General features: G+C 39.9%; 40 protein-coding genes, 1 pseudogene and 1 riboswitch (1 of these 42 only partly in view). Of the genes and pseudogenes, 22 read left to right on the plus strand and 19 right to left on the minus strand.

The genetic code is table 11. The features are described from left to right. The 4 genes from rsmA to MTCD1_RS00290 form a co-directional block, all read right to left on the minus strand. Window positions 1-228, minus strand: the 5' portion of a protein-coding gene (gene rsmA, locus MTCD1_RS00275) for a 16S rRNA (adenine(1518)-N(6)/adenine(1519)-N(6))-dimethyltransferase RsmA (RefSeq protein ID WP_057182573.1). The gene continues 678 nt to the left of window position 1, outside the view; 228 of the gene's 906 nt are visible here — the first part of the coding sequence; the start codon lies at window positions 226-228; its stop codon lies off the left edge, out of view. An 18-nt stretch (window positions 229-246) separates the two neighbouring features. Beyond that, complete coding sequence (pdxA, locus tag MTCD1_RS00280) at window positions 247-1,227, minus strand: 4-hydroxythreonine-4-phosphate dehydrogenase PdxA (RefSeq protein WP_057182571.1); 981 nt, start codon at window positions 1,225-1,227, stop codon at window positions 247-249. Beyond that, window positions 1,227-2,528: a peptidylprolyl isomerase SurA gene (gene surA, locus MTCD1_RS00285; RefSeq protein WP_057182569.1), complete on the minus strand. Its 1,302-nt coding sequence runs from the start codon at window positions 2,526-2,528 to the stop codon at window positions 1,227-1,229. Before surA ends, pdxA begins: the two co-directional genes overlap by 1 nt. Window positions 2,529-2,601: 73 nt before the next feature. Continuing rightward, a complete protein-coding gene (locus MTCD1_RS00290) occupies window positions 2,602-4,914 on the minus strand; it encodes an LPS-assembly protein LptD (protein ID WP_057182567.1) in 2,313 nt (770 codons plus the stop codon). Window positions 4,915-5,084: 170 nt separating this feature from the next. Between MTCD1_RS00290 and djlA the strand changes: the two genes are divergently transcribed. Beyond that, on the plus strand, window positions 5,085-5,909 hold the full coding sequence (djlA, locus tag MTCD1_RS00295; protein WP_057182565.1) for a co-chaperone DjlA: 825 nt from the start codon (window positions 5,085-5,087) through the stop codon (window positions 5,907-5,909). Between the two features lie 114 nt (window positions 5,910-6,023). On the opposite strand, the gene MTCD1_RS00300 is transcribed toward djlA, so the two are convergent. The 3 genes from MTCD1_RS00300 to rapA form a co-directional block, all read right to left on the minus strand. Then, on the minus strand, window positions 6,024-6,977 hold the full coding sequence (locus MTCD1_RS00300) for a DUF3530 family protein (RefSeq protein WP_057182562.1): 954 nt from the start codon (window positions 6,975-6,977) through the stop codon (window positions 6,024-6,026). Between the two features lie 57 nt (window positions 6,978-7,034). Beyond that, the gene (locus tag MTCD1_RS00305; protein WP_057182561.1) at window positions 7,035-7,718 is read right to left on the minus strand and encodes a pseudouridine synthase; all 684 of its coding nucleotides are present in this window, start codon (window positions 7,716-7,718) and stop codon (window positions 7,035-7,037) included. A 73-nt stretch (window positions 7,719-7,791) separates the two neighbouring features. Then, complete coding sequence (gene rapA / locus MTCD1_RS00310) at window positions 7,792-10,719, minus strand: RNA polymerase-associated protein RapA (RefSeq protein WP_057182560.1); 2,928 nt, start codon at window positions 10,717-10,719, stop codon at window positions 7,792-7,794. A gap of 265 nt (window positions 10,720-10,984) precedes the next feature. Between rapA and MTCD1_RS00315 the strand changes: the two genes are divergently transcribed. Beyond that, window positions 10,985-12,421, plus strand: a complete 1,437-nt coding sequence (locus MTCD1_RS00315) for a PhoH family protein (RefSeq protein WP_438819272.1) — start codon at window positions 10,985-10,987, stop codon at window positions 12,419-12,421. 128 nt (window positions 12,422-12,549) lie between these two features. Further along, window positions 12,550-15,942 (plus strand): PAS domain-containing hybrid sensor histidine kinase/response regulator, encoded by a 3,393-nt coding sequence (locus tag MTCD1_RS00320; protein ID WP_057182558.1) that lies wholly within the window; start codon window positions 12,550-12,552, stop codon window positions 15,940-15,942. 15 nt (window positions 15,943-15,957) lie between these two features. On the opposite strand, the gene argR is transcribed toward MTCD1_RS00320, so the two are convergent. Beyond that, window positions 15,958-16,431, minus strand: coding sequence for a transcriptional regulator ArgR (gene argR, locus MTCD1_RS00325; RefSeq protein ID WP_057182556.1), 474 nt, complete (start codon window positions 16,429-16,431; stop codon window positions 15,958-15,960). A gap of 238 nt (window positions 16,432-16,669) precedes the next feature. On the opposite strand from argR, the gene mdh reads away from it, so the two are divergent. Next, the gene (gene mdh, locus MTCD1_RS00330) at window positions 16,670-17,605 is read left to right on the plus strand and encodes a malate dehydrogenase (RefSeq protein ID WP_057182554.1); all 936 of its coding nucleotides are present in this window, start codon (window positions 16,670-16,672) and stop codon (window positions 17,603-17,605) included. A 183-nt stretch (window positions 17,606-17,788) separates the two neighbouring features. Here mdh and ispB read toward each other — a convergent pair whose 3' ends face one another. After that, the gene (gene ispB / locus MTCD1_RS00335; RefSeq protein ID WP_057182553.1) at window positions 17,789-18,772 is read right to left on the minus strand and encodes an octaprenyl diphosphate synthase; all 984 of its coding nucleotides are present in this window, start codon (window positions 18,770-18,772) and stop codon (window positions 17,789-17,791) included. Between the two features lie 283 nt (window positions 18,773-19,055). On the opposite strand from ispB, the gene rplU reads away from it, so the two are divergent. The 4 genes from rplU to folA all read left to right on the plus strand — a co-directional run bounded on the left by rplU (window position 19,056) and on the right by folA (window position 21,627). Then, entirely contained in the window at window positions 19,056-19,367 is a 312-nt protein-coding gene (rplU, locus tag MTCD1_RS00340) for a 50S ribosomal protein L21 (RefSeq protein WP_057182715.1), read from the plus strand. A 16-nt stretch (window positions 19,368-19,383) separates the two neighbouring features. After that, on the plus strand, window positions 19,384-19,641 hold the full coding sequence (gene rpmA / locus MTCD1_RS00345) for a 50S ribosomal protein L27 (protein WP_011045240.1): 258 nt from the start codon (window positions 19,384-19,386) through the stop codon (window positions 19,639-19,641). 185 nt (window positions 19,642-19,826) lie between these two features. Continuing rightward, window positions 19,827-20,990: an Obg family GTPase CgtA gene (cgtA, locus tag MTCD1_RS00350; RefSeq protein WP_057182551.1), complete on the plus strand. Its 1,164-nt coding sequence runs from the start codon at window positions 19,827-19,829 to the stop codon at window positions 20,988-20,990. Window positions 20,991-21,099: 109 nt separating this feature from the next. Beyond that, the gene (gene folA, locus MTCD1_RS00355; RefSeq protein WP_057182549.1) at window positions 21,100-21,627 is read left to right on the plus strand and encodes a type 3 dihydrofolate reductase; all 528 of its coding nucleotides are present in this window, start codon (window positions 21,100-21,102) and stop codon (window positions 21,625-21,627) included. A 92-nt stretch (window positions 21,628-21,719) separates the two neighbouring features. Here the strand turns inward: folA and MTCD1_RS00360 are convergent, their stop codons facing one another. Beyond that, complete coding sequence (locus MTCD1_RS00360; protein ID WP_057182548.1) at window positions 21,720-23,159, minus strand: FAD-dependent oxidoreductase; 1,440 nt, start codon at window positions 23,157-23,159, stop codon at window positions 21,720-21,722. A gap of 9 nt (window positions 23,160-23,168) precedes the next feature. Continuing rightward, complete coding sequence (gene gltB / locus MTCD1_RS00365; protein ID WP_057182546.1) at window positions 23,169-27,629, minus strand: glutamate synthase large subunit; 4,461 nt, start codon at window positions 27,627-27,629, stop codon at window positions 23,169-23,171. A 258-nt stretch (window positions 27,630-27,887) separates the two neighbouring features. Here gltB and MTCD1_RS20595 point away from each other — a divergent pair, with 258 nt between their 5' ends. Beyond that, window positions 27,888-28,076: a hypothetical protein gene (locus MTCD1_RS20595; RefSeq protein ID WP_143760076.1), complete on the plus strand. Its 189-nt coding sequence runs from the start codon at window positions 27,888-27,890 to the stop codon at window positions 28,074-28,076. Here MTCD1_RS20595 and folE2 read toward each other — a convergent pair. Continuing rightward, window positions 28,073-28,999, minus strand: a complete 927-nt coding sequence (folE2, locus tag MTCD1_RS00370; protein ID WP_057182544.1) for a GTP cyclohydrolase FolE2 — start codon at window positions 28,997-28,999, stop codon at window positions 28,073-28,075. The genes MTCD1_RS20595 and folE2 overlap by 4 nt on opposite strands. Window positions 29,000-29,246: 247 nt before the next feature. Between folE2 and MTCD1_RS00375 the strand changes: the two genes are divergently transcribed. Beyond that, on the plus strand, window positions 29,247-29,603 hold the full coding sequence (locus MTCD1_RS00375; protein ID WP_231733086.1) for an Hpt domain-containing protein: 357 nt from the start codon (window positions 29,247-29,249) through the stop codon (window positions 29,601-29,603). A gap of 95 nt (window positions 29,604-29,698) precedes the next feature. On the opposite strand, the gene arcA is transcribed toward MTCD1_RS00375, so the two are convergent. The 3 genes from arcA to MTCD1_RS00390 form a co-directional block, all read right to left on the minus strand. Then, window positions 29,699-30,400, minus strand: a complete 702-nt coding sequence (arcA, locus tag MTCD1_RS00380) for a two-component system response regulator ArcA (protein ID WP_057182540.1) — start codon at window positions 30,398-30,400, stop codon at window positions 29,699-29,701. A gap of 155 nt (window positions 30,401-30,555) precedes the next feature. Then, window positions 30,556-32,187, minus strand: a complete 1,632-nt coding sequence (locus MTCD1_RS00385; protein ID WP_082606592.1) for a sensor histidine kinase — start codon at window positions 32,185-32,187, stop codon at window positions 30,556-30,558. A gap of 24 nt (window positions 32,188-32,211) precedes the next feature. After that, window positions 32,212-33,276 carry a methyltransferase gene (locus tag MTCD1_RS00390; RefSeq protein WP_231733085.1) on the minus strand — a complete coding sequence of 355 codons (1,065 nt, stop codon included), beginning with the start codon at window positions 33,274-33,276 and terminating at the stop codon, window positions 32,212-32,214. Between the two features lie 167 nt (window positions 33,277-33,443). Then, window positions 33,444-33,693: riboswitch (Lysine riboswitch) on the plus strand. Window positions 33,694-33,865: 172 nt separating this feature from the next. Between MTCD1_RS00390 and MTCD1_RS00395 the strand changes: the two genes are divergently transcribed. The 3 genes from MTCD1_RS00395 (at window position 33,866) to MTCD1_RS00405 (ending at window position 37,196) form a co-directional block, all read left to right on the plus strand. Further along, the gene (locus tag MTCD1_RS00395) at window positions 33,866-34,615 is read left to right on the plus strand and encodes a 2,3,4,5-tetrahydropyridine-2,6-dicarboxylate N-succinyltransferase (protein ID WP_057182536.1); all 750 of its coding nucleotides are present in this window, start codon (window positions 33,866-33,868) and stop codon (window positions 34,613-34,615) included. 178 nt (window positions 34,616-34,793) lie between these two features. Next, window positions 34,794-36,041, plus strand: a complete 1,248-nt coding sequence (locus tag MTCD1_RS00400; protein WP_057182534.1) for a PLP-dependent decarboxylase — start codon at window positions 34,794-34,796, stop codon at window positions 36,039-36,041. 24 nt (window positions 36,042-36,065) lie between these two features. Further along, window positions 36,066-37,196 (plus strand): succinylglutamate desuccinylase/aspartoacylase family protein, encoded by a 1,131-nt coding sequence (locus MTCD1_RS00405; protein ID WP_057182532.1) that lies wholly within the window; start codon window positions 36,066-36,068, stop codon window positions 37,194-37,196. A 191-nt stretch (window positions 37,197-37,387) separates the two neighbouring features. Here the strand turns inward: MTCD1_RS00405 and traF are convergent, their stop codons facing one another. After that, the gene (gene traF / locus MTCD1_RS00410) at window positions 37,388-38,653 is read right to left on the minus strand and encodes a conjugal transfer protein TraF (RefSeq protein WP_057182531.1); all 1,266 of its coding nucleotides are present in this window, start codon (window positions 38,651-38,653) and stop codon (window positions 37,388-37,390) included. 207 nt (window positions 38,654-38,860) lie between these two features. Between traF and MTCD1_RS00415 the strand changes: the two genes are divergently transcribed. The 4 genes and pseudogenes from MTCD1_RS00415 to MTCD1_RS21630 all read left to right on the plus strand — a co-directional run bounded on the left by MTCD1_RS00415 (window position 38,861) and on the right by MTCD1_RS21630 (window position 44,147). Continuing rightward, window positions 38,861-39,184, plus strand: a complete 324-nt coding sequence (locus MTCD1_RS00415; RefSeq protein WP_057182529.1) for a hypothetical protein — start codon at window positions 38,861-38,863, stop codon at window positions 39,182-39,184. Window positions 39,185-39,312: 128 nt separating this feature from the next. Beyond that, the gene (locus MTCD1_RS00420) at window positions 39,313-41,808 is read left to right on the plus strand and encodes a TonB-dependent receptor (RefSeq protein ID WP_057182527.1); all 2,496 of its coding nucleotides are present in this window, start codon (window positions 39,313-39,315) and stop codon (window positions 41,806-41,808) included. 1,127 nt (window positions 41,809-42,935) lie between these two features. Continuing rightward, a pseudogene (gene ltrA / locus MTCD1_RS21625) lies at window positions 42,936-43,709 on the plus strand (group II intron reverse transcriptase/maturase); the annotation flags it as partial. A 3-nt stretch (window positions 43,710-43,712) separates the two neighbouring features. After that, complete coding sequence (locus MTCD1_RS21630; RefSeq protein ID WP_231733093.1) at window positions 43,713-44,147, plus strand: group II intron maturase-specific domain-containing protein; 435 nt, start codon at window positions 43,713-43,715, stop codon at window positions 44,145-44,147. Window positions 44,148-44,323: 176 nt separating this feature from the next. On the opposite strand, the gene MTCD1_RS00430 is transcribed toward MTCD1_RS21630, so the two are convergent. Next, a complete protein-coding gene (locus tag MTCD1_RS00430) occupies window positions 44,324-45,454 on the minus strand; it encodes an ABC transporter substrate-binding protein (protein ID WP_057182525.1) in 1,131 nt (376 codons plus the stop codon). Between the two features lie 50 nt (window positions 45,455-45,504). Then, window positions 45,505-46,359: a CvfB family protein gene (locus MTCD1_RS00435; protein WP_057182523.1), complete on the minus strand. Its 855-nt coding sequence runs from the start codon at window positions 46,357-46,359 to the stop codon at window positions 45,505-45,507. A gap of 429 nt (window positions 46,360-46,788) precedes the next feature. Here MTCD1_RS00435 and MTCD1_RS00440 point away from each other — a divergent pair, with 429 nt between their 5' ends. The 5 genes from MTCD1_RS00440 (at window position 46,789) to MTCD1_RS00460 (ending at window position 56,551) form a co-directional block, all read left to right on the plus strand. After that, on the plus strand, window positions 46,789-48,024 hold the full coding sequence (locus MTCD1_RS00440) for an efflux RND transporter periplasmic adaptor subunit (protein ID WP_057182521.1): 1,236 nt from the start codon (window positions 46,789-46,791) through the stop codon (window positions 48,022-48,024). Between the two features lie 2 nt (window positions 48,025-48,026). Continuing rightward, window positions 48,027-51,263: an efflux RND transporter permease subunit gene (locus MTCD1_RS00445; protein ID WP_231733084.1), complete on the plus strand. Its 3,237-nt coding sequence runs from the start codon at window positions 48,027-48,029 to the stop codon at window positions 51,261-51,263. A 425-nt stretch (window positions 51,264-51,688) separates the two neighbouring features. Then, entirely contained in the window at window positions 51,689-54,598 is a 2,910-nt protein-coding gene (locus MTCD1_RS00450) for a tetratricopeptide repeat-containing hybrid sensor histidine kinase/response regulator (RefSeq protein ID WP_231733083.1), read from the plus strand. A 7-nt stretch (window positions 54,599-54,605) separates the two neighbouring features. Then, the gene (locus MTCD1_RS00455; RefSeq protein ID WP_057182517.1) at window positions 54,606-55,526 is read left to right on the plus strand and encodes a hypothetical protein; all 921 of its coding nucleotides are present in this window, start codon (window positions 54,606-54,608) and stop codon (window positions 55,524-55,526) included. A 95-nt stretch (window positions 55,527-55,621) separates the two neighbouring features. Continuing rightward, the gene (locus MTCD1_RS00460) at window positions 55,622-56,551 is read left to right on the plus strand and encodes a Dyp-type peroxidase (RefSeq protein ID WP_057182515.1); all 930 of its coding nucleotides are present in this window, start codon (window positions 55,622-55,624) and stop codon (window positions 56,549-56,551) included. Between the two features lie 30 nt (window positions 56,552-56,581). On the opposite strand, the gene MTCD1_RS00465 is transcribed toward MTCD1_RS00460, so the two are convergent. Beyond that, complete coding sequence (locus MTCD1_RS00465; protein ID WP_231733082.1) at window positions 56,582-57,610, minus strand: hypothetical protein; 1,029 nt, start codon at window positions 57,608-57,610, stop codon at window positions 56,582-56,584. Window positions 57,611-57,671: the final 61 nt, after the last annotated feature.

A 57,671-nucleotide genomic window follows, 5' to 3' on the forward strand; every position in this document is an offset into this window, starting at 1 on the left:
GCGTAGTCTATGTGCTAGATCTCTATCTAATTCAACTACTGATATTTTACCTGCACGTTCGACTACTGGTTCGGTTAATGCACCTAATCCTGGGCCTATTTCTACCAGGTTTTCACCAGGTTCGGGATTAATGGCATCGACAATGTCACTGATCACAGCTTCATTGTGGAGGAAGTTTTGTCCAAAGCGTTTCTTTGCTTGGTGACCTAAATGTTTTTTGTCGTTCATAACTCTTTCTTCGTTAAACTATGTGTTATTAGCTAAGTTGATAGCATTGCGCATTGCTTCAATAAAGCTGCCCGAATCTGCGGTGCCTTTGCCAGCAAGATCTAGTGCTGTGCCATGGTCGACAGATGTGCGAATAAAAGGTAGACCCAAGGTGATATTTACCGAAGCGCCAAAGCCCTTATATTTTAGTACCGGCAGCCCTTGATCATGGTACATGGCTAAAATAGCATCCGCTTTAGCCAGGTATTTCTCTTGAAATATAGTATCAGCAGGTAAAGGACCAATGATATCAATACCTTCGGCGCGAAGCTCGGCAAATGCTGGTATCATTACGTCTATTTCTTCACGTCCCAAATGACCATCTTCTCCGGCATGAGGATTGAGACCACAGGCATAAATTTTTGGCGATTTGATGCCAAATTTTTCTTGTAAATCGTGATGTAAGATACGGGTTACTTTTTGTAGACGTTCAGTAGTGATTGCTTTCGCAACGTAGGCTAATGGTATATGTGTGGTGACTAGAGCTACCCTTAAGCCCTCAGTCGCCAGCATCATAACTACGTCGGTACAATTAGCTTGGTTGGCAAAATATTCAGTATGGCCACTAAAGGCAATACCGGCTTTGTTTATCAGACCCTTGTGTACTGGACCCGTAACTATGGCATCAAACTCGCCAGAGATGTTCTTTTCACTGGCAATTCGCAACGTTTCTATCACATAAGTACCGTTGGCAATGTTTAATGTACCGGCGATGCTAGGCTGTACAAGCTTAATATCAAGCACGGTTAGACTGCCTGCTTTTTGTGGGCTTGCGGGCACATGCTGTTGATAATCGATTATTGTCAATGGCAAAGAGAGTGCTTTTGCACGCTCTAACAGCAAATCTTTTGAAGCAAGTACCACCATTTCTACCGGCCAATCTTGCTGGGCAATACTAATAACTATATCTGGACCAATACCTGCCGGCTCGCCTGGGGTGATTGCAATGCGAAGAGTCATTACTTATTATCCTGTTCGAAAATTTCAATGTAGGCTTCATCTCTAGTTTCTTTCAACCAGCGAGCACTCTCCATACCATATTTACGGTTAAAGAGAATTTGATAAGCACGGGTTTCATTCATTTGTGAAGTGGCATCAATCATGCGACGTTCATTTAACTGAATTATATGCCAGCCAAAAGAGGAGCGAAAAGGTTTATGTAGATCACCTGCTTTCATTGTGGCTAAAGCGTTTTTAAAGGCAGGATCGTAGCTGGTTGGGTCTGCCCAACCTAGATCACCGCCACGTACTGACGTCGGCCCTTGGGAATGTTCTTTAGCTAACTCGGCAAAAGTGGCTTCACCGGCATTTATTTGCTTTAAGAAGCCTTGTAGTAATGCTTTTGCTTTGTCATCACTTAAAATAATTGAGGGTTTAATTAATATGTGTCGAGCTCTTACTTCTTCAATCTCAACAACTTTTAGGCCACGAATATCTAAAACTTTAACTATGCTATAACCTAACCCAGTACGGATGGGGCCGACCACAGTATCCTTAGGTTTTTCGTTAATTAACTCTGAAAATAGTGTCGGTATTTCATTAATATTTTTCCAACCCAAATCACCACCTTTTAAGGCATTAGCATCACCTGACGAGGTAATAGCTATTTTGGCAAAGTCTGAGCCATCATTGAGTAATTCCACCACCTTATTAGCGCGATTTTTTGCCGCCGCTAATTCCTCTTGATTAGCATTAGCCGGGAATTCAATTAAAATATGGCCTAGATGGTATTCTATATTATTAGTAGTTTGCTCCTTCATCACAGTAATTAAATTCGCTATTTCCTGTGTAGGGATAAAAATTCTGCGTCTGACACTATTACGGGTTACTTCACCAGAAATTAACTCGGTACGGACATTCTCTCGGTATTTCTCATAGCTACTGCCGTCACTAATCACCTTTTGGCGAAATTCAGCTAAGGTCATATTATCGTCTTTAGCCATATTGCTTATGGTTTGATCAAGCTGAGCATCACTAATCTGGATACCCATACGCTGGGCCATTTGAGTAAGCAGGCTGTCAGTAATTAACTTATCCATCACTTGGATACGTAAAGCTCTATCAGAAGGTAAGCTTTGGTTATTGCTTTTAGCTTGTCGCTTTATATTGGCAAGTAAATCATTCACTTCTGATTCAAGTACAACACCGCCATTAACAATGGCGGCTACTCTATCGAGTAACTCTTCATTGGCGTGAGCGGGTGTTATAGCGCTTATGATAAGGCTAGAGACTAACAGTATTGTTTTAATTGTATTTTTCATTATTTAGGTCTTGTTTTATATTTTATATTTTAAATTTTCGAATGGCGCTAATATTTCATGTTAATTTTGCAAACTAATTTTGTAAGTAATAAGGACGTTTATAACCAAATATGCTCTTATTAAACATCTCTTGCGTGCCAATCGCTGATTGCTTGCCATCTAAACCTTTAATGATGAACTTGATGCTAATGCCAGTATCAAACTCTTCTCGACCATCTGCAGCAAAGCTAGCTGGGTCTAAGTTAGAGTTAATGTGGCGATGATAGGCTATTCGTACGGCCCAACAACAGCTTTCATACTGAAAACCTGCGTATGATTCTAAACTTCGATTTTGTTGTAAATCTTGCGTTAAACGGCCAACAAATGCCCAGTTTTTGTTAATAGCGAAGCTAGTTAATAACGACACTTGTTCTAAGCTATCTCCTGAGACATTACGAGTATAGCGATGGTTCAATTGTACCAGGTTATATTTATCCAGTTGGTAATCTACCTTAACTTGCCCTTTGTTGGTAAAGTCCTCTAAGGTATTATATTGAATATCGCCACTTACTTGCCATTGATGATTTATCCGGTAAAACAAGTCAGCAGCTACCGATGATTGCTTATCGTTAATGGTGTCATTATCAGTTAACAGGGGGTCATTGGCAAGACCCGTATTGTTATCACCAAAATATTGAATACGACCAATACTAACTCGCACTATTTCCAAGTTTTCATCATCAAGTAATCGGCTGGTAATCCCCCAGGTATATTGGTTCGCTGCTGCGATTCTATCTAAACCACTATAACTGGTATCACGAAATATGCCGTGGAAATCATCTTGTAAGAGAGTGGTATCATATAAACCTATGTTAGATTGATCTTTTTCTGGCACGTACAGGTATTGTAATTGCGGTTCTAGGGTATGGCGATAGTTTTGCCCAAAAGCAACTAGCTCTCTATCGAAATTAATACCACCGTGGATACGTAACTTAGGTAAGGTTCTTGTGACAGTCTCATCCAAATTACTACCTTGAGCAATATTATCTTGCTGGTAATAGGTGTGCATTAATTTAACTTCGGAATTTAAAAACCAAGCAGGTCTAACTATTGGTAAGATAAAACCAGCCTCAATATGGTAACGCTTTGCTTCGACTTGATCTTTTTCTGATGACTGGAAATTGGTTATTTCAGAATAAAGCTCAAATTGACCCGAGACAAAGTTTAACGGTTGTTGGGCTGATAACTCGAAGTGCGGTAATGTTTTATAACTTGGTTGATGCTCACCTAATACTTCAAAATCTTGCAACTGTAACTTCGCTTGCCATTGCTTACCAAAGTAAGCCAACTCACCTGTTTGATAGAGGTAAGCATCATTTGAGTTATATTGCTTACTGCCAATATCGACTAAATAATTATCATCACTGATGGTGGTATAATCGACATAAGCACGGAAATTTTCAGAAAAAGTACCGACATGTTGAAAGCGAGCTAAATAACGTGGGTCGTTATTAGACTTTATCGCTTGGTCATTATCTAAATATTCAAGATCAATTTGACCCGATTGCATAGCCATCATATAACGGAATTCAGTTTGTAATTGCAGACCACGTTTAGACATATAGCGTGGCGTAATGGTGGCATCAAAATTTTCGGTAATATTGAGGTAAAACGGCACGGTAACTTCTAAGCCAGTATTGGTGGTTGTTTCTATTTGCGGGTAGAGAAAACCGGTCAAACGTTTTTTCGAAATCGGAAAAGAAAAATAGGGCACATAAAATATTGGTACATCTAAAATCCTAAATTGTGCATGATAAGCTTCACCAAAATCGCCACTAGCAGATAAATTAATTTCAGCGGCTTTTATTTGCCAGTCAGGCACTTCTTGCAAGCAGGTGGTGAAGGTAGAGTCGATTAAACTTAGTACCCCATCACCGTCTATGGATAAACTTGCTGCTGTGCCATGTCCAGGGTTGCCATGGAGTTGATATGAAGCGGAAGTCATGGTAGTGGCATTATCTATTTTACTGGCACTAAGGGTGTCAGCAAAGATGTTAATTTGTTTACCCTGGTAATGGATATTGCCAATGGCTTCTATTTGCATTTTCAAACGATTAAAGGCCAGTTGGTCGGCAAGTATTCTTTGGCTTTTATCGACCAAAATAACCGAGCCAGTGAATTGAGCTATTTGATCTTGTTTAATACTAGCATGTAATGATGAGATACGGATTTTGTCATCCAGAATCTCAGGTATGTCAGTGGCAATATCATCAAATTCAGCTACTGTGCAGAGCATTATTTGAGTTTCAGGCGCTGGGTTTTTTATATCGGCGTCAGCTTGCGCGAATTTTGGCAAACATGCTAACAGCACAACTAAGGTAAAATTTAATGTCCGGGGAAAAAGCATCTATGGTCCGATAAATGGTGAAAATGTTTATAAATTGATTTTCTAATGATGAATTCAAGTATTTTAACGGCTAATTGCTTTATGATATAGCAATTTTTTTAGTTGGACTAAATTCTTCTGCCATAGTTCAACGGCAAACTAGCCATTATTTTTAAGGAATGCGCAAGAATATGCATATTTGGGGTAAAGTTTTAGGTTTTTTGTTTGGCTTTATGCTGAGTAAAGCACTGTTTGGCGCTTTAATTGGTCTCTGGCTTGGTCATATTTTTGATCGCGGCCGTGGTTTTAATTTTAATGGTTTATCTGGCGGTAAAGAAGATGACGTTTCTAGGCAAGCAGCTTTCTTTTACACTACTTTTTCCGTTATGGGGCATGTAGCCAAAGCTAAAGGGCAGGTGACTAGCCATGAAATTGCTTTTGCTCGAGCTTATATGGATAAACTGGGGCTAAGTAATGAATTACGTCAGCAAGCTCAAGATGCCTTTCGTGAAGGTAAATCCGCTGGCTTTCCGCTTCAGGACCGTCTGGTAAAATTTAAACGTTTGATGGGTAATCGACATGATTTATTGTTGATGTTTTTAGAGATTCAAATTCAAGTGGCTTTTAGTGACGGTGAGTTAGATAGTGCCGAGCGTGCTGTTTTACATACCATAGCTAAATTTTTAGGTTACTCAGGCCGAGAGCTTGATAATTTACTGGAAATGATTGTTGCAGGTGCAAACTTTCAGCAGCAGTCAGGTCGAAGCTATCGTCAGCAAGGCACTGGCGCTGCTCCAGTCAGTGGTCAACAATTAGCCAATGCATATAAAGTATTGGGTATTGATAAAAATGCCGCCATGCCAGTGATCAAAAAGGCTTATAAAAAATTAATGTCTCAGCATCATCCCGATAAATTAATCGCCAAAGGTCTACCACCAGAAATGATGGAGAGTGCTAAACAAAAAACCCAAGACATTCAAGCTGCCTATGATGTCATTGTTAAGCAGAGTAAATAGCCTAGCTATAAACTTGATATAGGTAAAATCATTTTAATTGCGTGTTTCATTGCTGTTATCCCAGCTAGGATGATTTTTTGCTGAATAGTGTTAACCTTATTGAAATAATTAACTTTACCAGCCAATAGCTTTTAGCCAGCCATTAATTTGAATCAATAACTCCTTTTCTGGGTAATAACCGGTAATGTAGTTATTTAGCTGGCGCTGACGGTAATACACTTTCATCTCTTGTTTGGCAAAAGATTTTCTTTGTGCTGCTTTTGCCAATACCAGTGGGTTATCGTGTTTAAGGTACAGATCAAGTACCGGCAGTTCAGTAAACGCTAATTGACGGGCAAATTTTTCATTGACGCTGTTGGTAAGGCCTGGATTACTTTTTCTATAACTACTTAGTAATATCAGTGCATTCGGTAATTGGTTGCCTGCTTCACTATATAAATCTACTAATAAAGCCGCATTATTTCCCTGGGCAATCACCAGCACTATGCCTGGGTATTCTTTGGCCGTATTCATCACCGCATTAAGCATAGCCCCAAGTTTATTTTTATAATTTTTAAGGATTAATTTGTTTTCTTTTTTTTGCTCACTCAATGTTATCGCTGATGAGGGGTAATTCTCTGGTTTATTATTCGGTTGTATGGCAATAGTGCTCCAACCCTCAGCGGGCAGGGCATTACGTAAGTAATTAATGGCTTTGGGGTTGGTGGCCCCTTGCTGCCATTCAGGTAATAAAATCGCAACGCCTTTACTATTGGCACTGGTATACCTTTTTACTAGCGTTAAATAATCGTTTGGCCCAGCTAATAGTGGCTTTACCTGCTCAACTGACAAATAATGTTTAAGGTCTGCTTTATGTTGCGTTGTTAGCGCGATAGGTTTTTCTATCGTGTTGGCACTGTTGGCATTAGTAGCGGTCTTTGATGTTTTTTCTTGTGCAACATCAGCCTTTTTTTCTTCGGCAAAAATAGTGTTTGTTGAGCAGATAAAAGTAAGAGCGCCGATAAACAAGCCCCGTAGTTTGCGGCTGATTTTATTTGGACTTATGTTATCTATACTTGTCTTTTGCACAGTTGTTCCTCTACCGGGGTGTACTTGCACCTTATATCGACCAAATAATAAATAGTCTTAAATAAATGGGCACGGCGCGTTAAAAGTAATGGCTTGCTCAGTGCTTGGATGAAACAAACTTAACTTTAAAGCATGGAGCTGTAATCTGCTGCTCATGGTTAATGCTGGTTCAGCAGCATAAAGTCTATCGCCTAAAATAACATGACCTAAGGCTAACATATGCACCCTAAGTTGATGTGATCGGCCGGTAATGGGGGTCAATTCAAGCAAGGTGCTTGCGTGTTCATCGGCTGATTTACTCTGGCTAAGCACCCGATAATGCGTTAATGATTTTTTACCGTTTTCAAAGTCAACTTTTTGTTTGGGCCTATTGGGCCAATCACAGCTCAAGGGTAAATCAACACTGCCTTCAGCTTGCTCTACCAAACCAAAAACTCGAGCAAGGTAACTTTTTTTTGTTTTTCTTTGCTCAAATTGACGGCTGATGGCAACGTGTGCCGGCTTGTTTAATGCCATAATCATGATGCCAGAGGTTGCCATATCCAGCCGATGCACGATAGTTGCAGTAGGAAATACTCTTTGTACACGATTTTGTAAACAATCTTGGTGTTCAGGCAAACGCCCAGGCACACTTAAAATGCCACTGGCTTTATTGAGGACAACAATATCATCATCTTGGTAAATAATATCAAGGTAAGGTGACATAGGTGGTAAATAGATAAAATCTGGGTTTGCGCTCATTATTTTCTCATTAAGTCAGGGCAGGGTTATGTCCTAAACAACTTAGCCCTGCGCCATTAATCTAATACAATTATTAATGTGTAACCACTATCATGCGAATGGCTTCAAAGGTCAATTGTGCTTTATCAATATAGTGGCTTAATTCCTCTTGTTGTTGACTAATAAAATCAATCTCTTCTTGGCGTACACTTGGGTTAATTGCTTTTAACGCCGTCAACCTTTGTAGCTCTAAGGAAAGTTTGTTTTTCATCGCCGCTAAAGATTTTTCTTGAATCGCAACAATATGTTTAGCGCCATGCGCTTCTGCTTTCGCTACCAAAGGACTTATTTGCGATTTAAGTGCTTTGATAAGCTGTAATGCCATTTGTTTTTTAACCGGTAATAATTGCTTATCAAGTACTTGCTCACTGACCTTATCGGCTAAATCATTACCATTCTTATCTACTAGAATACGAATAGGTGTAGTAGGTAAATAACGACCTAGCTGTAAATGAGCTGGTGCGGTTGCTTCCACGGTAAATATGCACTCTAGGAAAAATGTCCCTACAGCTAAGGCTTCATTTTTAAGTAAGCCAATACTGGCATTACCAATATCATCACTCAAAACTAAGTCCATAACCCCACGCACCATAGGGTGATCCCAAGTTAATAATTGGTAGTTTTCATTAACTAAGGCGGTATCTCTATCAAATGTTATGGTGGTACCGTCTTCCGGTAAACAGGGGAAGTTATTATTGAGCATGTGCTCGCTTTGATTTAAGGCAATGGCATTATCCGCTTTATCATCTTGCTGCACACCAAAAACATCGAATACTTGAAACATAAACTGCGGTAAGGCGATATCAACATCAGCTTGTTGAATTTTTTCCACCAGTTCATGAGCTCGCCCTTGACCCGAAGAGTTCAGCTCTAATAACTTGTCTCGGCCAGCCTCTAGCTCTGCTTTAATGGTTAAGTGCTTTTGCCAAGTATCACTAATCAGTGATTCGGCCTCAGTTGATTGTTGCTGGCAGCTTAGAGCTAACATAAATAACGGCTCGCCAAAGGCTTCAAAAATCACTCGGCCGGTAATGCAGGTGTGCTCAAATGCTTGCATGCCTTGATGGTACCAATCAAATAACAATTGTTGGGCAGAATCGGCAAAGTAAGGCACATGAATGCGAATTACCTCAGTTTGGCCAATACGGTCTAAGCGACCTATACGCTGCTCTAATAGGTCAGGATTACGGGGTAAATCAAAAAGTACTAGATGATGGGCGAATTGGAAGTTACGCCCTTCACTACCAATTTCAGAGCAAAGCAATAGTTGCGCACTATCTTCGTCTTGAGCAAAATAAGCGGCCGCTTTATCACGATCAAATATCGATAAACCTTCGTGGAAAACCGCGCTGCGAATACCTTCTTTAATACGAAGTACGGCTTCTAAATCAATGGCTGTTTGCGCGTGAGCACAGATGACTAATACTTTTTCTTTTTTAAGTGACTGTAATAGTTCAATTAAATAATTAACTCTAGGATCGAAATCAGTCCAATTGCCACTTTGTTGAGTTAAACCATGGAGCATTTCCGGGGTGAAAATATATTTAGCCTGTTTTGATTTAGCTAATGCTTCCGGGCAGTCACTCGTCATTAATTCATTGATGTTGTGGTGATATTGCTCCGGCATTTCCAGTGCCACGGGCACGACTTTTCGAGCGGGAAAACCTTTAATGGTATTGCGAGAGTTTCTAAATAAAATACGACCAGTACCATGTCGATCGAGTAACTGTTTTAATAAGTTTTGGCGTACTTTTGCTGATATTATCGGTTCGGCTTGATTTAACTCGCTTAGCTGGGTACTGATATCGCATTCTTTTAATAAATCAGTCAGTGTTGTTTCTTGCTCGACGGTAAGTTTTTCACCGTCGACTAGCGCATTAGCGGCATCAGCAACTTCGCTATAATGCGACTCTTCTTCAATAAATTTTTGATAATCATAAAATCGGTCGGCATCAAGTAAGCGTAAACGGGCAAAGTGACTCTCATGACCTAATTGATCAGGAGTGGCAGTTAACAATAAAACGCCAGGGATAACTTGGGCGAGTTGCTCTATACATTGGTATTCAATGCTTGGCTTATCTTGTTGCCAGTTTAAGTGGTGCGCTTCATCAACGACCATTAAGTCCCAGTCCTCACTGAGCAGTGCCTCATACCATTCTGGGTTATTAGTAATAAAACCTAGATTAACCAGTACTAGTTGCTCTGTACTAAAAGGGTTAGCCTTTTTGCCATCAATATAATTATCTTGGCTAGTTTCAACACAGCGTTCATTATCAAAAATACTAAAATTAAGGTTAAAACGGCGCTGCATTTCTACTAACCATTGATGCATTAAAGACTCTGGTACTATGATGAGAATTCTTTTAGCACGACCAGTGACTAATTGCTGATGAATAATTAAACCAGCTTCAATGGTTTTACCCAAGCCCACTTCATCGGCGAGTAACACTCGCGGAGCAAAACGATTACCTACTTCATCGGCAATGTAGAGTTGATGTGGTATCAAGCTAACACGACCGCCGGTTAGGCCGGTTAAGTCAGATTGTTGTTGTTGATATTGATGTTGTAAGCAGTCTTTACGTAAGCGAAACCAATCTAAACGGTCTACTTGGTTATTAAGTAAGCGGTCGTGAGGTTTATTGAATTTAATAAAGTGATCTATCATCACTTCCTTCAAGCTTACTTGCTCTTTGGTATCTTGACGTATGCCTTGATAAGTCAAAATGCCATGGGCTTCACTTTGTGATTCTACTTTTAATAACCAGCCTTCATGGCTGGGAACAAGATCTCCTTTATTAAAGATAACACGCGTTAACGGGGCATTCTCTTTTGCATATTGGCGAGACTCCCCCGTTGCAGTATAAATTATATTAACAAAGCGGTGTTCAACCCCGGTTACTGTACCCAATCCTTGATCTGATTCACTGTCACTGATCCAACGCTGACCTACCTGAAATGGCATAAACTTATTTCTCCGACGATTGCTTAGTACTTAGCTTATATTTACTTAAAAGCGAGACTAAGCCTTAAAAAATTGGGGTAAAAAAAGGGCGCTATAATACTCTTTATCATAGACGGAATCATTAAAAAATTTCACTTGCCTCAAGATAATTAAGAGATCACTGTGAATCAGCTATACTTTAAGTGCTGTATTGCTCTTTTATATTTGTTTTGTCAGTGACTCACGGAGATTGCCCATGACTAAAGAGAATATGAATAATGAGAATATGAATAATGAGAATATATTAAGTGAGAAATTAGCCCATCCGTCTTCAGCCGAAGATACCGCCGACCAAAAAATTATCTACATTCTAGATACCAATATCCTTTTGCACGAACCTTTCGCTTTTTTATCCTTTAAAGAACATGATGTGGTTGTACCCATGACCGTGCTGGAAGAACTCGACTCCATTAAAGATAGGCGCAAAGATGTCAGTCGTGATGCTAGGGTCGCTATTCGAGCGCTTGAAGATACTTTGCGCGATGCTACGCCAGAGCAAGTGCTCGCTGGGGTAAAACTACCACAAAATGATGAGCAGCATCCCAGTGGCTGTCTCGCCATTATTAATGATTATGCCTTAAAGCAAACAGCGAATATGCTATCTTTTAATGAAAATGATAATCGCATCATCAATGCTGCTTTGCATATTCAAAAGAAAACGCCAGATAAAAAAATTGTGTTAGTGACTAAAGATATTAATATGCGTTTGAAAGCTAAGGGCGCAGGGCTGGCGCATGTTGAAGATTATCGAACTGATCAACTCATTGATGATATCCAATTCCTCACCAAAGGCTATCATCACTTTGACGGGGATTTTTGGCAAAATATTCAATCGGTAGATACTGAGACAGAAGGGCGGAATACCACCCATTATGTGGCGCGCGATAGCGTGCCCTTAGCTTATATTAATGAGTATTTATTAGATGATGGTGACAGCTTTGCTGGCAAAGTGATTGGCTGGGATGACGATCGCCTTGCTATATTAGATCTTGGTCGAGAGCGGTTGTTGGCTAAAAATGCTTGGGGTATCCATCCTAAAAATATTTATCAAGGTATGGCGATGGACGCTTTACTCGACCCTAATATTGATTTAGTTATTCTTACTGGACCAGCAGGCTGTGGTAAAACCTTACTTGCCTTAGCAACTGCCCTAGAGCAAGTGATAGAAAGAGGCTTGTATGACAAAATTATTGTTACCCGCAGCACCCCTGAAATAGCTGAATCCATTGGTTTTTTACCAGGCACAGAAGAAGAAAAAATGGCGCCATGGCTCGCCGCGATAACTGATTCTCTGGAGGTCTTACATAAGCAAGATGAAAGTATGCATGGCAGCATGAATTACATTATGGATAAAGCCAATATTCAGTTTAAGTCGGTGAATTTCATGCGCGGCCGTAGTATTCAAAACTCGCTCGTGCTACTCGATGAGTGTCAGAACTTAACCGCGGCTCAGCTAAAAACTATTATCACCCGCTGTGGTGAAGGCACTAAAATAGTGTGTTCAGGGAATTTGGCACAAATTGATAGTAACTATTTAACCGCAGTAACCTCAGGGTTAACCTATATTGTCGAACGTTTTAAAAACTTTGAGGGCAGCGCCACCATTAATTTAAATGGTGTGGTGCGTAGTCGACTGGCTTCTTTTGCCGAGGAAAATTTATAACGGATGTGACCTTGGTACCCAGTTGAGTAAATAAACTACTTTTCCTTGTTTAACGCTTGTTTAAAATAGGTGACTGCTTTAACTTAGCAAGTTAACTCATGATTTAAACAAAAAATTAAGGCGTTTCAGTGTATTACCAAAAGGGCATAAATACAGTTTTTAGGCGTTATAACACCACCGTTGTCGTTGCCTTTATTGTCATTATTCTCGTGGCCTTTTCTGCTGCCTCTTTACGTTACTTCAATCAATTAGCCCAACATAAGCAGCAAAGTCTACTTGAGCTCAAACAAGAAGCTCAACAGCTAAATAATATGCTAGAACAAAGTGTTCAAGCTGTGGTAGGTATACACGAATTTGCCGAATATATTCTAAAACACCCCAATGAATTAAATATTCCCATGCCTGCTTTGTTACAACAAGGGCAGATGTTTTATTTAAATAAACCTCTACATGATGTTATTAAACAAGGTAAACGCTTAAGCAGTAATATTACCGGAATAGGGCAAGTGGCTGAGTTTAGTGAGGCTAAAAAACAAGAAATCGCCATGGCTAACGCCTTAACTCCGGCATTTATAGCGGCACAAAATATCATAGCGGAAGCAACGTGGTTTTATTATGTTTCCTTTAGTGGCTTTGTCAATATCTACCCTTGGGTTGATCGAGAAGTTTGGCAGTTTAATCATAAAACCTTAAATAGCTCACATAATCAAGCGATACAAACTCTCACCTCAAGTAATAATCGTGTACTTTGGTCTCCTCCTTATCTTGATGCCGCAGGTGGCGGTATGAATGCTTCATTGGGTACTGGCGTTTTTCATCATGATAAGTTGTTAGGTGCAGTCGTTATTGATGTCAATTTATCACGCTTGCATGCGGGGTTGACCGAGTTAGAATCAACAGACCAAGGGTTTATTCTATACAATCAAAATAATGATATTTTACTCGCTAAACGCTGGGGGAAAGAGTCTTTAAGTTATCGTGTCTCTTGGCAAGATTTACTGCCAAAATCATTGCAAGGCTTGAACGCTGAACGCTTAAGTAAACTAGGTGATGCCGAGCGTTTTGGCGATTGGTTTATAGAAAAACAAGTGCTTAGTGTTAACGGTTGGACTTTACTTAAATATCAAAATTATGATAGCTTTGCCGCCCCTCAATACAGTGATTTTGTTTTTGTTTTTGCCATGCTTTTTATCGGTTTGTTAGCATTTCTTATGTTAGTTAATACCATGACAAAGCGCACGTTTATCAAGCCCACTACTGAGTTTATTAGCCATATTCAATATTGCGCCGAAGGTGACCCAGGTAAAATCACCCCAGCAGCGGATTGGTTACATTGGTTTCAAGTGGTTGAAGATATTTTTGTACAAAATAGAAGCCTACTTTTGCAGCTTACGGAACAAAACGATGTATTAGATAGTCGTGTTATAGAAAAAACCAAAGCGTTACAAGAGACAAGTGCACAGCATCAACGTGATTATGCGTTATTACGCTCTGTGATGAATGCCATTCCCGAATTGATTGTCTTTAATGACCCTGACGGTTTATTAATGGGCTGTAATAAAGCCTTTGAGCGCTTGACAAATCACTCAGTTGAGCAAATGTTAGGCATTAAATCCTCGACTTTTATGCCGACAGCTTTAGCGCAAGAAGTTAATCGTTTAAACGCCAGGTGTAACGATATTTATCCGCAACAAGCACTCATTAAGGCTGGCGATTATATTTACCAAGGCTTTTGCAATCAATTTACCGATGAACAAGGTAATATTCTAGGCACTATCAGTATCTTTCATGATGTGACCTTACAGCAAGCAACACAATCAGCGCTGGAAAAAGCGAAAGACCAAGCTGAGTATGCTAATAAGGTAAAAATACAGTTTCTTGCCAATATGAGTCATGAAGTCAGAACGCCAATAAATGCCATGCAAGGTATGATGGATTTATTGGCGCACACCTCTTTAGATACTCGCCAACAGCATTATCTAGTTAATGCTCAGGGTGCTTCAGCAACCTTATTACATCTAGTTGATGAATTGTTAGACTTATCTAAGATTGAAGCCGGTAAAATGGTCGTCAGCCAAGATGTAGTCAATTTGCCGGTTATTATTGATAAAGCCTTAAAACTTAATCTGAGTAATGTTGACCATAAACGGGTCGAAGTATTGGTTGATATGAGTGCACAAGTGCCGAGTAATGTCATCAGTGATGAAATGCGTTTAGTACAAGTGCTCGCTAATTTATTTAATAATGCCATTAAATTTACCGAGCAAGGCGAAATTAAGTTAATTGTTGATCTCCTGTCGACAACTGATAGCGTGGCTCAGGTGCGCTTTCGTGTCATCGATACGGGTATCGGTATTGCCAGCGATAATCAAAGTCATTTATTTAAAGCCTTTAGTCAAGCTGATGAGTCAATGACACGCAAGTATGGTGGCTCAGGCTTAGGTTTATCTATCTGCCAGCAAATAATTAATCTGCTTGGCGGGGAAATTAGCCTTACTAGCCAATTAGGGCAAGGCTGTGAATTAAGCTTTGTTTTACCCTTGCAGCGAGCTCCGCTTGCATGCCTAAATAAAGTCAACTCTGAGCCATTATTTAAGTCCAATCATAAGGTGACAGAGGTGTCATTTTCCCTAGCCGCAGAATTATCTCAGCCGCTAATAGCTGGTATTAGCATTTATGCGATAAATCAAAAACTATCAACAAGTTTGGTGGAAAGTATTGCTCAGATGAGCTGGCTATTACATGAAGTGAGCTCTGTTGACGACTTACTTCAGTTAGATGTTGTAGACAACAGTGTCTTACTTATTTCTGAAGTGGATTTTATTGCTCAACAAAACCGTCCAGAGTCTATTTCGTCGCTAGCAGCGTTTCGATTACTTGGTCTATGTCAGCCGGCATTAACGCAATTGAGCAATGAAACTTGTAGTCACTTAGATAAACTATCTACAGCTTATTTATTAGTCGATAAACCACTATTTCGTTATTCCCTTGATCAAATATCACAGGCTTTAATTGCTCAAGCAGAGTCTTTCGCTGAGCAAGCCAAAAGTGATACTAGCCTGGTTTACCAACAACATTCAAACAAGAAAACCGTAAGGGTTACTGCGCAAAAACCGTCAATGCTAAAAGATGAACAAAGCTTGCAGGGTGTATCCGTTTTATTAGTAGAAGATAACTTAGTTAACCAACTAGTCGCTAAAGAGTTGCTGTTGAATATGCATGCTAAAGTCACTATTGCAGATAACGGTCAACGAGCTATAGATACCCTAGCAGAGCAGCATTTTGATGTGGTATTGATGGATATTCAAATGCCTATAATGGATGGTCTCACCGCAGCTAAACTTATTCGAGCGCAAAGTAAATATAAAAATTTACCTATTGTAGCCATGACAGCTCATGCTAGAGAAGAAGATAAACAACAGAGTTTAGCGGCAGGCATGAACTTGCATATGCCTAAACCCGTTACCGGACAAGCTTTGCTTACTTGCATCAAAAAAGTTCTCAGAGAGGTAGCAAGTTAACCCAGCGGCCTAAGTTTAGCTTAAGTTTTTAGAGAAAAGTTGCTCTAATTTTTTGATGGTATCATTGATTTTACTGACATCAGTAGGCGCAATGAAAATAGTATCATCGCCAGCAATAGTGCCAAGTACACCATCACTTTTACTTAAACTATCAAGTAGTCTAGCGATTAATTGGGCTGCACCAGGGCTAGTTTGCACAATGATCATTACTTCGTTGTGCTCTATTTCTAATACTAATTGTTTGAGCGGGCTTTGTGCGGTAGGTACGCCTAACTCAGCAGGCAAACAATAGACCATTTCTTGACGAGCATTACGGGTTCGTACAGCACCATATTTACTGAGCATACGAGAGATTTTTGATTGACTGATGTTTTCAAAGCCATTGGCTTTTAATGCCTCGACGATTTCGCCTTGAGAGCCAAATTGTTCTTGTTTTAATAAATCCTTAAATGCTTGTACTAGTGCTTCTTGTTTTTGTAAAGCGCTCATCATGCTTAATTAACCCTGTAATAGACTAAAGTGGCGTTTGTAATCAGTGTGATAAACGCTAGTATACGTTATCGTATCATCATACTCGACGTTAATATTCGAGTATAAAATTATATCAATTGTTTTTTACTTGCTTTTACTATATCTTTTGCTCTGCAAAAATTACGTATTTACTCAAATAATATTTTAATAATTTATTGTACAATAAATAAACCCCACATAATTTCGGAGAAAACACATGAAAGTAGCTGTTTTAGGCGCCGCAGGCGGTATTGGTCAAGCATTATCATTATTATTAAAAACTCAATTACCAGCTGGTTCTGAGTTGTCTTTATATGATGTTGCCCCTGTTGTTCCGGGTGTTGCCGTAGATTTATCACACATCCCAACTGACGTTAAAGTTGCTGGTTTTGGTCGTGACGACCTTAGTGGCGCATTAACAGGTGCTGATATTGTTTTGATCCCAGCAGGTATGCCACGTAAGCCGGGTATGGATCGTGCTGATTTATTTGCCGTTAATGCTGGTATTATTAAAGTATTGGCTGAAGGCATTGCCGCAAACTGTCCAAAAGCGTTAGTAGGTGTTATTACTAACCCAGTTAACGGCACTGTGCCTATTGTTGCTGAAGTATTCAAAAAGGCAGGTACTTATGATGCTGCTCGTCTTTTCGGTGTGACTACATTAGATGTTATTCGCTCTGAAGCTTTTGTTGCTGAACTTAAAGGCCTAGACGTTGCTACGGTTAAAGTAGCGGTTATCGGCGGTCACTCTGGTACTACTATTCTACCATTACTTTCTCAAGTTGAAGGTGTTACTTTTACTGATGAAGAAGTTGCCACGCTAACGTCTCGCATCCAAAATGCCGGTACTGAAGTTGTTGAAGCAAAAGCTGGTGGCGGTAGTGCGACACTTTCTATGGGCGCTGCAGCAGCACGTTTTTGTCTGTCTTTAGTTAAAGGCTTACAAGGTGAAGATGTTGTTGATTACGCCTATGTTGAAGGTAAGGGTGATGATGCCTTGTTTTTTGCACAACAAGTACGTCTTGGCGTAAACGGTGTGAGTGAAGTGTTATCTTACGGCGAGTTAAGTGCTTTTGAGCAAAAAGCAAAAGATGCTATGTTAGCGACATTAAAGCAAGACATCAAAGAAGGTGTTGATTTTATGGCTAGCTAATCAGCCATAAAACGCAGAGTAAGTTTATTCATTGACTTGCTCTCATATAAAAAGCGCTGTTATCGATTGGTTTTTATCCATTGCTAATAGCGTTTTTTTTATGGCTGAATTTCACCAGCTAATCATAGTAAGTAATCACAGTAAGTATTACTGTGATATATTTATGTGCTTACAGGGGGGAGGTTAATGACTGCGATTAGCGGCGATATGCGCTAAGGCAATAAGGGCCTGCTTGTGTTCACTGTCAGCAATGACATCTAGTGCCTTAATGGCTTTATCGGCTTCAATTTCAGCTTTTCGCTGGGTATAACGTAAAGCACCGGTATCTTCCATCGCTGCTAGTATTAAGTCTAAGCTATCCATGCCGTTGCCTAGTTCAATGGCTTCTTTAATGAGTGCTTTTTGTGCAGGATTGCCATGCGCCAAGGCATATATTAATGGCAGGGTGGGTTTACCTTCGGCAAGGTCATCACCGACATTTTTACCCATTTCTTTAGCATCGGCGGTGTAATCCATAATGTCATCAACTAACTGGAATGCGGTGCCGAGGAACTTGCCATAATCAGCCATGGCTTGCTCTATTTTGTCATCTTGCTTAGCTACTACAGCAGCAAGGCGGGTGGACGCTTCAAATAATTTAGCCGTTTTACAATAAATGACTTTCATATAGCTTGCTTCTGTGGTGCTGGCATCATTGCAGTTCATTAACTGCAATACTTCACCTTCGGCAACTATATTGGTGGCCTCAGATAGGATATCCATAATGCGCATATCACCCAATTTCGTCATCATTTGGAAAGAACGAGTATAGAGAAAATCACCGACCAGCACACTAGCACTGTTACCAAACAAAGCATTGGCCGTTTCTCTGCCGCGACGCATATTTGATTCATCAACAACATCATCATGTAATAAAGTCGCGGTATGAATAAATTCAATAATGGCGGCAATATTCCAGTGCTGTTCGCCTTGGTATGCTAACGCTCTGGCAGCAAGTACGGTTAACATAGGGCGCATACGTTTGCCGCCACTGTTAACAATATAGATACCGAGTTGATTGATTAAGGCGACATCAGAATGTAATTGCTCATAGATAAGGTCATTTACTGCTGTCATGTCGTTTTGTATTAATTTTTGTATTGTTTTAATATTTACTTTATTGCCCATGCTGCTTGTCTTTAGCTGTTTTGATGTGTTTTTTGATTAGATATTAATCAAAAATATTAAATTGGTTAAGATGGCAAAGTTTACACTAAATTTTAGGCAAAAGTAGCTTTCTAGTGGCTTTGTTCTAATTCTTAGGGTCAAAGCAATTAAAAAGCAGAAAAGGCTAATAAAGTTAATGAATGATCACATTTATACTTGCTCTCGTTATATTATTCGCGTAGAATTCGCGCCCTATATTTTAAAAATTAGCGTCACAAATATGATGGCGCAGTACGGAGTAGCTATGTACGCGGTATTCCAAAGCGGTGGTAAACAGCATCGTGTAACCGAAGGACAAACAGTTCGTCTAGAAAAGCTTGAGCTTGAAGTAGGCGCAACAGTAGAATTTGAAAACGTTTTAATGATCGCTGATGGCGATAACATCAATGTAGGCGCGCCTTACGTTGCTGGTGGTAAAGTAGTGGCTGAGGTTGTTAACCAAGGTCGTGCTGATAAAATTACCATAGTTAAATTCAAACGTCGTAAGCATTCACGTAAACAAGCGGGCCATCGTCAATGGTTCACTGAAGTGAAAATTACTGGTATTAACGGCTAATTAGGAGCATTTTGACATGGCACATAAGAAAGCTGCAGGTAGTACACGAAATGGTCGCGATTCGGAAGCAAAACGCCTAGGTGTTAAACGCTTTGGTGGTGAATCTGTTTTAGCTGGTAACATTATTGTTCGTCAACGTGGTACTCGTTTCCACGCTGGTAGTAACATGGGTATCGGTAAAGATCATACTTTATTTGCTTTATCTGACGGTAAAGTTCAATTTGAAGTGAAAGGTCCAAAGAGTCGCAAGTTCGTTAGCATTATCGCTGATTAATTAGAACTTGGATTCCTAAAAACCTCGCTTCATCGCGAGGTTTTTTTTTAGTTTTTTTTTGGCTCTATAGAGATTCATTTTTAGTCGGTCAAAAATAGTTTATACTAGCGGTAGATATAGCAAACGGATTAATTAGTCTGCTTGCTAATAAACAAGCATTACCACATTAGGGTTATTGAGATACCATGAAATTTGTTGATGAAGTTGAGATCAGAGTTGAAGCGGGTGATGGCGGCAACGGCTGTAGCAGTTTCCGTAGAGAAAAATACATTGAATTTGGCGGTCCTGATGGTGGTGATGGTGGTGATGGTGGTGACGTATATTTAGAGGCTTGCGAAAGCCTCAATACGTTAATTGATTATCGTTTTGAGCGTTTCCATCGTGCTAAACGTGGTCAAAATGGTCAAAGCCGTGATTGTACCGGTAAAGGCTCTGACGACTTAGTGCTAAAAGTACCCATTGGTACTCGTGTGATCGATGAAGATACCGGTGAGCAAATTGGTGATTTGACCCATAAAGGGCAAAAACTGCTGGTTGCTAAAGGCGGTTGGCATGGTTTAGGTAATACTCGCTTTAAAAGTAGTACCAACCGAGCGCCTCGTCAAAAATCAGATGGCACACCAGGTGAAATCCGTAACTTAAAATTAGAGTTACTATTGCTGGCTGATGTTGGCTTGCTTGGTTTACCTAATGCTGGTAAATCTACACTCATTCGTAGTGTTTCAGCAGCGACACCGAAAGTAGCTGATTATCCATTTACTACCTTAGTGCCTAATTTAGGTGTAGTACGTTTAGATACCCAGCGCAGCTTTGTTATTGCCGATATCCCAGGGATTATCGAAGGAGCGGCTGATGGTGCTGGTTTAGGCACACAGTTCCTCAAACATCTTGAGCGTTGTCGTATATTACTACACGTCATTGATATTATGCCTGTTGATGGCTCAAACCCATTAGAAAACGCTAAAGTCATTATCAGCGAGTTAGAGCAGCATAATGCAAAACTTGCGGGCAAGCCGCGCTGGATTGTCTTTAATAAGCTTGATTTAGTACTGGAAGAAGAGGCAAAAGAAATTACTGATGCTGTTTTAGCTGGCCTTGACTGGCAAGGTGAGGTGCACAGCATCTCGGCATCTAATCGCATGGGTACTAAAGAGTTATCACAAAAAGTGATGAGATTTATCGAAGCGTTACCTCCTGAAAAGGAAGAAGTCATTGATGGTAAAACTGTTGAGTTTAAATGGGATACTTATCATGAAGAAACTATCGCTGCTCATAGTTCAGATGATGACTTAGATGACGATGATTGGAATGAAGACGACTATGATGTTGAAGTAGAATATCGCCAATAAGTTTAATCATAATAATTAATATTATAAGCACTGCTTTTTTTAGTTAAAACAGTGCTTTTTTTTACCTTTCTTCTCGCGATAATACAGAAAAGAATGTTGAGAGTTTTATATGACCATTTTATCCATGATAGTTGCCACGGCTGATAACAATATTATTGGTAAAAATAATACTATGCCTTGGCACTTGCCGGCCGATTTAGCCTACTTTAAAAAAGTTACCTTAGGTAAACCTATTATTATGGGGCGAAAAACCTTTGAATCAATAGGGAGGGCTTTACCCGGGCGTCGGAATATAGTGATTTCTCGTGATGAAAGTTACCAGCCACAAGGAAAGGGCGCTGAAGCTGTCGATACCGTAACCTCAGTGGCAGAAGCAATGGCCTTAGTTGATGGCTCAAATGGTGGTGAGGGCGTTGACGAAATAATGGTTATTGGTGGCGGCGCTATCTATAAACATTGCCTACCTGCGGCACAAAGGCTGTATATAACCCATATAGATACAGATATTCAGGGCGATGTTGAATTCCCTGATTATGAGGATGGCAGCTGGAAGAAGGTATCAAGTGAAAAACGTCCTGCTGATGAAAAAAATATTTACGATTTAGATTTTTCTGTATACGAACGATGCAGTAAATAATAGCAAGCGGATTAATCACTCATAAAAGCAAAGTATAAAAAAAGCTGTACCTTATCAGGGAACAGCTTTTTTTATAGGTAAAATTATTTTAGTTACTGGCTAACAAAATCCAAAATTCCTATAGCCGCTTTTCGGCCTTGATCCACCGCAGTAACGACTAAATCAGAGCCTAAGACCATATCACCACCAGCAAATATATTGCTCTTAGTGGTTTGCAAAGCAAAGTCAGAGCTAGCGACTGCAACAACGCGGCCACGAGAGTCTAATTCCACTCCTGCATCTATCATCCACTGAGGTGGGCTTGGTAAGAAACCAAAGGCAATAACCACCGCATCGGCTGCCATAATAAACTCACTCCCTGCAATCGGCTCAGGGTTACGTCTGCCATTAGCGTCGGCTGCACCTAGTTGTGTTTTAACAAATTTAACACCGATAGTTTTACCTTGCTCATCTACTGCTATATCTAACGGCTGAATATTAAATTCAAAAATAACACCTTCCTCTTTAGCATTTTTTACTTCGCGTGGTGAGCCTGGCATATTGCTTTCGTCACGACGATAAGCACAAGTGACTTGTGTAGCTCCTTGACGAATCGATGTACGGACACAATCCATGGTAGTATCACCACCACCTAAAACAATCACTTTTTGATCGGTAAAATTGACATAAGGTTTTAGATTTTTCTTATCGTCAGCATTGTTTGAATCGGTAATGCCCATTGTTTTTTGGGTATTACCAATAAGGAAATCTAAGGCGCTGTATACACCTGGGGCCTTTTCGTTGGCAAAACCACCGGTCATATCGGTATAAGTACCTAATCCTAAGAAAACCGCATCGTATTCTTCGCTGAGTTCGGCAAAGCTAATGTCGACACCAATTTCGACATTTAAGCGAAAGTCGATGCCCATGCCTTCAAATATTTCTCGGCGAGTTTGAATAATATCTTTTTCTAATTTAAAGGATGGAATGCCAAAGGTTAATAAACCACCGATTTGTGGATTGCGATCGAATACTACTGCATCAATACCGTTTCGGGTTAAAACATCGGCACAGGATAAACCGGCTGGACCAGCGCCAATAATAGCAACCTTTTTTCCTATTTTAGTTACCCCTGATAGGTCGGGTTTCCAGCCTTGGGCAAAGGCGGTATCGGTGATGAATGATTCAATATTACCTATGGTTACTGCGCCAAAATCAGCATCTAGGGTGCATGAGCCTTCGCATAACTTGTCTTGTGGGCAAATTCGACCACACATTTCAGGTAAGCTATTGGTTTCATGACATAAATCTGCAGCTTCAAATATGCGGCCTTCGGTGACTAATTCTAACCATTGTGGAATATAGTTATGTACGGGGCATTTCCATTCACAATATGGGTTACCACAATCCAGACAACGATCCGCTTGACCAGCACTTTGATCTTGTCCAAGCGGTTGATATATTTCGACAAACTCTATTTTACGTTTCTCGATTGCCACTTTGGCTGGTTCAATACGTTCAACGTCCATAAATTGATAAACATTCTTACTCATAACTACTTCCTAATTTATCAGAACACGAAGTTCGGCTGTTGAACGACTACGATGACCTAATAGGGTTTTAACATCGGTAGCACTGGGTTTAATTAATTTAAATAAGGGCGAAAATTTATCAAAGTTTTGCAGGATTTCTTGCGCGCGTAAACTGCCTGTTTCATTAAAGTGTTTATCAATAATGCCGCGTAAATGTTCTTGATGAATAGCTAAGTTGTCCATCGCCAACATTTCAATGGATTCTTTATTGAGGCGAATATCTAAATCACCGCTTTCGTCTAGTACATAAGCGAAACCACCAGTCATGCCCGCGCCAAAATTAACACCGACATCACCGATAATGGTTACTATACCGCCGGTCATGTATTCACAAGCATGGTCACCCGTGCCTTCAATTACCGCATGACAACCAGAGTTGCGCACGGCAAAACGTTCTCCTGCACGTCCTGCGGCAAATAATTTACCGCCAGTGGCACCGTATAAACAGGTATTACCCATAATCGGTGTTTGATGGCTTATATAATCAACCCCTGCAGGTGCCTTGATGGTTAATTTACCACCGGCCATGCCTTTACCGACATAATCGTTGGCATCACCGGTTAAGATCATGTGCAAACCGCCGGCATTCCAGACACCAAAACTTTGTCCTGCGGTACCGGTTAAATGCAAGGTGATTGGTGCTGCAGCCATGCCTTGATCGCCATGTCGACGAGCAATTTCCCCTGACAGCATTGCGCCAACTGAGCGATCGATATTTTGAATGTTAAATCTATACTCGCCGCCCTTACTGTGGGCTACTGCATCAGCTGCCGCCGCTAGAATTTTCTTATTCAACTTACCTTCATCAAAGGCCTTATTCTCATGCGTTTTATAAAGCGCAGTATTATCACCGGCAACCACAGGGGCGATAATCGGTGATAAATCTAATTTTTGTTGTTTAGCTGTGACACCATCAATTTGTGATAATAAATCAACACGACCGATAATAGCCGTTAGGCTTTTAACCCCTAAGCGGGCTAAAATTTCACGCACATCACGGGCAATAAATTTAAAATAATTCATTACTTGCTCAGGCATACCTTTAAAGAATTTGTCACGCAATACTTTATCTTGAGTAGCAACACCGGTAGCACAGTTATTTAAGTGACAAATTCGCAGAAATTTACAACCTAAAGCCACCATAGGCGCGGTACCAAAACCAAAGCTCTCTGCGCCTAAAATGGCCGCTTTAACGACATCGGTACCTGTTTTTAAACCGCCATCAACTTGCAAGCGTACTTTATGGCGCAAGCCGTTAGTTACTAGTGCTTGTTGCGCTTCCGCTAAACCTAGCTCCCAAGGACACCCCGCATATTTTACTGACGTTAATGGGCTAGCGGCTGTGCCACCGTCATAACCTGATATGGTAATAAAATCAGCGTATGCTTTAGCAACCCCTGCGGCGATTGTACCAACACCTGGACCAGAGACTAACTTCACTGAAATAACCGCTTTGGGATTGACTTGTTTCAAATCGAAAATTAACTGAGCTAAATCTTCAATGGAATAAATATCGTGATGTGGTGGTGGTGAAATTAAGGTCACTCCAGGTACTGAGAAACGTAATTTGGCAATGAGTGGTGAGACTTTATCACCAGGTAATTGCCCACCTTCACCGGGTTTTGCTCCTTGCGCTATTTTGATTTGTAATACGTCTGCATTGACAAGGTAATGTGGGGTAACACCAAAACGACCGGAAGCAATCTGTTTAATGCGTGAGTTTTTCACCGTACCAAAACGGCGTTCATCTTCACCGCCTTCGCCTGAATTGGAACTGCCACCTAATCGATTCATAGCGATGGCGAGAGCTTCATGTGCTTCAGGGCTCAATGCGCCAATTGACATAGCGGCACTATCGAAGCGTTTAAACATTTCGCTTTCTGGCTCAACCTGATCAAGTGGTATAGGGGTACAATCATCTTTAAGCTTTAATAAGTCGCGCAAGGTTGCAATAGGGCGTTTATCTACTTCATCAGCAAACTTGCGGTAGTCGCTATATTTGCCACTATTTACTGCGCGTTGTAAATGGTTAACTACGTCAGGATTGTACGAGTGATACTCGCCATCATGCACGTATTTTAATAAACCACCATGAGACATCTTTTTATGAGCTAAAAATGCATTACGCGCTAACTTAATACTGTCTTGTTCGATATCGCTAAAGTCAGCGCCTTTAATACGACTGGGTAAGTCACTAAAACATAGTGCTTTAATGTCATCGTTAAGGCCGATAATTTCAAATAAACCGGCACAGCGATAACTGGCAATGGTGGAAATGCCCATTTTAGATAGAATTTTTAATAGACCTTTGTTAATGCCTTCACGGTAATTAACAATAGCATCACGGGCCGTCATTTTTATTTGGCCTTTTGCGACTAACTGCTCGATAGTTTCAAAGGCTAAATAGGGGTAAATAGCCGTTGCGCCTAACCCTAATAAGACCGCATATTGATGAGAGTCACGTACTGAACCCGTTTCAACAATAATGTTGGAGTCACAACGTAATTGCTCATCGACTAAACGTTTTTGTACCGCACCAACGATCATGGCAGCGGGGATCACTAATAAATCAGGCTGAATGTTTCTATCGGAAAATACTAAAATAACAGTATTTTTATTACGTACTAAATCAACTGCGTGATCACAAAGACGAATAATAGCGGCTTGTAAACCTTCTACGCGCTCATAATGCAATGATAAGGTATCAGAGCGATAATGTTCTGGATCTAATTCCCTTAGCTGTTTTAAACCGGTATACATAAGCACAGGGGTGGAAAATATTATCCGATCAGCATGGCCTGAGGTTTCGTTAAAAACATTATGCTCACGACCAATGCAGGTGCCAAGTGACATCACATAGCGCTCGCGTAGGGGATCGATTGGCGGGTTAGTCACTTGCGCAAATTGTTGACGGAAGTAGTCATACAAGGTGCGAGTTTGACTAGATAATACCGCCATGGGGGTATCATCACCCATAGAGCCAGTCGCTTCTTGACCATTTTCTGCCAAGGTACGAATAACCTGTTGGATCTCTTCATAACTGTAGTTAAACATTTTATGGTACTGACTCATTTCTTTATCAGTAAAAACGCAGCTGCCAATTAAATTGGCTTCAAGTTTATCAAAGGGTACTAAACGGCGAATGTTTTTATCTAACCATTCACGATAAGGATGACGCCCTTTTAAATCGTTATCAATATCGGTGCTGGTGTATATTTTGCCGGTGTAGGTATCAATGGCAAGCATCTCACCTGGCCCTACTCTGCCTTTTTCTACCACTTCATCTTCACTATAATCCCAGATACCTACTTCTGAGGCTAAGGTAATAAAGCCATTACGGGTAATAACATAACGAGCTGGGCGTAGGCCATTTCTATCCAGGTTACAAGCCACATGGCGACCATTGGTCATTACTACGCCAGCTGGGCCGTCCCACGGCTCCATGTGCATGGAGTTGAATTCATAGAATGCCCGTAAGTCATCGTCCATTAGTGGGCTGTTTTGCCATGCTGGCGGCATTAATAAACGCATAGCACGATATAAGTCCATACCACCGGCTAAAAATAGCTCAAGCATGTTATCTAAGGACGATGAATCTGAACCTGTCTGGCCAACAAAAGGAGCCGCATCTTGTAAATCAGGTAATAAGGGTGACTTAAAGCGGTACGTACGAGCGCGTGCCCATTGGCGATTACCATTAATGGTATTTATCTCACCATTATGTGCTAAATAGCGGAACGGCTGCGCTAGATGCCATTGTGGCGACGTATTGGTAGAAAAACGCTGATGGAAAATACAAATAGCGCTTTGCATGCGAATATCAGCTAGATCTAAGTAAAAATTTGCCAAATCTTTTGGCATCATTAGACCTTTATAAATAGTAACTAAGCAAGATAAGCTAGCCACATAAAATGTTTTATCAGTAATGCGTTTTTCTGCGCGACGACGGGCCATATATAAGCGGCGTTCTAAGTCACGATTACGCCATCCTGGCGGCGCATTGATAAATACTTGTTCAATATTGGGTCGATTGCCTTGGGCTATTTCTCCTAGCACCGAGCTATCGACAGGAACCGTACGCCAGCCAATTAAGGTTAAACTTTCATTAGCTAGCTCTTCTTCTAAAACTTTTTTACACAGTGCAGCTTCAATTGGATCAGTACTTAGGAAAATCATGCCGACAGCATATTTTTTACCAAGCTTCCAGTTATTGTCTGCGGCTACGGCACGAAAAAAAGTGTCCGGTTTTTGTAATAATAAGCCACAGCCATCACCTGTTTTACCATCACTGGCGATACCGCCACGATGTTGCATACGATCTAAAGCGGAAATAGCGGTCTTAATTAGTTTGTGACTGGTTTCACCATATTGATGGGCAATTAAACCAAAACCACAGTTGTCTTTTTGGATGCTATGATCATAAAGCTGCATATTTTTCTCCTAATAATAAGCCAACTTACTCACAGGGCAGATAAAAGAAGAATAAAGGCATGGAAAAAATGCATAAATACTCTTATTTTAAGTAAGTGGAACGTTCAACAGTACCCAGTTATTTGTTAAAGGTCAATTAAAATAGAGCTTTTACTCGTAATTCATTTACATTTCTGTGCTATTTTGTAATTGGATAATAAAATTAAATATAATTATCTAGTTGTTAAATAAGAGGTTATTGTATTCAATAGGTATTTTTTGTTTCATATAGTGAAAATTCATGAAATAAAATTACATTTTGATGGACTTTATACAGTGGGCGTATATTCAGTATTTATGCAGTTTATGGCTATTTTCTTATTAGCGTTAAGGAAAACAGACAAAAAAAAAGCCAATAGTGATACCACTATTGGCTTTTTGTATGTTAAAAGTTTGCTTATAGCCTAAGGCTGATAACCGCCCTCAATACCCTTAGTGGTGATACTGACAGCATCATGTGCATGCAGTGACTCTAGGTGATTGATGCGTAGCCAGAAGTCATCAAAATGATTCGCTTGATTCATGCTGTGTTGTAAACGACGGGCGGCGTCTTCACAAAACATCAGGTTTTGGCCATTAAGACGAGCAAACTCTTGTTCATCTTCGCGTTTTACCGCGGCTTGTACCGGTGTTTTTAGTGAGTATTCAATAAGGTCAACTAACTCAGTAATAGGAAAGTCATTGACAGTTGAATTAAGCTTTACCTTTACTTCAGCAATTGAACGCTGTGAGTGAGGTGTGGCCATTATCCCTTCAGTGGTGCCAAGCCAATCATGGATGTCGGTTAAAGCTAATTCATCTTGTTGAGCAAACTTATCCTGAAAGGCTTGTTGTATTAGTTGTCTAGCAAGAGCCGCAGAGCAGGGGCACGTTGAGGAATAAGGTACATTAACGGTTAACTCGATAGTGATCTTACCTTTATTTAGGTAACCAGTTAGTGTTACTGGGTAGGCCTTCCAGCCTTCTTTGCCGCTAATCAATGATTTTCTGCGTAAGTGATACTCAAAGCTAAATTCTACTTTAGCTTCATCACTTAACTCTTGGTGACTACTAATAAAGCCATCAAGTAAGCTGACTAAACTTTGATAGTTAAGCACATTACTGGTAGATAACTCATCGATAAGTAAGTAAAGGCGAGACATGTGTATGCCTTTAGCTTGAGCGTCTTTTAAATTAACAAAGGCATCTATATGAGCTGAGACCATACGATCGCTTTCGCCTTTTGAGGCGACCATAATAGGCATTTCAATGTTACTCATGCCGACCCAGTCAAGCGTACCTTCGGTTTGAGCTGTTGTATGGTTGGCGATATCTGGCATTGATGTCGTCATTTCGACTCCACGTTAAAACGATAGTTATTAACTACACTTCGAGACTTTTTGCAATCAATACGAAGAGTAGATCTAAGGGCGCATATTCTAGCTTATTTTTTAATGGTAATCATTATTGTTGTTGCTCTATAGCTAAAAAACATACAGTAACCTTATTTGTTTCTCTAATTTTCAATAAGTTTGTCTACGTTTTATTACTGCGTTAATATAGAGCTACTCGTTAGTATTTACCTCAAAAGGTGTGTCTGTGGAAACTGAACAAGCAAGTCATTACTTAGACCTAGAGTTATTGCAAGGTTATTTAGACAGTTTGGGTAAAGCTATTGTGGAACAAATGTTTTCTTTATATAGCCAACAGGTAGAAATTTATCTGCATGATATTGAACGTGCGCAAGTGAATGACTCACTTGCTGATTGGCAAGAGCATTGCCACAAAATGAAAGGCGCGGCAGCAAGTGTTGGTATGTGCAAGCTACATGGACAATTAAAGCTATTAGAAAAAACTGCTGCGAGCCAGCAACAAAAAGCTGTTTTATTAACAGAATTAAAATTGGCAAATGGACAGGCAATGCTTGCTTTTAAAGATTGGTTGGCAAGTCATTAGTTAAGCTGAACTTTGCCTAAGCGGTACTTGCTCAGCAGCCCTACTTTACTACTATTGAAATCATGGGCTGCTTAAATAGCTGAGTGATATGGGTATTAATCTAGCGTCCCGACAAAACGATAACCTTCACCATGAATGGTGTTAATCAGCTCAGGTGTTGCTGGATTCAATTCAAAGTGCTTACGTAATCGTCTTATGGTGACATCAACCGTACGGTCATTAGCGCGTAAATCTCTCCCGGTCATTTCTTTAATAAGTTCTTGGCGGGTAATTATTTTACCAGCATTTTTTATCAGTAAGCTTAATGCTCTATATTCACCACGAGGAATAGCAATAACTTCACCGGCTGGGCTAGTCATCTGCCTAGAGTTACCATCCAAAGTCCACTGATTGAAACTAACTACGCTTTGTACCGTTTCACTACTTGATTGACTAATACGACTTAAAATATTTCGAGCTCTAATGGTCAATTCACGTGGATTAAAGGGTTTAGTTAAATAATCATCAGCACCTATTTCTAAGCCCAGTATTTTATCAATATCGCTATCTCGACCCGTTAGGAAAATCAAGCCCAAGTCTTTATTGGCAGTTAATTCTCGTGCTAATAACAAACCATTTTTTCCGGGTAAATTAATATCCATAATGACAAGGTTGATGGTATTTAATTTGAGCTGCTCAGCCATGCTATCACCATCAACAGCTTCGAAAACAATGTATCCTTCGGCTTCAAATAAATTGCGCAAGTTAAAGCGAGTGACATCTTCATCTTCGACTACTAAGATTTGATAAGTTTGCATAGTGGAATTTACCTAATATTTTAAATGGCTATGGTGATTATTATTTTAATAAGTGGTACTTATGTATACGTTTACATTTATTTAACTATTTACATTTATTTAACTATTTTAGTCAAGTGAAAATGAAAAAACAATTTTTAATGGTTATTATTTCATTAGCTTGCTGCTAACTCCACTGGGAAGGTGATGTCAAAACTCACGCCCTGCTCTTGTTCTTCATCAAGAACAATATGACCACCTAAAGCCTGAGTTACCAAATTAAAGACTAAATGCATACCTAGTCCGCTGCCACCCCTGCCTCGCTTGGTAGTAGTAAAGGGGTCGAAAATTTTATTTTTGATTGATTCATCAATACCAATGCCATCGTCACTGTAATTAATATGTAATTGGTCGCTTAAATTCATAATGTTGATGGTAATCGTACCATGTTCAAGTCCATCAAAAGCATGATAAATTGAATTAAGAATTAGGTTGATTAATATTTGGTTAATGGGGCCAGGCTTACTATTAATGTATAACTTGTCAGGGCAAGTAACTGATACCGCAACCTTGGCCGATTGAAGTTTCGCTGATAGTGTTAACAATACTTCGTCCACTAAGCCACGAACATTAAAGGTTCGACTCTCAGCACTAGATTGATCTACGGCAACCTTTTTGAAACTTGATATTAACTTCGCTGCCCGCTCTAAATTTCTAAAAATAATAGCGATGTTTTCATCACCATCGTTTAAGAACTTTTTTAATTGGCTAGATTTTAGTGTTTTATTTTCAAAGGCAGTCTTGATTTCAGTTAATTTGTCTGCCAATAAGCTTGAAGCCGTAACACCTAAACCTATTGGCGTGTTTACTTCATGAGCAATACCCGCAACCATATCACCAAGGGATGCCATTTTTTCTGTTTCGACTAATTGATCTTGGAATTCGTGCAGTTTCTCTAATGTTGACAATAGTTCCTGATTTGACTCTTTTAACGCGTCTGTTCTGGCACTGAGTCGGTCTTCCAGTGCTTGTTTTTGTGACTGGGTATGTTGGTGATCTTCGACAAAGTTACTAATGTGTTTGTCGGTGCGAAGCAGTAATAAGTTAATACTTTTGGTTAAAATATCAAGCTCTTTATAAGGCTGTCGCGCTAATTGTGTCTGATAATTTCTACTTTTAGATATTTTCCCTATATCATCGATTAACTTCACCATGGGTTGGCTCGTTGTTTTAAAAAGCCATTGGGAAAGGGCAAAGGCAAGCAGCAAGGATAAAAATAAGAAAGCCAGGGTGAAATAAGTTAATTTTCTAATAAATTTATGTTGTTCCAGTAGACTCGATTGGATAAATAAATAGCCTAAAGTCTGTTGCCCTTGAGTAATTTTAACGATGAGCTCTAGATGGTCATTTTGATATTTAATATCAGTTAATTGTGAAATTTGCGCGATCTTGTTACTAATTGCTGGAAAACTATGGTTTTTATTATAGCTAGTGAAATACTCAATACTGCCATCATCATTTAATCGATAGACATGAATATGGTTAATCATGGGGCTAGTGATTAATTTTTTAAGTTCTTCTTTTAGTTTAACTTGGCTAATGTCATGGTCACTTTCTAGGAATGGAGTACTGTTTTTAGCCAATATATTTGCCCACGCACGCGTTTCACTGGCAATGGCTGCATCACCTTTTTTATCAACCATATAAATTATGCTTATCGAAGCGCCAAGCAATATAATGGTGCTTAACGCCATAATACTCTGTACTAAGCGAGTATGTAGCGACATGGTTTGATTTGACTTTGGCATGGTATCCAATAAATTATACCTATATTACTTTGATGATAGCTGAGCTTGGTAAATAGTAAACCCTTTGTCTTTTGCTATAACACGAGTATGGCCAATATATGTTTGCATGATCGCTTGATAGCGTAAAAAGCTATTGGCTACTATGGTAATGCAGCCTTGCTTATAAAGTTGTTTATTTATCCCCGCTAAAAAGTCTTCGCTGGCTTGATAGTGTGTTTTGACACCTTGATGAAAAGGCGGGTTGGAAACAACGTGTTTATATTGTTCGCTAACATCAGCTAGGCCATTTGAAGGGAATACCTGTGCCGATAAACCATTTAAAGCTAAGCTCTCTTGTGCTGACGTTAATGCTAAAGCACTGACATCAAGTAGAGACAACTTTGTATCGATAAATTTTTTGCCAATAAAGCAGCTAATAACACCTGCGCCACAACCAAAATCAAGTACTTTTCCCGCCATTTTTTCCGGTAAGTTACTCAATAATAAAGCCGTGCCTACATCAAGTTTTTGTTGGCTGAAAACGCCAGGTAGTGACGCTATTGTTAGTTCAATACCATCGACAGTAATATGGTATTTTTTAAACCAATCTTGCTCCTTGAAAACCGCAGATAATTTTTCTGGCTGAAATAAGCCCACAAAAAGCAGGCAGTGGCGAGCAGCATCGACTTTCTGACAACAAGTCAGTAGCTCTTTGGTTAATTTAGGTGCAGATTGAATGCCACCTTTTTTCTCGCCTACCAGTAATATTTTTGTGGTGTCATTTATGCAATGAGCAATCGTCGCTAGGGTGAAAGCTAATTCCACCTTACTTTTAGGGAACGCAATTATGACGAGATCATGGCACATTTTTGTTTGATAAGTGCTAGCGAAAGTAGCCTGTACCCTGTTTTTAGCAGTGTGGCCATGTTTTTTGGTGATTGCCTGATAATCGATAAAATTAGTATTAAAACAATTAATACTGTTTGGCTGATGTAGTTCAATATACGCATCAATGAAACCATCTTCAGGTAAATTAATCAACAAGGGTGCTTTAGCCAGCAGTAATTCACTATTACGTAATAAAACTTGGCTAGGATTCGACAAAGACATAGGGCAATAAATAGAGAAAGAATAAAGGTTATATTCTACGGGAAATTAGTATAAGGGAATAGGGCTATTTGCGCTAAGTTAATTGTACCCAAGTAAAAAAAATGCTTAAATAGTCAACGTCCCTAATTCATATTTAGTGGTTAATTAACTTACCACTAAATTTTAATAGGGCCAGAAGAGGAGCGTTAACCAGGTAATTACCGTTGTTTTGTTTGTATGGTTTTTTAATACAGTCAAAAACAGAGATCAAACTTTGTAGAGGGTAATGAGGGGGATTAACGCCGAGATAGATGGCTATTTGATTGGCTGTTTATCGGTTGTTTATTTTATACCTTATAAAGTAGTGGGCTGAATCCCAACAACTGTCACTTTGAACCATAACCATGTTGGTTGTTTAAGTGGGGAGCTTCTGGCCTTTGCATCTTAGCCAAAATGCCAGCCCCGCTGATGTTATGCTCTTCTTTGTAATTGCCCAGTACTTCGCACAATGTATTTAGCTTTATTAATCAAGCATGTTTAACCATGTCCGTAATAACACTAGGTACACATTATTTTCTATAGATTTTTTATCAGATAAGCGGAGTGAAAAATGAACTGGCAAGATGTTTTAGCACAGTTGGAATCAGGTAGTTTACGAGCGGCAAACCAAGATGAAGCCGGTAATTGGCATGTCAATGTTGAAGTAAAACAAGGCATTTTAGCCGCATTTAAAGCCGGTGAAAATGTTGCTTTAAATGGTAATTATCAAGGATTTGTTGATAAACATAACTTACCTGCTCGTCAGTTTACACCAGAAGATGGCGTTCGTTTGGTGCCTGGTGGCTCATCAGTACGTGCTGGAGCCTATGTTGCTGAAGGTGTAATCATCATGCCACCAGCATACATCAATGTTGGTGCCTATGTTGATACCGGTACTATGGTAGATAGCCATGCTTTAATTGGTTCATGTGCGCAGGTGGGGAAAAATGTTCACATCTCAGCTGCCGTGCAAATTGGTGGGGTCTTAGAGCCTATTGGGGCTAGTCCGGTCATTATTGAAGATGATGCCTTTTTGAGTGCCGGTGTCGTTGTCGTTGAAGGTATAGTGGTTAAAAAAGGTGCGGTGTTAGCACCAGGTGTATCTCTTTCTAAATCTGTACCTGTTTATGATTGTGTAAACCAAGTTATGCGAGAAAAAGGCGCTGAAATACCAGAGCGTGCTGTGGTTGTTCCTGGTACCCGACCTGTCAAAGGTGAGTGGGCACAAGAGCTAGGTTTAAGCATGGCCTGTGCACTTATTGTTAAGTATCGTGATGAACAAAGCGATGCATCATTAGAGTTAGAATCAATTCTGCGTTAATTAATCATCTTGTCGCTGTATGGTGCAATCTATGCGTCAAAAGTACTCATTGATAGTCATCAATTCTGTGCTTTTTTCTTTAGCTTGAACCATGCAGCTTAAAGCTGATTGATTAATCTATTCACTAGATTAACTAATTTACTAACTCGATTGAGTTTTAAGATTAAAGAAAAATATAATGACTAAAGCCACTTGGTTCGATACCAGTATTGAAAATTCCTTGCTTGAACATGTTTCTCCTGAAGACGAACAAGGCTATTTTGTTTATCAACTTGATGCACTTAAAGCGCATTTAGCCGCTTTGCAGCAGCAAGATGTTATTAAATTATGGTTTGCTGTTAAAGCAAATCCGCTATCAAAAATAATTCAAACCCTAGACTGTGCTGGTTTTGACTTTGATGTCGCCAGCGCCGGTGAATTAACGCAGGTACTCGCCCAAGGTGTAGATCCAAGCCGAGTGCTAAATACCGGACCGGCAAAATCTAAAAAACAGCTAGCGGCGTTTATAAAACAAGGGGTGAGAACCTTTGTGGTAGAAAGTTTGAACCAACTTACTTGGCTTAATGAAGTAGTGCTTGAACAAGAATTATCATCAGGTGAGGCTGATAAGCCAAAAGTGCTACTTAGAGTACAGCTGCAATGGCATGAAGGCGAGAAAAACCCACTCGGTGGTAATAGCTTAACGCCGTTTGGTCTATCCGTGTCTGAGTGGCAAAATATTCATGTAGATAGCTATCCTGCGTTGGCAATTTGTGGCTTACATATTTTTCAATGGGGCAATATGCTCAGTAATGAAAAAATGTTTTCATTATGGTCGCAAATGATAAGCCCGTTGACTGACTTAGCTAACAGCATAGGTATGACACTCGATATACTCGATTTAGGTGGTGGTTTAGGCATTGATTATTTAGGGGTAGGGCAAACGTTGTCTTGGCCGCGAATTATTGCTGACTTAGCCGTTATCAAAGCAAAGTCAGGTGTTAAAGAGTTGTGGCTGGAGTTAGGGCGCTTTGCCGTGGCCGAGTGTGGTTATTATGTCGTACCGGTAGTGGATAGAAAAATGAATTATGACCAAGAGCAGCTGGTGTTAGCCGCAGGTATAAATCATTTACTACGCCCAGCAATCACCGAACAAACCTTTCCGGTACAAATATTACGCGCAGGTTTCTCTGCTGAAAATACTACTATGCAGGCTTTTGACCTACATGGTCCTTTATGTACTAGCATGGATAAACTTGGGCATTTACATTTACCTGCTGATATCGATGTAGGCGATAAATTAGTGTTTGGTTATTGTGGTGCTTATGGCTTTACTGAAAGTATGCCATTTTTTTTATGTCATGAATTAGCGGCTGAGTATGTTTATCAAGATGGCATTCTTACTCAAGTTAGAGCGGCTCAGCCAGCTTCATCTTATTTGGCATAGTTAAGGAATAGTTAAGGGAAGAAGATGAATAAATTTAGCAAAGAAGTTATGTCCGTTGGCGAAATGGCCAGTGGCACTAAACTAACTGTACCTGTTTATGCCTTTAAAGGTAAAAATAATGCTGCTGCCAGTGTTTATATACAGGCAAATATGCATGGTGCGGAAGTGCAAGGCAATGCGGTTATTTTCCAATTATTGGAACTACTACAGCACTGTAATTTGCAAGGTAATATTACCTTAGTTCCTTATGCCAACCCCATTGCTTGTAATCACAAAAATGGTGAGTATACCTTAGGGCGCTTTGATCCTATTACCGGAGTAAACTGGAATAGGATGTACCATTTTGATGAAAGTGTTATTGAGCCTTTTGTCCAACAGTACTTAGATGCCAGTGAAGAGGAAATAAAAGATAAATTTCAGCAACTATTGCTTAGTGAAGTTGAAAATAAGTTAAAACACAGCACCTGGGGGCTAACGACAGGTCAATGCATTGCTTATCAATTACAGCGCCTAGCGCACCAAGCGGATATAGTTTTGGACTTACACACAGGTCCAATTTCCAGTAAACATTTATATTGCCCTGAGTATGCACAAGCGAGCGCTAAATATTTTGATATTGAGCATACTATACTCATTCCCAATGATTTTGATGGCGCTATGGATGAGGCGACCTTTTGTCCTTGGTGGAGTTTACAGCAGGCCTATGAAAACTTGGGTCGAAAATTTACCATGGGCCAAGGGGTTTTTAACAAGGAAAGTTTCACCGTCGAATTGGGTTCGCAAGAGCAAATAGACTTAGATGTCGCCAAGCAAGATGCCTTAAGTATTTTATCTTATTTACAATATCAGGGTGTTATCGATAATAAGCAATATCAGCCACAAAAAATGACTCGATACGCAGGTTACTTGAAAGATTATAAAGCCTTATATTCTCCCATGGGCGGTATGGTCGATTACCTTGCTGAGTTTGGCAAGCCCTTAGCTGCCGGCGAGCCTTTAGTACGAATTCTGCGTATGGATAATTATGGTGATGGTGATGCCTTGCATTATGTGTCGCTTGAGCAAGAGGTTATCCCTATTTTACATTTTGCTTCTGCTAGCGTTAATCAGGGCACTGAGTTGTATAAGGTACTTTGTAATTACTTCGAACTTTAATTATGTACAGGATGTACGGTAGCTCGCGGAGATAGGGATATCTAGGAGCGAGCAAAACAGGATGTACGGTAGCTCGCGGAGATAGGGATATCTAGGAGCGAGCAAAACAGGATGTACGCGCGAACTCACTGGGACAATATGTCTAGCAGCGAGATTATTAAGGCCGCTCTTTATGTTATTTATATCACTGGCTATATTTTTAAACTGAGTTGCAAGGCCGCACCAATAGTATCGTTATCGCCAGTGAAAGCGGCAATATCAATAGCAAATACCGCCCAAGGTGAAATGCCAATACCAGCCGTGTAAATATCGTCATCAATTTCATTTAAATCAGTACGATAACCTAAGCGAAATTGAATATGTTCATAGAAACGAAACTCAGCACCAACGCCAGCATATTTTGATGCCGCTAAAGCAGCAAACTGCGCTCGGTCGGTTAAGTCTATCTCTGTTGCTAGGCTTAGCCAACTATTTTGATAACTTAAACCAAAGACAGTGCTGTTTTTTAAAGTAAAAGTAATATTTTGTTCAACATGATATACGGTTTTTTTTAGCAAGTTATTACTGACCAGAGCCGCGTGCCATTGACGCTCTGCTCCCCAGGTTAGGTATAAACCTAAGTCAACATTGCTACCACTTTTATCGGTAATATTCTCGTCATTGCTGATCTCAAAGTCATCATCGTCAAATTCATTGATTTTCCCGCTATTATAATAAAGATCAATGCGTTGATATTTTAATTTTGCGCCAATACTGAAGTCATAATTGGCTTGTTTAATCGCAGGATAAGCAGCCATAACACCCGCTTCGGCAATTGAATAGCCAAGGGTAGTTGTTGCTGACGCCAGATCATTTAAGTTTAAGTTAGCGGATAAAATCGCGTCATTTAAGGTTTTTTCATCGTCTTCGCTGTAGTCTAGTGTGCCAGCAATACGTCCGTATTGATTGGTAAACAAACCAAAACTTAAATACTGGTTAGGAATAATCATTTGGAAGTTCAAACCATTACGTACCTTTACTACTTTATTATCAATTTTTTTAAAGTCAGCAATAATATCATCTACTTGCTGATTTAGGTCATCATAGTAACTTTTTACTTGGGTTGTCGATTGAAAGTTTTGCGATTGAATGCCATTAATATCCTTGGCTAAATTATCAAGGTTATCACTGATTTCTTTCGTAGTATCAACAACATCATATTTATCCGAGGCCATAATACCTATATTTAAAGAAAAGAAAATATCATCATAGTTATCAAATTTGGTCAGTAATGCAGGGTTACTCAATGATGAGGTAAAGTCCTGGGTTAAGCCGGTAAAGCCTTGCCCGGTACGTTTAGCGGTAAAGCTCTCTCCATAGCTAGGTAGTGCCATAGCCATGATCGAAATTAACAATAATGTTGGTTTAAATGTGTGCAGGCAGACAATATTTAACGGGGAGTAAGTCAAAGGGGCCATAAATAAATCCTTGTGCTAATAAGATAACATAACTACTTTACCCAAGAGAAATATAGGGTTAACTTGCCAAAGTATAGCGCAGCGGTGCTGTTTAGCCTGATGTTTCTATCGCTTTTTTATAGCTTTTTTTGTCGCAAGGGGGAAAGCTCTCTATGATAAAATAAGCAAGCATTGAGTTCATCTTATTAATGTTATACTATAACACTTATGGACTTTACCTTAGCTAAATATCAACTTAAAATAAATAAGCGAAAAATTCGCCAGGGCGTTATAACGCTCTTGCTCTTTTGTGCGACTTTTTTTTCTCATAGTGAACATTTTACTCAAGTTGACTTTGATGCCTTTGCAAATGTTGCATCACATGACTGTCATTTATGTCAGCAAGGTCTAGATTCTCCGCCCAGCTCTATCAGGCTATACCCAGTAGCAACTAGCATAGCTAGACTAAACAACGTTCGAATTATCAGTGTCGTGCTTGCCGCACCTGCTTATATTAACCCGCCGTTAAGAGCACCGCCAAGCTCGCTGTAATTTTCTTCTCGTGTATTTTATTGTGTGGGGCTTAGTGCCAGTAACTAAGCCCTCACCCAGCTAGCTGTCTGTGAAACTAAATTCTCAGCGCGGTATGCATCACCTAAAAAATTATCGGAAATCAGTTTATGTCTTTTTTTGCCAATCAAAAGAGTATCAATAGTCAAGTTAAATTCCCTCTGAAAAAAATTGTTAATACCGGAGTGCTGTCAACACTCGTAACAATGTTATGTTTTAGTCAAACCAGCTTAGCGCAGAGCCTATCAGGGGTTGTGCTTAATAAACAAGGCCAAGCTATTTATAATGCCAGAGTGGAGCTAGCTAATGGTACACAGCAAGTACGTTCCAATGCTCAGGGGGTATTTATCTTTACCGACGTTAAACAAGGCGTTTTTGAAGTTCATATTAGTGCTAAAAATTATGGGCATAGTAAGCAACAAATTATTATTAAAGAGCAAGATGTCACTGACCTAAAGGTGGTTTTGTCTGCATCGGTGATGGAAATTATTGATGTACATGCAATGCCGTTACATAGCTCTTTAATTGAGTCGGCATTGCCTATTAATGTGCTCAGTGCCGATGAATTAAAAATGAAACAAGCGGCAACCTTAGGGGAAACGCTAAAAAATGAAGTGGGTGTTCATTCGAGTTATTATGGCCCCGTTGCCAGTACCCCCATTATTAGAGGCTTGGATGGACCTAGAGTACTTATTACCCAAAATGGCTTAGACGTTGGTGATGCTTCACGTATTGGTCCTGATCACGTAGTAGCAACAGAAACAAGTACAGCAACACAAATAGAAGTATTACGTGGTCCAGCAACGCTATTTTACGGCAGTGGTGCAATTGGTGGTGTGGTTAATGTGGTGGATGAACGTGTACCAAGGAGTACTGACGATCAAATTGACTATTTGTTACAATATAACGATGTTTCCAATGAACGGCAGGGCTCAATTAATATCCAAACGGGTCGAGATAATATCGCTTTTCACTTGGATGGTTTTTGGCGTGACTCTAAAGATTATAAACTTGCTGGTGAGGCTGACTCCCATGAAGAACACCAGGACAGTGATGCCGAGTATGAAGAGCATGGAAAAATCCGTCTCGAAAATAGTGCCTCTACCAGCAGTGGGGCCACCTTTGGTACTAGTTATTTACTTGACGATGGCTTTATCGGTTTTTCTTATGGCTTTATGAGTAGAGACTACGGAATTCCTGGCCATAGCCATGAAGGGGAACATGCTGATGAACATAGTCAGCCGTTAACCCTGAGTGCTAGCCAAGATAGCGGTGTTTATGCAAAAATGCAGCAAGATAGATGGCAAGTGCTGGGCGAGTATAATTTTGAACAAGCCTTTATTAGCCAGGTCGGCACAAAATTTTCCTACAGTGATTATCAACACCAAGAAATTGAGTCAGGCTTAGTTGGCACAACTTTTAGCAATAAAAGTACGGAAGCGCGTATTGATCTTTTTCATCGCGATTTTTCTGGTTGGCAAGGAGCCTGGACTATTCATTATAAAGCATCAGACTTTAAAGCTCTCGGCGAAGAAGCTTTTTCGCCACCCGCTAAATCGGCAATGTTCGCCGCAGCTTGGTTAGAAGAGAAACATTTTGGTCCGGTATTATTGCAATTGGGCGCTAGAATAGAGCAAGTCACTATCGATGCTGATGATAGCTTGATCGGCTTTGCAGATAGCCATGTATTGCCTACAGAGCCAACACATAATGAGCAACATCAAACATTAGTATCATTTGAACGGCAATCATTTACCCCGATTAGTGCTTCAGCAGGTTTAGTCTGGGATTACCAATCAGGTTATAACTTAGGGTTTTCACTAGCACTGTCACAACGTGGCGCCTCTTCCGGCGAGTTATTTTCATTTGGTCCACATATAGGCACAAACACTTTTGAGGTAGGCGCAATGTTTGCTGTGCATCAAGACGGTGATGAAATTCAGGTCGAGTTAGCTGAGCAAGTACCCAGGGTCGAAACATCGCTTAATCTGGATTTGACCTTACGGAAATTTAACGGTGATTTTGGTTATGTTATTAGCGCATTTTATAATCGTATTGATGATTATTATTACCAGAAAAATACTGGCCTATTTTTTGTCGAAGAGCACGTCCATACTGTTGCAGAAGCAGATGAAGATGAATCAGGCTTACCTATCTTAGTTTATCAGCAAGCTGATGTGCATATGTATGGCGCTGAAGCTGAATTTGTTTATCAAGTGTCATCGGCCGTTAAAACCAGCTTAATTGCTGACTATATTCGAGCTAGGCTTATTGATAATGACGAAAAGGGTAATCTACCGCGTATTCCTCCGATGAGGCTTGGTGTTATTGTGAATTATCAAGCGGATAAATTTGCGAGTGAACTGAGTGTTAGCCACTACTTTGCACAAACAGATATTGCTGAGTTAGAAACCACAACAGATAGCTATACTATGGTTGATGCACATGTTAATTATTATATTGCTGGCGTTGGTGATGATTTAACCCTGTATTTGAAAGGGCAGAATCTAACCAATGAACATGCCCGGGTGCACTCGTCTTTTATTAAAGAGATTGCGCCATTACCTGGTCGTAATTTCAGTATTGGCATTCGTGGCAGCTTTTAACACTTTAGATAACCTGAACTCTGGATAATGAATATTATAAAACTTTGAAGTTTATAGAGTAAATCACAAGTTATACACAATGATGATAATTTAGTCGTTATCAAGGCATTTTTACGTACCCAATAGCGGGCTATTGGTCGTAGAAATAACGCTGATAGCGGTTAAAATAGCTTTGTTGTGTAATAGGGCTTATCCAGAGCTCAGGTTAGGTATAATCTTTATGGTGTCTTAACGCGGCTTAATCACCTTTAGCAAAGGGCTATAACCATGTTGTAGCCTTTTTTTATGTTTGCCCAGCGAAGCTGGCAAACCCGACAGGCTGAAAGAAGCCTGATCACCCTGACTAAGGGGAAGATAATCTGAATGGCAAGGGCGTTATTGGCTAACGATAGGGTCTGAAGGAAGCCATAGGAAGATAGATGTACACAACTAACCGTAACCTGTTTCGGCGGTATTGGTGGGTAAGCGTCCATAATAGCGCGAAGCCCTATTCTTAGTCAGACCAATGCTGTGCTTGAGGGTGGCATATCTATCGGGGAGCTAGTGCAGTAACTGGGGAAGCCTGGCATTGTATCCAATCAAAATGATTTGATCAAAAATGGTTGGACGTATTATTCAAGAGGTGACTCAAGAATTTTGCGAGTGTGAGGTGGCAGATGAACCCGTAGTAGTGAGTAAGGCTAGGCCGATGACAGCCAGTAATGGTGAGGAGGATAAAACCAAGCCGACTATCAGCATTGTGTTTGATAGGGTCAATTTGAGTTAAAAGCTTTCATTGATTGCGAAGGGGGGAAGTGATTTATAAATCACTCAAGAATAGTGGGATTTGTATCGGGTCTACGAGTTGTCTAATAAGGCAAGGTCTCCTTAATTTGCTAAGGGTGAAATCAAGGCTGAGAATGGAACTGGACACGGGGAGTAATTATTTCTCTTTACTAGAGGCAAAATAAAGGCGGTTAAGTACATTGCAATAATAGAGAATAAAATTTCTCTCGCTAGAAGGCTTACCGCGATAATGAAACAAACCTAACCGATGTAAAGGAAGCTAATCCCAAGTGATGTGAGACAGTAATTTGAGAGTACATTTTAGTCTTTATGGACGCATGTTATCACTGCAAGCGCTTTATATGGCTTACAAACAAGTGAAAAAGAATCGAGGCGCTGCCGGCATTGACGGACAGAGTATCGATGATTTCACCCAAAATTTGGAAAAAGAACTCAACCAATTATTGCTTGAACTGCAAGAAAAGCGCTATCAAGCGCAACCAGTAAAACGTGTTGAAATCGACAAAGACGATGGCGGCAAACGCTTACTGGGCATTCCAACGGTTCGAGACCGAATTGTTCAACAATGTTTATCGACTATCATGACACCGATATTTGACCCGCACTTTCATCCATCAAGTTATGGCTATCGTGTGGGGCGAAGCTGTCATCAAGCGATCAGCAAAGCGACGTTATTTATACGCAGGTATAACAAGCGTCACGTTGTTGATATGGATTTGTCGAAATGTTTTGACATGCTCGACCACGAGTTAATTTTAAAATTCGTAAGAAAGCGCATCACAGACGGCAGTATATTAAACTTGATAAAACAGTTTCTCAACAGTGGTGTAATGGTAGGCTCAACGTTTGAAAGTAGTGAACTTGGTAGTCCACAAGGAGGCGTTATTAGTCCGCTATTATCAAACATCTATTTAGATGAGTTTGACCAATAAATGATGAGCAGGCAGCACAGGATAGTGCGGTATGCGGATGACATCTTGATTTTCTGCACCTCAAAAGCAGGGGCAGAGAACGCATTAAAAGTAGCGAGCCACTATCTAGAAGTAACACTGAAACTTAAAATAAATGAGCGTAAGACCCATATAGCACATAGCGACACGGGGATAAAATTCTTAGGAGTGATAATTGGCAGCAATTACACCCGTATTCAAGAAAAGAAACTCAACAACTTCAAAGTAAAAGTGAAGCAACTCACCAAGCGTAATGGAGCAGGTAATTTAGTGACAGTGCTAAAAAGACTCAACCCAGTGCTAAGAGGTTTTGTAAATTACTTTAAGATAGCGAATATAAGCTCAATTTTACAACAACTGTCGGCTTGGCTCAGGCGACGATTAAGGGCTGTACAACTGAGGTTGTGGAAAAAGCCGATGAAATTACATCGGCGATTAAAGCAGTTAAAGTTCAAGCCACCCTTTAAGTTTATCAAGATGAACTCATGGCGAAGTGCCAAGAGTCCACTAGCAAACTACGCAATGCCAAACAAATGGTTTAAAGAAATCGGCTTATATCAGATAGATGAAGTGAAGACAGGAGTTCTTGCTTCTTATTATTAGCTTGATGAGAAATAGTAAATTGCATGAGCCGTATACGAGGTCCGTACGTACGGTTCTGTGAGAGGGATGAGGCATGAGCCTCACCCTACTCGATGGCCATTGAATTGAGCTTGGGTTACTAGCTGTAGCACTATCGTATTACCTGGTATAAAGTTGAGCATGGGTAAGTGAGTGAATTATTGACAGTGTTGCTTGTCAGGACTCGACGATTGTTTTAGCAGGTTACTCATAGAAAAATCATAACTAGTCTGGCGGGTATAGGTTTTAGTAAAACAGTAAAAATTAACCGAAGTTAAAATTTCCATAGTGGTCAGTTGCTCAAACTGGGCTAGGTTACTTTGCTCAATAACTGTGTATTGAGCAGCCATTTGTTTATTCTGGCTAGGAAATGCTGCTTGATTATTAAAGTGATCATAAACTTGCACCAGTAACCAAGCAATATTATAAAACTGTCCCCCTGCAGAAGCACTAAGCTGGTGTTGTTTTATTTTGGCTATTGCTTTTGCATCCCAATCAAAGCCGCCAATAAAAATATCTTTGTTTGGCCGCAAGCCTAACTCAATGGCACCTGTTAAGGCGCCTAAGGCCATTACATCTGAGCTTGCCCACACGAGATCAATGCCATTATGTCGGGAAAATAGTGCTTTAAATTTGTTTTTAGCCTCTTCTCTAGACCAATTTACCACAATATCTTGTACTAAAATGACATTATCTTCTAGTTTGATTTGAGCGGCAATACCAGCGCTGCGCTCAAGGGATTGCATGATTAAATCACCACTTAAGGCCAGTACTCTCAGTGGCTTTTGCCTTTGTGGTTGACTTGTTTTAGCTTGATTAATTAAGCTCTTAACCAGTAATGCTGCACCTTGAAAATTTGCTACATAATGCTCTGACAACCAATATTTATATTTTCCTTGCGGATGACCTAGCTGCCTATCGGCGGGTAAGGCTTTTGGGTCAGTAAAATTTGAATAGGTAACAAAAGGAATTTTTGCTTGCTCAAGTAGGTTGAAATACTGAGCAGCATTTTGTTTATAGGCATGAAATATTAATAAATCTGGCTTTTTAGTTGCGCCGACCAAGGTTGCAATAACTTCTGCCTGATAAATGCGATGTCCTTGTCCTTCAATAATGGTTAAATTAATGTTCAAGTCTCTCGCTGCAGCTTGCACGACAGCATAAACATTAGACCAATAGGGGGTTATAACGCGGGTCTGACTTATATAAGTGACATCAATAGCAAATGCTTTGCCTGGAAAAATACTGCTAGCCGTAATAGCTAACAGTAACAACATTTTATTCACCATGGGTACTCTTTGGGTATTTTATCGTAACTGGCTTAATGTACTACTTGGTATTACAATAACTTTATGCCATCTTTGACTAGGGCGATTTTTCCTTTTTTCAGTAAATTGCCGACCGTCGCTTTAAAGGTTTTTTTACTCACCCCTAAGGTGCTTTGGATCAATTCGGGAGAACTTTTATCATGTAATGAGCTCACACCGCCACGATCAGCAATGTGTGCTAATAATTTGTCAGAAAAATCATTAACCTTATTTTTACTACCACGGGTTAGAATAAGATCTAAACGGCCATCTTCACGAACTTGTTTAATATAACCGGTAATTTTTTTGCCAACTCTAAGATGCTGAAAAATTTCATTATCGTAAAGTAAGCCCCAATGTAGATCGTTAACAATGGCTTTGAAACCCAAATCCGTTTTGCCACCAATAATGAGGTTTACTTTGTCACCTTGTTGGTACTCAGCTGGCCATATATCGATAAACTTATCTAGCTTACTTGAGGCAGCAAGACGGTCAGTGAGTTGGTCAAGAAAAACTCTGACTAAGTAATATTTACCCACTTCCATTGCGGTGTGTTGCTGGTTGTAAGGCACCAATAAATCCTTAGGTAAGCCCCAATCAAGAAAAGCGCCCATTTTATTGACTTCAATAACTTTCAAAGAAACAAATTCACCCACCTGTGCTAAAGGTGTGTCCGTGGTTGCAATCAATCTATCTGCAGAATCACGGTAGATGAAAACCTTAAGACTTTCACCTACTTTGCATAATTCAGGTACATAGCGCTTAGGTAATAAAATTTCACCTAACTCCCCAGCATCAAGATATGCACCATTGTCTGCCAAGGCAACAATGTTAAGCTGATTGAATTTACCTATGGTTGCTTGAGGGGTTATTTGTGAGTCGTTCATGGGCTGTGCCGTGGAGAGAATTTGTCACATTGTAGCGCATTCAATGGGCTATACCCAATGATTTCAATATTGCTTATGGTTTACACAGAAGTGGTGAGTTTGGCAAGTTCAATCAATGAATAACTAAAAAATGGTGAAATATAGTAAAAGCTAAAGAGTTTTATTTTATATTAATTAATAGCTTATATAGTGATAACAGAAAAACATCGTTTATCCATATGAAAAATAAGGGTTTAAAGTTTTTATTACCATTTTGACTTGGCAGGTTTATCACTTGGCGTGAATCTTGTAATACCGAGTTACATCTTTGTTCATACTTGTAATGAATAATTGGTTATTCTAGCGAGATAAAATAAAAATAACTTTGCCAGCAACAAAGCACTAGAGCAAATAAAAAACATCAAACTTTTAGAGAAAAAGGGATTAAAAGTGGCCACTAAAAAACAAATTATTATACCTATTGTCATTTTAGCTACCGGCATTGCCGCCATGGTGGGTTTTTCTAGTATGAAAAAGCCCCCGGAGGAAAAAGAGCAAGTTGATAATACTCCTATTGTCGCCGTTGAAAAAATATCCGTGGCACCAATGACTCTGACAGTAAACTCTTACGGTATGGTAAAACCTAAATATGAAACCGAATTAATTGCGCAAGTCAACGGTGAAATTGTTGAGTTGAGTGCGGTGTTTGTTCGTGGCGGTTTTGTCAAGAAAGGTCAGTTATTAGCACGTATTGACCCCAGTGATTATAAAGCGGCGTTACTTGATGCCCAGGCGTCTATGGCTTCAGCACGCGCAGCCTTAGAAAAAGAAATGGCGCAAGGCAAAGTAGCAGAGCGAGAATGGAAACAAATTGAAAATAGTTCGCCGACCGAGTTAAGTTTACGCAAACCACAATTAGCTCAAGAGTTAGCACGAGTAAAATCGGCGCAAGCGTCAGTATTACGTGCAAAACGGAATTTAGAACGTACTGAAATACGCTCGCCGTACGATGCCTTGATAGACAGTCGTAATGTTGGTTTAGGTTCTTTTGTTGGTGTTGGTAGTAAAATTGGTCATGTATTGGGTACCGCAGTTGCTGAAATTCGTTTGCCCGTGGCAGATAATCAGTTAGCTTTTTTAACTAAAACTGCAGTTACTCAGCAAGGTGTTAATGCACCCGTTAATTTAATTGGTACTTATGCGGGACAAAGCACACAATGGCAAGCACATATATCACGCAGTGAAGGTATCATTGATAGTCAAAGTCGTATGAGTTATTTAGTAGCTGAAATTAATGATCCTTACTTATTAAATTCGGGCAATACTACGGGTGTACCGCTACGTTTTGGTAGTTACGTTAACGCTAAAATTAAGGGTTATGATATTAGTCAGGCAACCCTAATTCCTCGTTATTTAGTGGTCAATGGCAAGGTGGCTCTTTTAGATAGTGAATCAAAGTTGCATTATGTTGTTATTGATATTGTTCGCCAACAAGGTAGCCATGTTGTGGTCGCCAATGGTTTAGCTGACGGTGACCAATTAATTGTTTCTGCACTTGATTACCCAGTTGATGGCATGAAATTAGCCTTAGTGGTTGAGGATGCCGAAAAAGAATTGCCAACAAGTGAAGAAAATTCAAGCGAAACACAAATGGCCAGTAATAACAAAAAAGACTCAGGAGAATAAAAATGACTTCTTCTGTAGAGAATACCCCTGAAGATAAACAAGATATTGATAGCGAAAATTTGAATAGACCTCTTGATAATATCGATACTCATAAAGGTATTATTGCTTGGTTTGCTCGTAATAGTATCGCTGCCAACTTACTTATGTTTTTTATCTTGATTGGTGGCAGCTTAACGGCACTGACCATTAATAAACAAATGTTTCCCCAGTTAGAGTATAACTGGATTTCATATAATGCACCTTATCCTGGAGCCGCACCTCAAGAGGTTGAGGAAGGTATTACCATTAAGATCGAAGAAGCGCTTAAATCAGTGCAAGGACTTAAGCGAGTGATAACTTATTCTAGCCGAAATTATTCTAACGGCTGGTTTGAAGTTGAGCTTGATTATGATGCCCAGATTGTCTTGGAAGAGGTAAAATCAGCCATTGATGCTATTCCAAGTTTTCCGGACGGTATGGAGCGAATCAAGGTTGAGCGAGAGAAATTCCGTCAGGAAGTGATGTATATTTCACTTTATGGTGATTTAACTAATGGTGAGTTAAAAGAGCTTGGCCGTAAAATTCATAATGAAATACAGCAACTGCCCGGCATCAGTATTTCTGAGTTATACAGTGGCTTAGACTATGAAATATCCATTGAAGTCAGTAAAGATAAATTAAGAGAATACGGCTTAAGTTTTAGGGATATCGCTAACGCGGTACGTAGTTTTTCTCGCAATATGTCTGCTGGACAGATTCGCGCTGCTAATGGTTATATCAACTTGCGGGTGGAAAACCAAGCCTATCGTGGCTATGAGTTTGAACAAATTCCCGTTATTACTTTGGCAGATGGCACTAAAGTCTTGCTAGGTGAGGTTGCCACCATCAATGATGGCTTCCAGGAAGGTTTACAATATTCTAAATTTAATGGTGAAAATTCAATCACTATTTTTATCGGCGCTGCAGATAATCAAAGTATTACTAAGGTCGCCGATATTATGAATCGCTATGTTGATGAAAAATCGTCGATTTTACCTCCAGGAGTTAAGCTAGAAACTTGGGTTGATATGACTTATTACCTCAATGGCCGTTTGGACATGATGCTCGACAACATGAAAAGTGGTGCGGTGTTAGTCTTTTTGATGTTGGCGCTATTTTTACGGGTACGGCTAGCCTTCTGGGTAATGATGGGTTTGCCAGTATGTTTCTTAGGCACGTTATTATTTATGCCGATGGAATTTATCGGTGTCAGCATCAATGTTATTAGTTTATTTGCCTTTATCTTAGTACTTGGCATAGTGGTTGATGATGCCATCGTTATGGGAGAAAGTGCCCATGAAGAAATTGAAAAATACGGGCATACCACAGACAATGTTATTCGTGGTGTGCAACGTGTCGCTATGCCAGCCACTTTTGGTGTACTAACCACTATTGCCGTGTTTCTGCCCTTTCTCTTTGGTGAAGGTCCGTCCGCTGCCTTTGGTAAGGCCATTGGTGCCGTGGTGGTTTTATGTCTAATATTCTCACTAATCGAATCAAAACTTATTTTACCGGCGCATTTGGTTAAAATGAAGGCGAAAAAGTTTAATCCGAGAAACCCGCTAGATAGGCTTCGTGCTTGGATTGATACTAAGTTAAAAAACTTTATCGAAAATGTATATCGTCCAGCCTTAATCAAGTTTATTGAATATCGATATGCGGTGCTGATGTTTTTTATTAGCTTGATGCTGATAAGTGCCGGTTTATTTGGTGGCGGTTTAGTTCGCTATGTTGGCCAACCTAAGATACCTCATGATTTTCCTCGCATCAGTGTGGAAATGAATATTGATGCCTCAGAAAAAGCAACCTTAAAGACCCTACTCAGCATTGAAAGTATTATTCATAAAATTGATAAAGATATTGAAGCTAAATATGGCAGTTCAATGATCTCCGATATGCAAGTTGATTTACGTAGCAGAACAAACGGTCAAGTGATGGTCAAGCTTGTTATTCCAAAGGATAGAGCTATCAACACTTTTGAGCTGGCCGATTTATGGCGTAAGGCAATTCCTAACTACCCAGGTGTTAAATCGCTAACCATTAGTGATAATTTGTTTGGCGGTGGTCGAGATGATGGTGATATTGCCTTTAGACTGGAAAGCAAAGACGATGCTCAGTTACTGGCTGCGGCGCAAGAGCTCAAGCTGAAACTTAATTCACTTAAAGGTATCGGTGATGTTAATGATTCACGCCAAACCAGTGCTAAGGAAGTACAGTTCACCTTAAAACCTCTAGCTTATAGTTTAGGTTTAACACTGGAAGATATTGCCTCGCAAGTTAGCTATAGTTTCTATGGCTTAGAAGCGCAGCGTATTTTGCGTGATAGTGAAGAAGTTAAGGTCATGGTACGTTATCCGCTTGAGCAACGCAGCAGTGTTGGCCATGTTGATGATGTCATGATCCAAGCCCCTAATGGTGCAGAATTGCCTTTGTCTGAGTTGGCTGAAATTATTCTTACTGATGGTGTTACTCGCATTCGTCGAGAAAATGGTAACCGCACCATCAATGTCTGGGCATCAGTGGATGCTGAACAGGTTGAGCCCTTTGAAGTGACTAAAGATGTTCGTGATAATTTTATTCCTGAGTTACTGAGAAAATATCCTTTAGTGAAAAGTGAAGTGTCTGGACGTATTCAGGAAGAAATGGATGGTGCAGCGGAGCAGCTCCGTGACATGATGATTTCGTTTATGATTATATTTTCACTGTTAGCTATCCCATTAAAATCTTACTCACAAGCAATCATGATCATGACTGTGATTCCTTTTGGCATAATTGGAGCGGTATTCGGCCATATGATGTTAGGCTTGGATTTAAGCGTATTATCCATGTTTGGTATTGCGGCTGCATCGGGCGTGGTGGTCAATGATTCGCTGGTGATGGTGGATTTTGTTAACAAAGCAAGACAGCGTGGCGAGACCTTAAAAGATGCGGTAATACATGCGGGCACCAAGCGTTTTCGTGCCATCATGTTAACGTCAGTCACTACTTTTATTGGCCTGGTACCCATTATTTTCTTCGAAACCAGTGCTCAGGCGCAAATAGTGATCCCCATGGCGGTATCATTATCCTTTGGTGTGCTATTTGCCACCATAGTGACCTTAGTGTTTATTCCGAGCCTTTATATGATCATTGAAGATATGCGTATGCTGGTAAGACGTTTTATAAATGCCATTAAAAAAATGTTGTTTGGTACGGATGCTGCGGATACCACTAAAGTGTAAGTTAGCTCAGTTAGCTCAGTTAGCTCAGTAGACAAGAGCCATTTTATGAGAACCACCGCTTAGTCGGTGGTTTTTTATTATTGAACTGCCCTTAAATTAAAAAAGTCATATTAATTAGGGTGTTAATGGCGTTGTTGTCGGTAATTGCTTATCTAAGTCAACATGTCAGTTGCCGGGTAAAGTGAAAGGCCATACTGGTGAAGAATAAATATTATGGGGGTAAATATTGCCCGCTATCAAGATGATTAATTTTAATTATGGCTTTTTTCTAGGCGGCGACATTGTCAGTATTACAGGCGGTTTATCGATAGGATGTTTTTTAATGGCGATTAATGCTATAAATACTGCTCTTTAATACTGCTCTTTAATACTGCTTATAGAATTCGGCAGCCGATAATAGCAAAAAATGAGCGCTAAATAGCCCCATGATGGAACGACTAAAACAAATAATACTGCTCTTTTTTATCTTCACCTTAGCAAATTTAGGCAGTCTTAATACAGTTTGGGCACAGCATAGCCAGTTACAAAAAAACCTTCAAGAAATCAACTTGCAAGTCGATAAAAACCAAGCTTTGCTGGAGCTATCGCAATTGATTAAATCTCCTGCTATTAATGCGGCCGACAAAGTCGCTATATTACAGCAACAAGGTAAAGTTTTTTTTACCCTGCATCAATATAATCAAGGTATTGTCGTGGTACAGCAGGCAAAAGAAATTGCCATTCAGGAAAAATTACCCAGCTTAGCAGCACAAGCAAATAAAATGCTTGGCATACTATTGTATTATAAGGGGGAGTTAAAACCCGCATTAAAGGCTTATCAAACATCATTAGCTTATTATGATGATAATCAAGGCAGTGACGTTAATACCTATGCCATTGAACGGGCAAATTTGTTAAATAATATTGCCCTCGTTTATACCTCATTAGGGCAGCCCAATTTAGCCTTGGTCAATTATCAACTGGCTGGACCCTTATATGCCCGTTATGGCAATGAAACTGATAAAGTTGATGTTAGGTATAATATTGCTGTTTTACATATCAGCTTAAAACGTTTTGACAGTGCCATAGATATGCTAAAAGTTATCATAAAGAAGCGTCAGCAATTTAAAGATGGCCATGGTGTTGCCACGGCGAGAGCCGGTTTAGGTGTTGCCTATAAAGATTCTGGCCAGTTTGAGCTTGGCAAAGAAAATATTTTAGCCGCATTAGAATACTTTCAGCAGCACGGCTATAAACATGATATTGCTTCACAACTACATAATATGTCAGAAATCTATAACGATACTTTTGATATTGAGCAAGCGATGTTTTATGGCAAGCAGGCATTAGCTGTTAGCAAAGCAGTAGGTCACCAAAAAGCCTATGCCGGTAGTTTGCAAAGCCTAGCTAAAGCTGCCTTTTATTCTGGCGAGGTAAGGCTGGCTGCGCAATATATTGAGCGTTCCATTGCGGTTGGTAAAAAAATAGATTACCAAGTACTACTAACTGAAAATTTAGCCATCTCTGCCTTAATTAATGCCAGCCAACAAAAGTTTTCTCAGGCCCTTGTCCAACAAAAAAAATATCAAAATAGGTATCTGCAAGCATCTAATAGTTTACTTAATGATAAGTTGGCGGAATTTGAGTCAGTGCAGCTGAATCAAAAGATTGTTGATTTGGAGCAGCGGAGAAAATTGCAGAATTTACAATCCGCTAAAATAAAGCAGCAACGTAATCTTATCATTTTAGCCTTAGTGCTCATTCTAGTGGTGGTGTTTTTTATCTATCGACGCTATCTGGAAAAACGCTTAACGCAAGAATTAGAATTTCGTGTTAAACAGCGGACTCGTGAACTTGAAGATTTAACCGATGAATTAGCCCAAGCTAACCAAGTTAAAAGTCAATTTCTGGCTAATATGAGTCATGAAATACGTACACCACTTACCGCTATTGTTGGCCATGCTGAAGCCATTATTTATGGAGATACTGATACTGATAAAGATAAGATCCAAGAAGATATAGCAGTTATCCATGGCAATAGTTTACATTTATTAGAGTTAATTAATGATATTTTGGATTTGAGTCGGATTGAAGCCAATAAGTTTGAATTAGAAATACAACCACTGAATATAGCTGAATTAATTCAAGATTTAGCCGATACTTTTACCGATCAAGCTCAGCAAAAGAACTTGAAATTCACCATTGAACATCAATTATCGTTACCCTTTATTATTCAAGTCGATAGTTTACGCTTAAAGCAAATATTGCTAAATTTATGTGCTAATGCGATTAAATTTACCCAAAAAGGTCAGGTAATACTCACTATCACATGGCAACATGAGCAATTGACTTTTACTGTCTCAGATACCGGCATAGGCTTGAGTAAGGATCATTTAGCCCAAATTTTTGAAATATTTACTCAAGCCGATAATAGTATTAGCCGACGCTTTGGCGGCTCTGGACTTGGACTTTCTTTATCAAATCAGCTAGCAAAATTAATGGCTGGCAATATCGCGGTGACCAGTACTTTAGGTAAGGGCAGCCAGTTTTGCCTGACCCTACCTTGTCAACATATTAATGACACGAGTAATGCCATTGATGATGTACCGCCAGTGGAAATTGCTGACCTGAGTTTTAGCGGTAAAATACTTTTGGCTGAAGACCATGATGATAACCGTCGCTTGATTACCCGATTATTGACCAGTTTAGGTTTAGACGTTATTGTCGCCAGCAATGGTAAAGAAGCGGTACAACTTTGCCTTGAACATCAGCCCAAGTTGATACTGTTAGATATTCAAATGCCTGAAATGGACGGTGTTGAGGCTTATAAAACGCTGCGTGCTTTAGGTTGCCATCAGCCTATCTATGCCTTAACGGCGAATGCTATGAGCCATGAAGTGAGCCAATACTTGGCAGTCGGTTTTACTGGGCACTTAAAGAAGCCCATTGAAAGAAAGAATTTTATTGCTACCCTAGCTAAGTATTTCACCACTGACTCGCAAGGTCAGTCACCAGGGCAGGGTTTAACGGCCAGTGAAGTGATTAATAAAGCCGAACAAAGTCTCTCTCAGGTTGACTTGAGTGATTTAATCGTTGAATTTAAATGCAATCTTAATAACGATAAGCGTGAGTTGCAACGTTATAGTGATAATGATGAGATAGAAAAACTGGCTTATCTTGCTCATCGTTTAGCTGGCGCGGCACAAATGTTTGGCTTTGCTGAGCTTAACCAAGCAGCACAAGAATTAGAGCTTATAATTAAGAGAGAATTAGTGGCAGATAAACCAGATCAGTTGTTAATTAGTGACTTGACCCATTGTCTAGTTGATGAAATTTATTTGATTGAGCAGCAGTAATATTATTATGACGAAGAAATTTTCTTATTCGCAAGCCTTGTTGGCTGTAGCCATTGCCTTTTTCGCCTGGTCGCTATACAAGTTTACTGTACAGCTACCCGCTATTGTCAGTGTCATTGAAAAAACCACGCACACAGTTGATTTGCTCAGCCCAAAAATTGATGACATAGTCACTGAAGTTGCTTTAGTTCGAGTAGAAGTGGCTAAAGTCAGAGAGTTGGTCGCGCAGCAAACCCCTGAAATTTTATCGCAAGTGGCAGCCTCACTGCCTGTGGTGCAGCAAGTGATAGTGGAAAGTGAGTATTATTCCAGACAGTTACCCGCATTGCTAAGCCAACTGGCGAGTATCGAGCAACAAGTAGCAAAATTACAAGCCTCTATGCCCGCCATACTTAAACGTGTTGATGATGTTGTTAACACCACCAATAATACCACTGCGGAAGTAGCCCGTTGGCGACCTCATTCCACTCGCTACCTGGCAGAAGTTGAGCTCTCCAGAGACTATATACCCCAGTACTTGTCCCGCATTGAAAATACTATTGTTGACGCTAAAACTATCGGCAAGGAAGCCAGTAGTGGTTTAGTGTCAGGTTTTTTCAAGGGTGTTATTACTTTGCCTTTTGAGGTGATTGCCGGTCTCGCGGGTATTGTTGATGTGAACTCTCGCTCAGCTAAGTATTTAACCGCCCAAGACGTTGCCCTGATGCAAGAAAAAGTTGTTGTTTTACTTAATGATAGCAAGCAAAGTAAGTCGGTTTGGCAAAATGTGAAGAGCGGTAACCGCGGTACCATTATGAAAGGAAAAATGACGATTCGTAATAAACGGCAATGTGTTAAGGTCACTTTTAATAATTACTTTGCCAGTGAAAAAGAAACCCTCAAAGAACTAATGTGTATTGATGACAAAGGTTTATGGAAGGTGAACTAAGCTTTTCCCATCGACAGCATGGTAAGGGAAACTTTATTGTGTACAATACTGGCATTATAAGCTTGCAATATAAAAGACGTTAACAGGAATGGAACATGGCTAGAGAACAATTTGGTATTTGCGCTGAACCAAACTTGCACGGAAATTATTTATTATTTAATGTTCTAGATAATAAAAATGCCTTTATTCGTGCGGCAATCTCACGTTTACCTAAGTTATTTGAAAATTATGCCGAGCAGTTTTCTGAGGCAAATCTTATTGGTGTTATCGCCATAGGTGAAGCCTATTGGGATGAATTTTATCCCCGTGCACGTCCCGCTTTATTAACCGCCTTTCCCGTAATGCATAGTGGTGATCGAGTTGCACCAACCAATAGTTATGATCTTTACGTAGAGATCCGTAGTGATCGCGCTGATGTTAATCATATTGTCAGTACTAAGGTCTGTCAGCTATTGGGTGATAGTGTTGAGCTAATAGAGCAAGTACAAGCGTTTAGATTTTTAGATGGCAGAGACTTAACCGGTTTTGTTGATGGTACTGAGAACCCACAAGGATTACACCGCCGTGAAGTGGCTCTGGTGAAAGAGCAAGATGATAGTCGTTTTGCTGGTGGTAGCTATTTACATACCCAGCGTTATCAGCATAACTTAACACTGTGGGACTCGCTTGCTGAGCATGAGCAAGAAGATGTTTATGGTCGAACTAAGCTCGACAACGTTGAATATGATAGTGCTGATAAGGCGCTAACAGCCCACACCAAACGTACTAGCCTTAAAGATGAACAAGGCAATAGTATTGAAATTGTTAGGCAAAGTATGCCTTATGGTGACATGAAGCGTAAAGGGCTATTTTTTGTTTCCTATTGTCAGTCACCCAAGCCTTTTGAACTTATGCTTCATAGTATGATCCATGGCGATGGCCATGGTAATGTCGATCATTTACTTAAATATACCCAAGCTGAAACGGGTAGCGCCTTTTTTGCCCCTAGTTTAAATTTTCTTGCTCATGTGGCCGATATTGACTAATAGCAATATTTAATTAACCGGACCGGCCCTTTATTTGTCTTGTTCACTTATGGGTACTGCTGGTTGTTTAGCTATCACTTCATGATAATTTTCGGCTATATAGTGTCCTTGATTAATCGCCAGCTCTGACTCTGGCGCTAGTTGCCCCAAAGGTAATAATGCCGGACCGGTCGGCTCTGCTAACAGGTAAATTATCTGCTCATATTCAATAGTGACTTCCCCCGCTTCTGCGGGAATATTGATACCAATAAAGGCATGACCATCAATATAGATTAATACCATTTCAATTCTAGGCATCAACGCTCTAAGTAAGGCTGCGGTTAGCGTCATCTTACTGTCACAATCCCCTTGATTCTGCCACAGTAACTGTAATGGCGGGTTAAAACCTGCACCTGAAGAGGTGAGTCTAGATTCTAAGGTATCGTAAGGAATACTTTGCACAAAACCCAAGACATAGTTAGTTGCTTTACGAATATTTTCAATAGAGACCTGCTCTAAAATTATCGGCTTTAAAGCCTTTAAATCTGCGACCGAATCATTAGCCATACTGACATGGTCTACCTTAATGCCACTGAGTTGTTCATGATTGCTAAAGGCTTGGTAATACGTTTCCTTTAAGTACTCTCGGGTTATTTTAGCCTCTACTCGCGCTAATTCTTGATAGGCTTTGCTTACGTTATTTTTATCTAAGCCTCTGGCTTCAATAATAAAATTATTCTGCTGTTGCCGATAATGTATTTGCACCCCTGCAATAGGGTTTTTCTGCATATGTTTCTTAATACGGCGAAGAATTGTTTTTTGCGCATAACTATTTTGATAGTTTTTAAAGTTTCTAAAGCGCTCAAATAACCCTGCTGATGTTAAGGTAAAACTGATTTCTTGTTTGATTTTACTGTGGTCAAGCCATTGGTAATGAAAACGATAACCTTGCTCTACCTGAGTTTTATTAAAGCTCAGTTGCTGAGCTTGGCCCTTAACCATAAGTAAGGGCAGCAAAGCAGCAATGATTAGTAGGCGCTGATACTTGTTAAAAAATGCGTAGGATAAATTAAAAGTCACGTTATTTTTACTCTTTACTCTGGTGATAGTACTGCTGATAACATAAATGTTATTACGGTTG

It is taken from the genome of Colwellia marinimaniae (assembly GCF_002207865.1).
GTDB classification, from domain to species: Bacteria; Pseudomonadota; Gammaproteobacteria; order Enterobacterales; family Alteromonadaceae; genus Colwellia; species Colwellia marinimaniae.

What these genes read in the sequence shown, in the direction of transcription:
- pdxA (WP_057182571.1), bottom strand. Translation starts at nt 1,227, where the DNA reads ATGACTCTTCGCATTGCAATCACCCCAGGCGAGCCGGCAGGTATTGGT.
- surA (WP_057182569.1), bottom strand. Translation starts at nt 2,528, where the DNA reads ATGAAAAATACAATTAAAACAATACTGTTAGTCTCTAGCCTTATCATA.
- MTCD1_RS00290 (WP_057182567.1), bottom strand. Translation starts at nt 4,914, where the DNA reads ATGCTTTTTCCCCGGACATTAAATTTTACCTTAGTTGTGCTGTTAGCA.
- djlA (WP_057182565.1), top strand. Translation starts at nt 5,085, where the DNA reads ATGCATATTTGGGGTAAAGTTTTAGGTTTTTTGTTTGGCTTTATGCTG.
- MTCD1_RS00305 (WP_057182561.1), bottom strand. Translation starts at nt 7,718, where the DNA reads ATGAGCGCAAACCCAGATTTTATCTATTTACCACCTATGTCACCTTAC.
- rapA (WP_057182560.1), bottom strand. Translation starts at nt 10,719, where the DNA reads ATGCCATTTCAGGTAGGTCAGCGTTGGATCAGTGACAGTGAATCAGAT.
- MTCD1_RS00315 (WP_438819272.1), top strand. Translation starts at nt 10,985, where the DNA reads ATGAATAATGAGAATATATTAAGTGAGAAATTAGCCCATCCGTCTTCA.
- argR (WP_057182556.1), bottom strand. Translation starts at nt 16,431, where the DNA reads ATGAGCGCTTTACAAAAACAAGAAGCACTAGTACAAGCATTTAAGGAT.
- mdh (WP_057182554.1), top strand. Translation starts at nt 16,670, where the DNA reads ATGAAAGTAGCTGTTTTAGGCGCCGCAGGCGGTATTGGTCAAGCATTA.
- ispB (WP_057182553.1), bottom strand. Translation starts at nt 18,772, where the DNA reads ATGGGCAATAAAGTAAATATTAAAACAATACAAAAATTAATACAAAAC.
- rplU (WP_057182715.1), top strand. Translation starts at nt 19,056, where the DNA reads ATGTACGCGGTATTCCAAAGCGGTGGTAAACAGCATCGTGTAACCGAA.
- rpmA (WP_011045240.1), top strand. Translation starts at nt 19,384, where the DNA reads ATGGCACATAAGAAAGCTGCAGGTAGTACACGAAATGGTCGCGATTCG.
- cgtA (WP_057182551.1), top strand. Translation starts at nt 19,827, where the DNA reads ATGAAATTTGTTGATGAAGTTGAGATCAGAGTTGAAGCGGGTGATGGC.
- folA (WP_057182549.1), top strand. Translation starts at nt 21,100, where the DNA reads ATGACCATTTTATCCATGATAGTTGCCACGGCTGATAACAATATTATT.
- MTCD1_RS00360 (WP_057182548.1), bottom strand. Translation starts at nt 23,159, where the DNA reads ATGAGTAAGAATGTTTATCAATTTATGGACGTTGAACGTATTGAACCA.
- gltB (WP_057182546.1), bottom strand. Translation starts at nt 27,629, where the DNA reads ATGCAGCTTTATGATCATAGCATCCAAAAAGACAACTGTGGTTTTGGT.
- folE2 (WP_057182544.1), bottom strand. Translation starts at nt 28,999, where the DNA reads ATGACGACATCAATGCCAGATATCGCCAACCATACAACAGCTCAAACC.
- arcA (WP_057182540.1), bottom strand. Translation starts at nt 30,400, where the DNA reads ATGCAAACTTATCAAATCTTAGTAGTCGAAGATGAAGATGTCACTCGC.
- MTCD1_RS00385 (WP_082606592.1), bottom strand. Translation starts at nt 32,187, where the DNA reads ATGCCAAAGTCAAATCAAACCATGTCGCTACATACTCGCTTAGTACAG.
- MTCD1_RS00390 (WP_231733085.1), bottom strand. Translation starts at nt 33,276, where the DNA reads ATGTCTTTGTCGAATCCTAGCCAAGTTTTATTACGTAATAGTGAATTA.
- MTCD1_RS00395 (WP_057182536.1), top strand. Translation starts at nt 33,866, where the DNA reads ATGAACTGGCAAGATGTTTTAGCACAGTTGGAATCAGGTAGTTTACGA.
- MTCD1_RS00400 (WP_057182534.1), top strand. Translation starts at nt 34,794, where the DNA reads ATGACTAAAGCCACTTGGTTCGATACCAGTATTGAAAATTCCTTGCTT.
- MTCD1_RS00405 (WP_057182532.1), top strand. Translation starts at nt 36,066, where the DNA reads ATGAATAAATTTAGCAAAGAAGTTATGTCCGTTGGCGAAATGGCCAGT.
- traF (WP_057182531.1), bottom strand. Translation starts at nt 38,653, where the DNA reads ATGGCCCCTTTGACTTACTCCCCGTTAAATATTGTCTGCCTGCACACA.
- MTCD1_RS00415 (WP_057182529.1), top strand. Translation starts at nt 38,861, where the DNA reads ATGGACTTTACCTTAGCTAAATATCAACTTAAAATAAATAAGCGAAAA.
- MTCD1_RS00420 (WP_057182527.1), top strand. Translation starts at nt 39,313, where the DNA reads ATGTCTTTTTTTGCCAATCAAAAGAGTATCAATAGTCAAGTTAAATTC.
- MTCD1_RS00430 (WP_057182525.1), bottom strand. Translation starts at nt 45,454, where the DNA reads ATGGTGAATAAAATGTTGTTACTGTTAGCTATTACGGCTAGCAGTATT.
- MTCD1_RS00435 (WP_057182523.1), bottom strand. Translation starts at nt 46,359, where the DNA reads ATGAACGACTCACAAATAACCCCTCAAGCAACCATAGGTAAATTCAAT.
- MTCD1_RS00445 (WP_231733084.1), top strand. Translation starts at nt 48,027, where the DNA reads ATGACTTCTTCTGTAGAGAATACCCCTGAAGATAAACAAGATATTGAT.
- MTCD1_RS00450 (WP_231733083.1), top strand. Translation starts at nt 51,689, where the DNA reads ATGATGGAACGACTAAAACAAATAATACTGCTCTTTTTTATCTTCACC.
- MTCD1_RS00455 (WP_057182517.1), top strand. Translation starts at nt 54,606, where the DNA reads ATGACGAAGAAATTTTCTTATTCGCAAGCCTTGTTGGCTGTAGCCATT.
- MTCD1_RS00460 (WP_057182515.1), top strand. Translation starts at nt 55,622, where the DNA reads ATGGCTAGAGAACAATTTGGTATTTGCGCTGAACCAAACTTGCACGGA.